The organism is Chryseobacterium sp. L12 (assembly GCF_056133985.1).
In genome coordinates this window covers 1-57,671 of record NZ_JBVYOF010000033.1, presented here as the reverse complement: position 1 = coordinate 57,671, position 57,671 = coordinate 1, and the positions used below count along the sequence as shown (strand labels likewise).

Genomic DNA, 57,671 nt, shown 5'->3' with positions numbered 1-57,671 from the left:
CATACTTTACTTTTTTGAATTTAATGGCAAGAATTCCACAGAAAATAATAACGGTCACTGCAAGATAAAACAGCTTTCCGTCATCATCATTCGTCTCAATTCCTAAGATAAGCAAATGTGAAACCATAGCTCCTATCATTGTAAAAAAACCTAAAATGGCGCCCCAAAAAGTGGTTTTGGGATTCAGTATTAAAATGGCAGTAATCAGTTCTAAAACTCCGGAAAAAATCCTTCCGTAAGGTTCTGCGTGAAGTTTTGAAAAAATGGCAACCGAATCCGGGTGTGCTGTGAATTTGAAAAATAGAGTTTGTAATAAAATAATGGCAGGAATTAATCGCAGTACCCAATTGATGTAGTTTTTCATCGTGATAAATTATTGTTTTTGAAGCAATGGGTAAGAAAACAAATGGTTGTATTGTCGGCAATGAACAACGGCGTATTTGTATTCCTCAAAATTGACTGTACTCGTGAATGTGTAAGTTTGTCCGCCATTTACCGTTTTCAGTTTTCCAAAAGAAATAAATTGCGAAGGTTGCTGCTCTTTGCTTACATAAACGTATAAATCCGGACCATTGCTTACTGTAAACTTATCGTCGAAAACTAAAGTGTATGTTCCGTTTTTCTCGCAGATTTCTGCTTTTCCGTTCACATTATTTCCATAAGGACCCTGCATAAAATTTCCGGAATATTTTAAGACCGAATTTTCGGGAGCCATTTCCATCAAGTCTTCCGTAGAAGTATTTTCTCTGATGCAGGAAACTAAAAACAGGGATGATAATAGTAATGTAATAAATGTTTTCATTGCTTTTATTTTGAAGTTAATTTTTTCCAATTCACATCGGCTTGTTTTTTCAGTTTGGCTTCGTTTTTATTCCAAGAAGTCAGCGTATTGTTGAAAAATTTATTGTAGAACAGGTGTGTTTTTCCGTCAATGATTTTAAAAGTGGTCGGGTTGATTTCCACTTTTTCGCCATAATCTCCCAATGCAAAAGCGCACCAACCACCGTAAACCGGTTCGTATTTGGAAGGATTTTTTGCAAGAAGTTCTTTGTTTTTTGCAGAAGAAGTGTAATAAATGGCTCCGTTTACGTTTACCGCAAATTCTTTTTTGCCTTTTACGGCTTTTTTCTGTTCGATGTATGCAACAGGATCGTACCCCTGAATGGCGAGTTTGTTGTCTAAATTTCGGTGTTCGTTTTTTTGTGAGAATGCAAAAAAAGGAAACAGAAAGAGAACAATGAGTGTGATGTGATTTTTCATAATTTTAACGATTAATGTGTTGTTATGCGGATGTTGCAGCCTGACCTGAACGGAGCTCTTTTTGCAAATTTTTGAGAAGGAAAAGCGGTGGAAAATTTGCAAAAAAGCGGGAGTGGAGGGCGGAAAAGCTGCCATAAAAAATTTAAAGTTGTTTTAGAATATCTTCCAAAGAAGCTCTTTCTTTGTAATCGGGACTGAAATGTCGCCAGATAATTTTTTGATTTTCGTCTAAAATATAGGTCGCAGAAACGGGCAATCTTCCAGACTCATCGGAACGGCTTTTCTTGAAATCGTCTCCCAAATGTTTTTCGTAGAAATCGGTTGTTTTCTTTTCTGGTGTGTAAAGCACATCAAAAAGTTCGGCGATTGTGTAATTTTCATCAAACAAAACAGAATAAGAGGTTTTGGTTTTATCGACCGTTTTTGCGATAAATTCTGGTTTTTCGGGAGAAATGATGACCAGTTTTGTGTTTTTGGATTGTAATTCGGGAGCAAGATTCTGGAGGCTTTCGATGTATTTGTTACAATACGGACACCATTGTCCACGAATGAAAACCAACACCGTTTTCTTTTTTTCCTGAGACAGAGAAAATGTTTTATCAAACTGGTCTTTCGCTGTAAAATTAGGAATGGTTTCGCCCACTATTTTGCCCTTCACTTCGTCTAATGTTGGCGTTTTTTTGTCGGGATTTCTCTTTTCCAAAACCGATTGTCCGACCGTAAGAAATTGTTTGGCGTTGTAATATCCGTAATCGTATTGCACCAGTTCGCCGTTTTCATCCAAAAATAAGAAAGACGGATAATTGACGATTTTGAACTTTTTGGCGAGTTCTGTTCCTTCTTTTTCGGCATCAATATAAAGACTGATGAAATTTTTATTGAAAAATTCTCCCAAATCAGCATCAGGAAATGTGTTTTTTTTCATCAGTTTGCACGGACCGCACCAAGTGGTGTAAAGGTCGATGAAGATGAGTTTGTTTTCCTGTTTTGCCAGTTTTTTGGCTTCGTCTAAATTTTTAGTCTGAAAATTGATTCCGGTTTTGCTTTGCGCATTGAAGGAAATGGCAATTAGAAAAAGGAACGTATAAATTGCTTTTGTTAACATAAGATAAAGTATTTATATAGAAGTTCCCAAAAACAAAAAAAATCACCCAATGAAAAGGTGATTTTTTGAAAATTTTATTTAAAATATTGATAATCAGCTTAAAAATTATCCTCTTTTTTAATTTTTCTAATCTGTTCTACACATTTATGCTTCTGATTCTGCGCATTATGCTTGCTGGAATATTTATATTTTTTCTGAATTTCATCCATATTTTTATTCTTCATAAAAATATCGTGGATGAGCGTTTGGCAATGGGAAGAAATTTTGTTGATGTAGTCATTAAGTTTATCATAATAATCTCTTTCGTTTTCTATCGCCTGGTTGATTTCTTCTTTGTTTTCAAAATAATAGCTTTCGTGCATTTCCACAAAAAAGTTTCGGTTGCGGAGTTTTTTCAGCCACAGGTTTTTAGAAATTCCTGTGACGTAATTAGCGAGACAGGTGTAGGCTTTGAAATCGTCATCATACAGTTTTTCGTAAAGAATAATCAAAGCATCCTGAAAAACATCTTCCGCATCTTCCAGATTTCCTTTGTTTCCAAGAACAAACTTACGCGTGTAGCCGAAATATTTTTGATAGAGAACACCAAAAGCAACATTGTTATCTTTTTGGAAATCTTCTATCGCTAAGGAATTGGTTGCTCTTTTATTCATACAATTCTAAGAACTTTTTGTGTTTTTTCTGTCAGAATATATCTTTTATCCTGTCGCAATGGAATTACACCTAAAACAGCATCATTTCCATCCGTTAAAAGCCAGACTTTTTCTTTAGCTAAAATAGATAATTTTTCATCTCTAAAAAATTTAGAAACTTTCTTTTTACCTATCATTCCGATAGGATAAAAACAATCACCTTCTTTTTTTCTGCGTAGTTTTAATGGAAAAGTAAGTTTTTCTGCATCAAATTCCCATTGAAATGTTTTTTTCATTTCCTGAGCTGAACCTGTCCTTTCCGAAATATTAATTTCAGTTGTGTTTTCGTTAAAATCAAATGATTGAATTATAATTAATTCTTCTTCTATGATTTCTGTTTTCTTGTTTAATTCTTTAAAGATTAATTCGTTTCTATTAATGATTAATTGATAATCTGAAGAATAAAAAGAGCTTCCGGTTTCTGCGGTGAAAATTTTCTGAATTTCTTCACTCTTGTTAAAACCATATTTTTTCAGGATTTCAAATTTCACCAAATCACCCTCCTGACGAAGTTTTTCTTTATCTAAAATTATATTTTCGTTTTTTGAAATCCATATTTCATCTTCAATTTTTTCAATCTGCTGCTGAACAAAATCTTTAGTTTGATTAAGATACAACAATGATTTTTGGAAGTTTTCCAGAAAATGATCGTTTGTTTCCAAAAGTTTCGGCACAATTTCATTTCTGATTTTATTCCTTAAATAATCACTTTTTTTGTTGGAAAGATCTTCACGGAATTCGATTGTATGTTCTTCGGCAAAATCATAAATTTCTTCTTTTGTAAAATTTAAAAGTGGTCTGATAATATGATTGTTACTTGCCGGAATTCCGCTCAGACCACTTATTCCTGAAGCTTTGGATAAATTAATAATAAATGTTTCCAGCTGATCATTCAGATGATGTGCAGTTACCAGAAAATCAAGATTTTCCTGTTCCTGAATGTGTTTGAAAAAATTATATCTCAATTCTCTCGCCCAAAGCTGAATAGAATTTTCAGGTTTTTGATCTTTCTCTGAAACCTCATATAAATGAAATTTAATATTATTTTGCCTGCAGAAATCTTCTATCGTTTTTTGGTCAAGATCAGAATCTTCTCCGCGCAGTTTATAATTGACATGAGCCACCTGAAATGAGCTGCCTGAAATTCGTAACGCATTAAACAGGTATACCAAAACCATAGAATCTGCTCCTCCGCTCACAGCTAAAAGATAGGTTTTTTTCTCTGGATTTTTTATGAGCTTCTGAAGCTGATTTTGGAACGATAATTGTGTAAGCATAGAGCTTAGGATTTTCTTTAAGCAAAGATAATCCTTATTATTAAATTGAATTTTGTTACCTTTGAAACGTTTAAAAAAGTTTATTTATGAAGATTTTTAAAATTTTAGCGGCTTCGGCAGTGGTGTTGGGAATGACATCTTGTGTAAGTAAAAAGCAGTATGACGCTTTAAGCGGAAATTACAAACAGTGTATTGAAAATATCGGTGAAAGACAAAGAGAAATTCAGGATCTGAAAGGTCAGAATTCTAGTTTGATGGCAGAAAATAACTTATTAAAAAGTCAGCATGATGCTCTAAAATCATCATTGGATGCTTGTCTTTCAAACACAGGGAAAAGTTCTGCAAATATTGATAAGTTAGTGGGTGAGATTAATGCTTCCAATTCTTATATCAAGCAGCTTATTTCTGCTAATGCAAAAAATGACAGTCTTAATCTGGCGTTGTCAAACAAGCTGAAGAGATCTTTGGATAATGTAGCTGATCAGGATGTTCAGGTAAAAGTTCTTAAAGGTGTGGTAATGATTTCGCTTTCAGATAAAATGTTGTACAAAGTAGGAGATTACAATGTATTGCCTGCAGCTCAGGAAGTTTTAGGTAAAGTGGCAAAAGTTATCAATGATTATGATAAGTATTCTGTTTTAATTGAGGGTAACACAGACAACTCTCCTTTAAATTCTTCAAATGTACCGAGAGACAACTGGGACCTTTCTGCATTAAGAGGTACAGCAGTGGCTAAAGTTCTTCAGACTCAGTTTGGAGTAGATCCTGCAAGAATTACAGCTGGTGGACGTTCAGAATACAATCCTAAAGCAACCAACATGAGTGTTTCCGGAAGAGCTGAAAACAGAAGAACGGAAATTATCATTATGCCTAAACTTGATGAGTTTATGAAATTGATGGATATTGCTCCTAAGAAATAAATTATTTTTCAAATAGTCATAAAAAAATCCCGGAAGCTTCCGGGATTTTCTCTTTTCTAAAATTAAAAATAAGTTAAAAGAAATCCTGCTTGTTTCTTTTTAAAAATTAATCCGTCAGAAAGGTAATGCAAGTAAGAATCTTTGCAATAAATTTTTTCTCATCATCTTTATAGCATTTTCACCTCATTTTGACGTTGCAATATGGCAAATGTAGAACGTTTTTTTTAGCAGGACAATCCGTTTTTTTACGGATATTATTTGTTTTTTAAACGAACAGAATATTTTTAATTAATGTAAATTTGAAAAATAAATACTATCATGAGCTTTTTTGAAGAAAAAAATCCTGAAATGGATCGGTATCTGGAAAATCATGCTTCTTCGGAACCTGATATTCTGAAAAAACTGAGGAGAGAAACTTTTCAGAAAACGACACAGCCACACATGATTTCAGGTTACCAGCAGGGACGACTTCTTACCATGATTTCCAAAATGCTGAATCCTGAAAAGATTTTGGAAATAGGAACTTTTACAGGATATGCTACTCTTTGTCTGGCGGAAGGTTTGCCAGATCATGGAAAAATTACTACACTGGATGTAAATGAGGATTTGGCTTATCTTCCCAAAAAATATTTTGCCGAAAGTAAATTTTCTCAGCAGATTGATTTTAAAATTAATGATGCTAAAGAGTTTTTAAAAAACTCCGAGGATTTTTTTGATCTTATTTTTGTAGATGCTGATAAAGAGAATTATGCAGAATATTTCAGATTAATCAAGCCAAGAACAAAATCAGGTTCTGTAGTTATGTTTGATAATGTATTATGGTACGGGAAGGTTTTAGAAGAAAATCCTAAACAAAAATCTACACAGGCGATAAAAGAGCTCAATGATTTGATTGCAAAAGATGAAGATTTTGAAAATCTTATTCTACCTTTGCGAGACGGAGTAAACTTTCTTAGAAGAAAATAATTTGAGGCTGAAATTGAGTTTTTTTACCTGAGCCTTAATCTTTTAATTAAAATATAAATGAATAAAGGAATTTGTATTGTAACAGTAGCACCCGTACGGGCGGAAAATTCGGATAAATCTGAAATTGTTACAGAAATTTTGTTCGGTGAAAGTGCTGATATTTTGGAGGTCAATAAAAACTGGACCAAAATAAAAATGCACTATGACGGCTACGAAGGCTGGATGGATACTAAACAGATTAAGCCTGTTTCTGATGAATATCTTGCGAATAGAAAGACAACCATTATTACAGAAGATTTTGCGTCAATAATGACCAATGATGGAAAAACACTTTTATCCATGGGTTCAGAAGTTGAATATCCTGCTGTAGCTTCCCGCAGAAGCCATGATGTGAGAGAAAGTATTGCATTAACGGCAAAAGAGTTTCTCAATATTCCTTATTTGTGGGGCGGCAAAAGTTTTTTTGCAGTAGACTGCTCCGGCTTTACACAGTTGGTATACAAAATTCATAATATAAAACTTCCACGTGATGCTTATCAACAGGCTGAAGTAGGAGAATTGCTCAGTTTTGTAGAAGAAAGTCAGCCGGGAGATCTGGCGTTTTTTGAAAATTCTGACGGAAAAATTATTCATGTAGGAATTATGCTTGACAATCAGAAAATCATTCATGCATCAGGAAAAGTGCGAATTGATACACTTGATTCCAGCGGAATTTTCAATAAAGAACTTAATAAACATACCCATAAACTGAGAGTTATTAAAAGTGTCATTTAAACAATGAAAATTTCGTCTCTGTTATTAACGATTAATATTGTTCTGCTTATTTTTATCTGGATTTTTGTAGGAATAAATTATTCAGATTTACCTGAAATAGTTCCTTCCCATTTTGCAATAAATGGTAGTGTAGATGGTGAGAGCGAAAAAAAAGCAATCTGGATTTTGCCGGTAATTACTACATTTTTGTTTTTACTTTTGGTCGGCATTTCGAGAAATCCTGATTCCCCAATGCTCAATGTTCCCAATAGCTATAGAAATAAAGAAAGTCTGAAATTTTTTGCAAACAGTACATTGCTGCCGATTTTGCTTTTGTTGGCAGATACCGTTGTCGAAAGTACTCTTATTGCACAGGGTAAACTGCAGGAAATGAGCAGAGCTGTTTTTATTTTATTAGCACTTGTCTTCATTGTAATAAGCATCCATATTTATAAAATGATCAAAGAAAGTAAATCCGAAACATCAAAAGCCTAATATTGAGTTTTCTTTACAACATATTTATTCATCTTCTCATTTTCGGAATGAAGTTTTTGTCATTGTTTAATGATAAAACTAAAAAAGGCGTTGAAGGTAGAAAACATTCTTTGAAAAAAGTTCAGGAAAAAATTTTATCATCAGATAAAATCATTTGGATGCACGCTGCCAGTTTAGGAGAGTATGAGCAAGGATTGCCTGTTTTGGAAAAATTGAAAGAAAACTTTCCATATCATAAAATTCTGATTACTTTTTTCTCTCCTTCAGGTTATGAAAATGTAGTGAAAAAAAAGCACATTGCAGATGTTGTCTGTTATCTTCCTTTTGACCGCAAGAAAACGGTTAGTGAATTTTTATCTCAGTTTGATTGTGAAATCTTCTTTACCGTAAAGTATGATTACTGGTATCATCTTTTAGCCGAACTTAAAAACAGAAAGGTAAAGACATTTGTGATTTCTGCATTGTTTTATGAAAATCAGTCTTTTTTTGCTACGTATGGAAAATGGTTTACGCAACAGCTCAAAAGAAATATTACCTGGTTTTTTCATCAGACACAGCAATCTTATGTTTTGGCTAAAAGTATTGGTCTACTAAATTCTTCGGTGAGTGGGGATACGCGTTTTGATAGAGTAAAACAATTGAAAATTAGGGATAATCATGTAGACTTTGTTGAAGACTTTATTTCAGGCAAAAAAACAGTTGTCTTTGGAAGTTCGTGGCAGGCAGAAGAGAGAATTGCCCAAATGATTTACCTTGAAAACAATGATGTTAAGCTCATCATTGCTCCACACGATTTAAAAAGAGTAGAAAACTTAAAAGAAATTTTTCCAGATGCAATTCTCTACAGTAACCTAAACTCTCAAACTCTCAAACTCTCAAACTCTCAAACTCTTATCATCGACAGCATTGGTCTGCTTTCAAAGCTGTATTCCTATGCAGATATTGCAGTTGTAGGAGGCGGTTTTCATAATGCAGGTCTCCATAATATTTTAGAAGCGGCAACTTTTGGTGTTCCGGTAATTTTCGGGAATCAATACAAAAAAAATCCTGAAGCAGATGATTTGATCTCAGCAACTGGAGGAAGAGCTTTCGTTGATGAAAAATCTGCTGCTGAATTTGTATCAGATCTGCTGAAGAATGAAAAACAGCTAAAAGAAATATCTGAAAACGCAGAAAGATTTGTTGGCGAAAAACCTGATTCCACAATATTGATAATTAATAAAATATTATCACTTTAAAAATCCCTTGCTCTTAATATCTTTTATGATGAGGTCAAAATGCTCCGGAATTCTTTCAACATTCATCCAGTTGAGATCTATACCGTTGTTGATGAAAAGTTTTTCAAGATAAATATTGCCGGTAATTTTATGATAAACTGTGGAAAGATAGTCGTCAATTTCCATCCAGTAGTCTTCGTCTAGTTTTTTCGTTAAAAGTAAAGCTTTTACCACTTTATTAATGAGGTAAAGATATAGTTTGTAAACATCATTAAATCTCAACCGGCTGAGTTTATCATTAAATTTTAAGATTTCGGTTACTAAGACAAGATTAAGAGAAACGTCACCAAACTTGTCAGATGTTACCTTTACGTGTTCTGTAATTTCTGCACTGATTTTTCTGATCAGAATAAGGAAATATTTTTGGTTGCTGAGATATTTAGCAGCGTATTCCACTTTTTCTTTCACGGTTTCTTCCATTTGATCCCGCTTTTGATCAGCGGTTTCCTCATCTATCAGTTCAAAGTATAATTTTTTTGAGAGAATTTTATCTTTTTTCAGCAATCTGAAAATCAGGCGGTCTTTTTCTACGCCGGAAAGCTGGCTCAGTGCAATTTTAAATTCTTTGGAATATTCCATCAGTTAAATATTTTTGAATATTTCATAAATCCGTTCAGAGCCCAATTTGCAGTATAGTACAGCGATTTTAATGTAGAAAACTTCATAAAATCCTTATAAACAAGATATTGATCTTTCACAATATTCTGTTTTCTTCTTGAAATACTTGTGGGGTGCATTCGGTATTTTGCCATGGTTTTTGGCAGAGGTTTTCCGACCGGAATTTTTTTCAGCAGGTTGAGCCACATCACATGATCTTCGCGTTTGCTGCCTTCCGGGAAAAACTCTTTTCCCACTCTTTGAGAATCATACATAGACGAAAGTAAAGAAAGTCTGCACGTTTTTAATAAATTATTGAAGGTAACTTCTTTATCTGCTTTAAAGTCTTCAATTTTCGGAATCAGATTTTCGTCACATCTGGCATAATTGGAATAGGCAATTTCGGCATTATGCTTTTTCATAAAAGCCACCATTTCTTCCAGAAAGTTTTTTTCCCAGAAATCGTCGGCATCCAGAAAAGTAATAAACCTTCCTTTTGCTTTTTTTAGCGAAATATTTCTTGCATGTCCTGCACCTCCGTTTTTTTCGGCAATGATAAGCTGTATTCTGGGATCAGAAATTTTTTGAATAATTTCCACAGAATTATCGGTAGACTGATCGTCGGTAATGATCCATTCCCAGTCGGTAAAAGTTTGATTCAGAACAGATTTGATCGTTTCTTCCAAAAATTGGGAAGAGTTGTAACAAGGTGTAATGATAGAAACTTCCGCCATGTGTTTTTTTGCAAATATAAGGCTTTGAATTGGCACTGTTGGGTAGATATTTTCAATAATTTACAAATTATACTTTCAAAATGTAAAAAAAATGAGGTGATTTTTAAAAAAAGTCATAATTTTAAGCCTTGAAAAATTAGATCTATGAAGAAATTAGCCTTAATATTTGCCGGATTATCATTATTAGCTTTTACGGGATGTAATGATGACGAAACTCCAGAGCAGGTATTTCCCCTTGTAGGAACGTGGTCTCCTACCAAGGAAGTGAGAACGCAGGTTCCTGCTGACAATGCAGGATTTTCAGATGAAATTGCATATACAGACTGCCAGAAAGAATCAAGATGGGTTTTTAATGAAAATTCTTCGGGACAAAGAACCAATAAAGATTTGGCGGGTTCCACTCCTACATGCAGCACAATTTCCCAACGCAATTTTTCATACGTATATAATCCATCAACCAAAGATCTGGAAGTAAAATATCAGGGAACAGTAGTTGTAGAAAGAGCTAAAATTATTTTACTGGACGCCCAAACCATGAATCTTAAGTTTGAAGATACAACAGATCCTACAGTTTATAAATCTACAACATATACTTTTAAAAGAATTGTACCTTAATATATTAAGATACTCAGCTATATCATCCCGTTTTTCCAGCGGGATTTTTTTATGCTAATCTTAGTATTTAATTTTAATTCTATTTCCATTTCTTTTAAAATCATTATTTTTGTGAAAATTAGAATGGAATTAATGATAAAAATTAAATCTAATTTCTAAAGTCTAACATCTAACATCTATTATAAAAAAGTGTTTTACGATCATCAGCAGATAGAAAAAAAGTGGCAGAAATACTGGGAGAAAAATCAAACCTACAAAACTTCCGACAACACAGACAAACCTAAATTTTATGTTCTTGATATGTTTCCGTATCCATCCGGAGCGGGACTTCATGTGGGGCATCCACTTGGTTATATTGCTTCTGATATCTATGCGCGATACAAAAGACATCAGGGTTTCAATGTGCTTCATCCGGTTGGATATGACAGCTTCGGGCTTCCTGCTGAGCAATATGCAATTCAGACAGGGCAGCATCCTGCGATTACAACAGAGCAAAACATTACGAGATACGAAGAGCAGCTTAGAAAAATTGGTTTTTCTTTCGACTGGAGCAGAGAAGTAAGAACTTCTGATCCTTCTTATTATAAATGGACACAGTGGATTTTTATTGAATTGTTTCATTCATGGTATAATAAAGCTACCGATAAAGCCGAACCAATTTCATCTTTAATCAAACATTTCGAAGAAAAAGGAACGGAAGGGTTAAATGCCAATCAGAATGATGAATTAAATTTTACGGCTGAAGAGTGGAATGCAGCTTCTGAAATTGATAAAGAAGATATTCTTTTAAATTACCGCTTGGCTTACCGGGCAGAAACAACTGTGAACTGGTGTCCTGCATTAGGAACTGTTCTGGCAAATGACGAAGTGAAAGACGGAAAATCTGAAAGAGGAGGTTTTCCTGTTTTCCAAAAGAAAATGATGCAGTGGAGCATGAGAATTTCTGCTTACTCTGAAAGATTATTGCAGGGTTTGAAAACTCTTGACTGGCCACAACCATTGAAAGATTCTCAGGAATACTGGATAGGGAAATCTCAAGGCGCACAAGTGAAATTTAATATTGATGGTTTACAATCGTCAGATGAAAATTCCGATAACCAACAACCGACAACCAATAACTATATAGAAGTTTTCACAACAAGACCAGATACTATTTTCGGTGCAACTTTTATGGTGTTGGCTCCGGAAAATCCTTTAGTAGAAAATATTACGACTGCCGAACAAAAAGCTGAGGTTGAAAATTATATTGAAGAAACTTCTAAAAAAACAGAGCGTGATAGAATGGCAGACGTGAAAAACGTTTCAGGTGCTTTCACGGGAAGTTATGCAATCAATCCGTTCAGTAATGAAAAAATGCCGATCTACATTTCAGATTATGTATTAATGGGTTACGGAACGGGTGCGGTAATGGCGGTTCCTGCGCATGATGAGCGTGATCACAGATTTGCAAAGAAATTCAATTTAGAAATAAAAAAAGTTGTAGAAACTGACGAAGACATTCAGGAAAAATCTTTTGATTCTAAAGATTCAGTCTGTGTAAACTCAGATTTCTTAAACGGATTAAGCTATAATGAAGCAAAGGCATTAATCATTGATGCTATCGAGAAAAAAGCAATCGGCCATGGTACTACCAATTACAGACAACGTGATGCGATTTTCTCAAGACAAAGATATTGGGGAGAACCGGTTCCTATATATTATAAGGAAGGAATGCCTTACACATTACCGACTTCTGCTTTGCCTCTGGAACTTCCAGAAGTTGAAAAATACTTACCGACTGAGGATGGAGATCCGCCATTAGGAAATGCAAAAACTTTTGCATGGGACGAAAAGAACCAGAAAGTAGTTGATACAGATTTGATTGATGATAAAACAGTATTCCCTTTAGAATTATCTACAATGCCGGGTTGGGCAGGAAGTTCATGGTATTTCCTAAGATATATGGATCCAAATAATGATGAGGTTTTTGCGAATAAAGAACTTTCAGATTATTGGGGACAAGTGGATTTATACATCGGAGGAAGCGAACACGCAACTGGGCATTTACTGTATTCCCGTTTCTGGAATATGTTCTTAAAAGACAGAGGATATATTAATCAGGATGAGCCTTTCCAAAAGTTGATTAATCAGGGAATGATTTTGGGGATGAGTGCGTTGATTCATAGAATAGATGGAACTAATAAAATTGTGTCGAAGAATCTTGCTGGTGAATATCAAACTCAACGAATTCCTGTAGATATTTCAATGCTAATTGGAGCTACAGACGAAATTGATGTTGAAAAACTTAAAGTTTGGCGACCTGAATTTAATAATGCAGAATTTATTCTTGAGGATGGAAGATTAATTACAGAAAGGGAAGTTGATAAAATGTCTAAGAGGACATACAATGTGGTAAATCCTGACGATATCTGTGAAGAATACGGAGCAGACGGTTTAAGATTGTATGAAATGTTCTTAGGACCGCTGGAACAATCGAAGCCTTGGAACACTCAAGGTCTTAGTGGAGTTTATGGTTTCCTTAAAAAATTCTGGAATTTATATTTTGACGGAGATACTTTCTCGGTTTCTGATGAAGAACCGACTAAAGCAGAATACAAAATTTTACATACTTTGATCAAAAAGGTCGTTTACGATATTGAAAACTTCTCTTTCAATACTTCGGTATCTTCTTTTATGATCGCTGTAAACGAATTGCAAAAAATAAAATGCAACAAACGCAATATTTTAGAACCATTAGCCGTTATAATCTCTCCGTATGCTCCACATATTTGTGAAGAGGTATGGAATTTGCTGGGACATCAGTCATCAATAGAGTTTGAAAAGTTCCCTGTTTTGAATGAGGAGTATCTAGTTGAAGACGAAATAGAATATCCGGTGAGTTTTAATGGTAAAATGAAGTTTAAATTAGCTCTTCCGGCAACATTATCTCCTAAAGAAATAGAAGATCTTGTAATGGCAGAAGAAAAAACAAAAGATATTTTAGCAGGAAATTTACCTAAAAAAGTGATCATTGTCCCAAAAAAAATTGTTAACATTGTAATGTAAAAAAAAATTAACATTGATAATTTAAAAAAATTAGATAGTTATTTTTTTAAATTTTTTAATGTATTTTCCAATTAAGACAATAATTAATAATTATTTTTAATTTAATTACAATATCGAAACCGAATTAAATTATCCTTATCAAAAAAAGGTAAAATCTTATTTGATGCTATTGCATTTTAATTAATTTTGCCTTTATTTTACAACTTTAAAAATTTAAAACAATATAATTTAGTTAAATATGGAAATGAATGTTTCAAAAAGTGATGAGCAAGTAGTTGCTAAAAAAGCAGGAGGTCTTAACCCTGCAATTATTTTACCAATTCTTTATGTAATTGCATTAGCAATTTACTTATTCTTATTTGGTAACCCAAGTAATTTTAAAGCAGATCCTAATATCAGTGGAGCTTCTGTGGCATTTGCAGATGTAGAATCAAAACAATTACATCCTGAATCTTTCATGGGAATTATTTACATGGGAGGTCCTGTAGTTCACATTTTGGTTTTGTTTATGATTACTGTAGTAGTTTTCTCTTTAGAAAGATTCTTTATCCTGGGTAAAGCAGCTGGTAAAGGTAACTTAGACAATTTTGTTGTAAAAGTAAGAAGCCTTCTTAACCAGAACAAAATCAACGAGGCTTTAGAAGAGTGCGACAGACAAGAAGGTTCTGTAGGTAATGTTGTGAAAGAAGGTCTTACGACTTATAAAGCTCTATCAACAGATACTACGCTTAACAAAGAGCAGAAAATGGTGGCTTTAAACAAAGCTATTGAAGAAGCTACAACTCTTGAAATGCCAATGTTGGAAAAAAACATGATGATTCTTTCTACATTAGGTACTGTAGCAACATTAGTTGCGTTATTGGGAACTGTAATCGGGATGATTAAGGCATTCTTCGCTTTGGGTTCTGGTGGAGGTACTCCGGATGCAGCAGCGTTGTCAATTGGTATTTCTGAAGCTTTGATTAATACTGCTTTAGGTATTGGTACTTCTGCAATTGCAATTATACTTTATAACTTCTTTACTTCTAAGATCGATGGATTAACTTATAAGATTGACGAAATCGCTATGAGCATCCAGCAGTCTTTTGCTGAATTCAACTAAGATTCAGGAATTGTAAAAGTATAGTAATAAAGTTCAATTTAAAATAAGTAAAATAATGGCGAGAGTCAAACCAAAAAGACACGGAGTAGTAACCGACATGACAGCGATGTGCGATGTTGCGTTTCTTCTACTTACGTTCTTTATATTGACCACTCAGTTTAAAAAACCTGATGTGGAGCAGATAAAACCGCCATCTTCAATCTCTGAGAAAATTCTTCCTGATGCCAGTTTGATGACTATCAACGCAACACCAGACGGAAAGTTTTATTTTCAGCCTGTAGACAACGCTGCTGAAAGAGTACAGCTGTTGGAAAAAATGGGTGAAAAATATAATATGACTTTTGATAATACTCAAAAGGCAGCATTTCAGAGAGTTCAGGCAATAGGTGTTCCTATGAATCAGCTTAAAAGCTACTTAGCATTGCCTGAAGATGAGCAGAAAGATTTTAAGAGTCCTACTGGGATTCCTATGGATAGTGTAAATAGACAATTAGTAGATTGGGTACAACAAAGTTTAAGCGTAAATCCGGATTACAAATTAGCTGTAAAAGGAGACGTTACTACAGAATACCCTAAGGTTAAAAGTCTATTTGAGGGTTTAAGAGATATAAAATTCTTAAACTTTTGGTTGATAACGTCACAAGAAGGTAAACCTAATGAATAATATCATTTAGAAATGGCAGAAGTACAAGTACAGGAAAAAGGCGCCAAAGGCGGCAAGGTACGCTCCAAGAAACAGAGTACCAGAGTTGATATGACTCCGATGGTGGACTTGGGTTTTCTATTGATTACCTTCTTTATGTTCACAACCACATTCTCTAAACCGAATGTTATGGATTTAGGGCTTCCGGCAAAACCGGATCCAAATGCGCCTAAACCACCTCCTACAGAAATTGATTTATCAAATTCAGTAACAATTTTATTAGGAAAAGACAATAAAATTTTTTGGCACCAACAGGATCAAACTTCCCTTAATGATGAAAATCTACAGGAAACAACGTTTGACAGAGAAGGGTTGAGAAATGTAATAAAGCAAGCAAAAAGTAGAGCAAAAAAACAGGATTTATTTACTGTAATTATTAAGCCTACTGATGATGCGGTATATAAAAACTTTGTGGATGTTCTTGACGAAATGGCTATTACCAAAAGTGAAAGATATGGGGTAACTGATCTTAAGCCTTGGGAAAAAGCAATCTACGACAAGAAAGTTGGTAACTAATAAGTCCAACAACAAAGTAGTTTTAATTATAAAATTTGCAGAAAATGGCAGATGAAAATGTTTACAATCAAAATCTTAGCTTAGACGAGATTGTATTTGAAAATAGAAATAAAGAATACGGTGCGTATGATTTAAGATTCAATTATTCCAGATTGCTGACTAAATCTTTTATCATCGGAACTTCAGTTTTCTTGGTTGCTGCTTTAACTCCTTTTATTTATATCACCATTCAGAAAATGAATGAACCGCCACCGCAAGAGGTAAAGGCTGATTTGGTAGAGATATTAGAAGATGATCCAATCATTGAAGAAGTAAAACCTGAAGAACCACCACCTCCTCCTCCTCCGAAAGAAGAAGAGCAGATTGAGATTATTCAGAATGTTGTACCGGAACCGGTAAAAGCTCCTAAAATTGAGACTCCACCGCCTCCGATTTCTAAACAGATAGAAACAACAACTGGTTTGGTAGCTCAGGAAGGTATTAAAGCTCCGGCTTACACACCACCACCGCCACCGCCGTCTACAGGAACAAAAGCTTCAACTGCTGAAGTAAAACCTCAGGTAACAAACGATGTATATGAATCGGTTGACCAGGCAGCTGATTTTACTGGTGGAGGACTAGCTGGTTTCAGAAAGAAATTTGAAAATAGTTTTGATCCAAGTTCTGTGGAAGGTGAAGGATCTCTAAAAACTCAGATCACTTTTGTTGTAGAAAGAGATGGTACTTTATCTCAAGTAAAAGCAACTGGTTCTAATGCTGATTTTAACAGAGAAGCTGAACGAGCAGTTAAAAGCATTAAGATTAAATGGAATCCCGGTAAGGTGAATGGAGAACCTGTGCGTTCAAGATTCAGATTCCCTGTTTCCATGAATTTTGAATAACTTTGTATATATTACAAATTATAAATAAAAAGAGAAGTAATTGCTTCTCTTTTTGTTTTTTTTGATATTTTTGTTGTATGATGTTTAATTGGTTATCAATAATCACAGGATTGTTCTATATCGTTTTAGGAATTGTTGTCGTTACCTACAAATTTTTCTTTATTGTACTAGAACCTTCGGTTGCCTACGCTCTTGGAGCTATTTTAGTACTTTACGGTGTTTTCAGAATAGTAAGAGGTATATTAAGATTAAAAAAGTCTAAAGATGAATAAATTTTTTATAGCAACTATTCTGTTTCTAAGCATAATAAGCTGTTCAAAAAAAGAAGAATCTGCCTCTTATCATAAAGGTCAAATGAATATTATCACAGATGAAGCTTTTAAGAGTGTAGTCGAGGCTTTAGCAGAGGGGTATATGATTAGCTACCCGGAGGCAAAAATTAATGTCATTACCAAAAAAGAAGATTTAGGATTTATTGATTTTCTAAATGATAAAGCAAAAATTGCGGTTATGTCTAAAGATTTAACACCTGAAGAGATAAAAGCATACGAAGACAAAGTAGATTTGAAAGTTTTACCGGCAAAATTTGCTGCTGATGCGGTAGTATTTTTTGTACCTAAAGACTCTGAAAAATCCCAAATTACGTTTGAGGAAATACAACAAGGATTACAGTCTGACGAAAAAACTTTTGTTTTCGATGGTACCAATTCCAGCAATCTTAATTTTGTGGCTCAGAAACTAAATAAAAAACCGGGTGAACTTAAATTTTCAATCATACCGGGAAGTACTAATGTTATCGAAGAGCTTAATAAGTATCCTAATAAAATTGGAGTAATTGGTCTTAATACGATTAGCCGCCCTTACGATAAAGATGCCGAGAAGTTAAGGTCTATGATCAAAATTTTGCCCGTGAAAAAAGATGGAAAATCTTTTTTGCCCGACGCTGACGGTTTGCGCGAGATGAAATATCCTTTTACCAGAGTTTTATATTTATTAACAAATGAAGGGAGTTTCAACATTGCCAATGGATTTATCAGATATTCGTGTACACAACTTGGACAAATGATAGTCGAAAAAGAGGGGCTTCAGCCATACAACATCTACAGACGCGAAGTACAGATGCGTTAAAAATTCTTAATAATGCCTTTTAACCAAAATAAAACTCTTATTTTGGTCTGAAAATTGTGTAAATATATTTCGTTTAACGAAATAAGGTTATAAATATAAATGAAAGATATAATGATTATGAATGTTAAAAAGCTTGCTATAGGAGCTTCAGTAGTTTTTTTCACCAACTTTGCATTTGCTCAGACTTTGCAGGATGGTATCAATAATTTAGATAGTGACAAATACGCAGCAGCAAAAAATAATTTTTCCCAAATGATTGCAAAAGAGGCAACTGCGGAAAATTATTTTTACTTAGGAAATACTTTTTTGAAACAAGGTGAGCCTGATTATGCTAAAGCTACAGAAAATTTTAATAAAGGTTTGGCAGCTGACAGAAAAAGCTACTTAAACCAAATTGGTTTGGCAACAGTTAAACTTGGTAAAGGAGATAAATCGGCTATTGCTGAAATTCAAAAAATTGTAAGTGATTCAAGAGAAAAAGACGCTGAAGTTTTATTCAGAGCAGCTGAAGCGTTAACATTGTTTGAAAAAAACAATTCTCCGGATCTTGCAATACAATATCTTAATAAAGCAATAGAAAGAGCTAAAAAAGATATTCCGGCTTATTACTACTACACATTAGGTGATGCTTACAGATTGAAAAGAATTCCGGGTGATGCAATGACTGCTTATGATAAAGCACTTCCTTTAGCTAAAAATAAATCATCTGTATATACAAGAATGGGTACTTTATGGATGGCTGCTCAGCAATGGCAATTGGCGAAACAGAATATTGATAAAGCTATAGCAACCGATCCTACATATGCTCCCGCGTATAAGGCTCTCGCAGCTTATAATATCAAGTATCAGGAAAATGCTAAAGCAACTCAGGATTTGATTAATTATACAAAATATGCTGATGAAGATCCGTATACTCAACTTGAGATTGCAAAATTATATTTCACGAATGAGGACTATGCCAATTCAAAAGCAATTCTAGATAAAATCTTTGATAAAATAGATGATCCTATTAAATTTAAGTTGAGAGCTTATGTAAACTATGCTGATGGTGAATATGCTATGGCTAAGCAAAACATAGATACCTTTGTATCTCAGGTAGAAAAATCAAGAGTTCAGCCTGCAGATCAGGGTTTAATGGGACTTATCGCAGCAGGTCTGGCAAAAACAGAAACTGATGAAGCTAAAAAGGCTGCATTAAAAGCTGAAGCTCAACAAAAAGTAGGTTTAGCGAAAGCTGCTAAAGACGAGACATTGAAATGGGATATGGAGTTGGTAAAAATTAATGGAGGAGGAGCTTCTCAAGCATCTGTTGATGCAGGTCCTACAAGTCCGGAAGTTGAATCACTGAAGAAGTTAGTCGCTTCAAATCCTCAGGATTCAGACGCTTTGTACAAACTGGCGAATGCATATCAGGATGTAAAAAACTGGAACGGGGCAATCCTTACTTGGCAGAAAATGAGCAATCTTCTACCTGATTGGGCACCTGCATATTACAGTCAGGGATATGCTTATCAGCAGGCAGGAAATAATGATGCAGCAAAGTTAGCATACGAGAAGTACATCTCAACCTTAAAGCCAGCTGATGTTGAAGCCAACAAAAAAACATTGGCGTACGCTTTGTTTGCAGTGGCATTTCTGGAAAAAGATAATGATGTAGAGAAAGCAAAAACATATCTATTAAGATCATTAGCGCTAGATCCAACATATCAGGATGCTATTAATCTTAATGCAGAGCTTAACAAGTAATAGATTTTTTCCTAATAATACACTTCCCATTCATGAATGTTTGGGAAGTTTTTTTTAAACACTTAATTTTATAGTATGAAAATAGATATACTCGCTATTGGAGCTCATCCTGATGATGTGGAATTGGGTTGTGGAGGAACGATCGCTAAATTGATTGCTGAAGGGAAAACTTGTGCTATTGTAGATTTGACAAAAGGTGAACTTGGGACACGGGGTACAGAGCATACAAGAAAGACAGAAGCTGAAAATGCAGCAGCAATTTTGGGCGTTACATTTAGAGAGAACTTAGGATTAAAAGATGGTTTTTTAGTTAATTCCGAAGAATATCAATTAGAAATTGTAAAAGTTATCCGTAAATACTGTCCTGATATTGTATTGTCAAATGCTATAGATGACAGGCATCCTGATCATGCTAAAGCTTCTAAACTGGTTTCTGATGCTTGTTTTCTTTCTGGCTTAATCAAAATAGAAACTCAATTGAATGGATCTGAGCAGAAAGCATGGAGACCTAAATATATTTTTAATTATATTCAATGGAAAAATATAGAACCAGAATTTGTTATAGATATTTCTAATCATCTGGATAAGAAACTTGAAGCCTGTGCAGCCTATAAAACGCAGTTTTACAACGCTGATTCAGAAGAACCGATAACTCCTATTGCTACAAAAGATTTTTTTGAAAGTTTAACTTATAGAGCGCAGGATTTAGGAAGATTGTCTGGAGTAGCGTATGCAGAAGGGTTTACTTCAGAAAAATTAATTGCATTGAAAAATTTTGATGGAATTGTTTTGTAAATAAAAAAATATTCCTATATTTGCACTCACAAAACGGTGATTGTAGCTCAGTTGGTTAGAGCGTCGGATTGTGGTTCCGAAGGTCGTGGGTTCGAGACCCATCATTCACCCAAAAAAGTACACTTTTAAAGTGTACTTTTTTTATGGATTATTGTTTCGATTATATAAAAAAAGCATCCGTAAAGATGCTTTTGGTGATTTATTCTTTTAAACTTCGTCGTCAGAATCTATTGTATAAGATCTGCTTTTGAAGTCTTTATCATGTCTTTCTGATATTACATCTTCACCTTTTTCATTGATAATGAAATCTGTTGATTCATTAAACATCTCCTGAAAGCTTTTAAAATCTTCTTTGTAAAGATAAATTTTGTGCTTTTCAAATGTAGCCTCTCCGTTTTCCCCGAAATTCTTTTTACTCTCGGTAATTGTAAGATAATAATCTCCCGCTTTCGTCTCGCGCACATCAAAGAAATAAGTTCTTCTTCCTGCTTTTAGCACCTTCGTGAAAATTTCATTTTCATGGCGTTCCTTGTATTCACTCATTATTAGATAATTTTTAATCTTGTTAAGAACAAATATAAAATTTTTCTTTTAATCACAAAATTTTTTTTATGATTTATTTAACAATTCCGAAGTTTTTTGTTAAGCCGTTGCAGAATCGTCAATATCACTTAAGTTAAGTATTTTATCTGCTCTTTGTGCGCTGGATTCTCTGTGGGTTATAATAATGGAAGTAGCGTTACTTATTTTTGAATCTATATTTTCAAGGATATTCTGCTCAGTTTCAGTATCTAAAGCGGATAGTGAATCATCAAAAATAATAATATTCGGTTTTTTGATTAATGCTCTTGCAATGCAGATTCTTTGCTTTTGTCCGCCAGAAAGCATTACTCCACGTTCTCCCACTAAAGTTTTATACTGATCTTTAAATTCAACAATGTTTTTGTCTACATCTGCAATTTTTGCATATTCAACTACCTTTTCATGGGAAGGATTGTCAATAGAAAAACCAATATTATGCTCAATCGTGTCAGAAAAAAGATAACTTTCCTGTGGAATATATCCGATAAACTTCCGGTAGTTGGTTAAATTATGATCTTTTAAATTTTTACCGTCTATTAAAATTTCACCTTCTGTAGGATCAATCAGGCGGCAAAGAAGCAGTGCAATGGTAGATTTTCCGCTTCCGGTTTTCCCCATAATCGCTAAAGATTTTCCGGCTTCAATTTTAAAACTTAAATTATCAAGCGCTTTAATTCCTGTATTGGGATAAACGTAAGAAACATTCCGGAACTCAATATTTCCTTTTATTTCGTATTCTTCAAAGTTCTTATTGTAAATTTCAGATTGTTTATCTAAAAATTCATTAATTCTCTGCATAGAAGCTTCGGCTCTTTGATTGATAGATGTTACCCAGCCTACCATAGAAAAAGGCCAGATCAGAATATTGATATACATAAAGAAATCTGCGATTTTACCAACAGACAATTCGCCCTGAATGTATTTCTGACCGCCAATGAAAATTACCACAACATTCAGCAAACCAATCACAAAAAGTATGATGGTAAAAAAATAAGCTTCTGTTTTTGCTAAATCTAATGCCTTGTTCTGGTAATCACTTACTTTTATTCCGTAATTTTTTTCAATGTATTTTTCTTTTGCAAAATATTTTACCACTCGTATTCCTGAAAAACTGTCCTGCACAAAAGTTGAAATAGCAGACTGGCTTTTCTGCATTACTTTAGACTTTTTATTGATGATAGAACTTACTTTGAATATAATGTACGATAAAACCGGCAGCGGAAGCAATGTCCATAAGGTCATAGAAACATCAGTTTTAATCATATAGACGCTGGTTATCAGCAGTAGAACCAATAGATTCACAACATACATCACACCCGGACCAAGGTACATTCTTACCGCAACAACATCTTCGCTGAGACGGTTCATTAAATCTCCTATGGTTGTTTTCTTATAATCAGTAAGAGATAGATCCTGATAATGTCTGTAAATTTTATTTTTCAGTTCATATTCAATCCTTCTGGAGGCTACAATAATAGTCTGCCGCATCATAAAAGTGAAAAATCCGGTAAGAAGCGAGCATCCTACAATGATGGCAACATAGATTAAAACCTGTTTGTTGAAACCCAGATTTCCCTGCTGCGCAAGTTCATCTACAGACTTTCCGACAAACTGTACTTTGTATATGTTAAAAAAATTACTGGCGATGATGAATAGTAACCCCCAAAACAATAGTATTTTGTGCTTCCAAAAATAAGGGTTGAGTGTTTTCAGTGCTTTCATAAACTTTCACAAAATTACAAAAATTGAAACACTTCCAGAATTTAGTAAATTTTAAATTTCATATCTTTGCACCCATAAAAAAGCTCTTTGAATGTTAGGAAGAAGACAAATCCGTGAAAAAGTGGTAGAAACCGTTTATTCGTACTACCAAAATCCTGTAAAAACTGATGTTTTAGAAAAGAATATGTTTACAGGAATAGAGAAAATCTATAATCTCTATATTTTTCAGCTTAATTTTCTGGTAGGTTTAAAGCAACTTGCCGAAAATCAAATGGAAATTGGTAAGAATAAATATTTCAAAACAGATTCTGACGTAAATCCCAACCAGAAATTTATCAACAATCAGGTTCTGAAAAAGCTTGAAGAAAATCCTGAGAGATTATTTTTTACAGGTCAGCACAAAGATCTTAAATGGGATCTGCATGATGATATGCTGGTAAAAACATTTCAGAGAATGACTGCGGGAAAGCGTTATCAGGATTTTATGAAAGAAGAAGGGTATTCTTTTGAAGAAGACCAGAAGTTCATCGGAAAGCTTTTCCTGCGTTACGTTGCGGAAAATGATGATTTTCATGATTATATCAGCGACAGGGAACTTACCTGGGCAGATGATATTCATATTGCCAATTCGATGATACAGAAAACGATTGGCTTTATGAAGGAAAATGAAGAAAGCCGTACGCTGATTAAAATGATGAAAGATGAGGATGATAAAAATTTTGCAAGTAAACTTTTGAGAGATACTCTGAATAATTGGGAAGCCAATGAGAAGAAACTCTCTGAGCGTCTTGAAAACTGGGATCTGGAAAGAGTTTCGCTGATGGATAAAGTGATTTTAACAACCGCTTTTTCTGAACTGGATCATTTTCCTCTTACCCCTTCAAGAGTAATTATCAACGAATATATTGAGATTGCTAAAGTTTTTGCAACCGATAGATCCAATATATTCATCAATGGTATTTTAGATAAATATTGTAAAGATTTAAACAGAATTTAAACAAAATAAAAATGAAAAAAACGGTATCAATATTAGCTTTATCCGTAATCGGATTCGGATTGGTTTCTTGTAAAAAAGAAGAGAAAAAAGAAGTTGAAAATGCAGAAATTATGAATGTAGATTCTACAAATGCTCCTGCAGATACAACTTCTATGCAACAGATGAACCCGGCGAATGCTGAAATGTCTGCCAATACTGCCGTTACAGGAGATGCTGCTGCACCTGCGAAATCAAACCAGCCTACTACAACAGTAGCACTTTCTGAAAGTAATTTTGATTTCGGAACTATTAAAAAAGGTAAAAAAGTAGATCACGTTTATGAAATTACCAATACAGGGATTAATCCTTTGATTATTTCTGAAGTAAAGCCTGGATGCGGATGTACTGCTCCTGATTTTACAAAAGATCCGATCATGCCGGGCAAAAAAGGTAAAATTACTTTAAGTTTTGATTCTACCAATTTTGACGGTGCTGTTAACAAATACGCAGATGTTTTTGCTAATGTTGATAAAGCTCCTATTAAATTGACATTTACTGCGAACATTCAACCATAATATAATGAATTTACAAACAATATTTTTGCAGGCTGCACAGGGAGGAAACTCTTCAACAATGCTAATCATGATGGGGGTAATGTTTGTCGGGTTTTATTTCCTGATGATCAGACCTCAAATGAAAAAGCAAAAGCAAGAGAAAAAATTTCAGGATGACCTAAAAGTAGGAAGCAGAGTGGTGCTCACTTCAGGACTTCACGGCAGAATTGCCCAAATTCAGGAAGACGGAGTTGTTATTGAGACTCTTTCCGGGAAACTGAAATTTGAAAAAGCTGCGATCTCAAGAGAATTTACCGAAAACCGTTTTGGTGAAAAAGTGACGAAAGCTGCAGCTGAAAAAACAGCAGATAAAAAAGAAATTGAAACCGAGAAAAAATAATTTTCCGTTTTTAAAATATTCGTTTCGGCGGGGTGAGCAAAGTTCACCCCGCCGAAATTTTTATACTGATTATTCATTATTGTATTGTAATATTCTTCATTTAAAGATCAAAAAAAATATCTTTGTCACATGAATCAAAACACAAACAAAACGATTCTTATTTTAGGGGCGAATTCTGATGTAGCAAAGCAATGTATTCTGCAATATGTTGAAAAAGGGTTTACCATTATTGCCGCATCCAGAAACACAGCATCATTGAAAGAATTTGTTCAGAGAAATAATCTTGATACAAAAGTGACGGTTTTACATTTCGACTCAGCAGATTTCGATTCTCATCAGATATTTTATAATGAACTTACAACAAAACCTTATATTGTAGTATATGCAGCAGGTTTTTTAGTTGATAACGAAACTGCTTTGATGGACTTCAAAGGTGCTCAACAGATGATGCTGGTCAATTATATGGGAGCAGTTTCTATTTTGAATATTATTGCAACGGATAAAAACAATCAGAATCTCAAAAGAATTATAGGATTGTCTTCGCTTTCGGGAGTAAGAGGACGAAAAAGTAATTTTGTTTACGGAAGTACAAAAGCTGCGTTTACCACTTATTTAGCGGGTTTAAGGCAGGAATTAACTTCGAGAAACATCAAAGTAAATGTTTTGGTAAGTGGTTACATCAATACAAAAATCAACGCAGGATTAGATTTGAATAAAAATCTTTTAATGGAAGCGGATTATGTAGCTAAACATATTGTAAATGCAGGGAATTCTTTTACTATTGTTCCCAATTTTAAATGGAAAATAATTTATTTTATTTTGAAAATCTTACCTGAAAGTCTGGTAGCGAAGCTTCCGTAAATATTTAAATTGTTTATTTTTGTTCTTTCGAATTTCTTATTAGATATTGGATCATAATTTTATACTGATCTTCACTCACTTCAGATTTATGTGTGATATAAAATATATTTTTGATAGGACTAATTATTATATAATCACCTGCTATTTTATATGATGTGTTTTCCCAAGAAGATTTAATAGTATTGAAAGGATTTTTAAATTCAATACTTTCATCATTTAAAATTAAAAAATGAGGCTCATTTTTAGCACTGAATTTATCAATCATTTTATCAATTTCAATTTTGAATTTTTTCTTTGAAGTAAAATACTGATTTATTATTATGAAAGAATATCCAGCCAGAAAAATACCTGCATATTTAAAAAAATAATACCAAAGATTCGTATCAAAATTTTCTATAGGATAGAATCCTAAAAATAAGAAAATGACTGCAAGAATTGTAATTTTAACCCAACTCTTCCATACTTTTCTCCAAGCATAGTTGAAATAAAAATTTTGATTTTGTTTTTCTGTTGTTGTATTAAAATAAAATTCAATAATTGTTTCGTGATTCATCCGTATTTTTATATGTTGCGAAAATAGCAATTTTATTCACCATCCTGCAACAATTCCAAAGCCTTCATCATATCAATTCCTTTTCCCAAAACAGGCTTAAATAAATCTCCTTTTTCCTTAATTATTTCCAATGCATTATGAATCGTATAATCAGTAGGTTTCAGACCAGGCTTCAGTTCATCCCATTCCAGAGGCATGGAAACGGATGCTCCTTCTTTCGGACGGATGCTGTAAACGCTCGCTAAAGTCTGTCCGGATCTGTTTTGAAGATAATCCAGATAGATTTTATTATCGTCTCGTTTCTTCAGGCTGCGTTCTAAAGTAGTAAGTTCAGGAAGATGAGTGTTTACCTTCTTCATCAAAATATGCGCAAAATCTTTTACCTGATCAAAATCGTACTGCTTTTTCATCGGGATATAAATATGAATTCCCGTACTTCCAGAAGTTTTGCAATAACCTTTCACTTTAATTGATTTTAAAACTTCATTTACCTGTAAAGCTGTTTCTATAACATCATCAAAACTGTTTTTCTTTGACGGATCAAGATCCAGAACCAGAAAATCAGGATTTTCTAAATCGGGAACAGAAGCATTCCAAGGATTAAGATCAATACATCCTAAATTATTGAGATACGCTAAAGTTGCCTTATCATTACAGATAACATAATCGATGTATTTATCTGTAGAATCTGAATATACTTTGGTGGTTTCAATCCAATCCGGAAGAGAATCTCCTGCATCTTTTTGATAAAATCCCGATTCTTCAATTCCGTTGGGAAAACGATTGAGAGAAAGCGGACGGTTTTTCAGATGGGGTAAAATATATTTTGCGACAGACTGGTAATATTCAATCACATCACCTTTTGTAATACCGTCTTTTGGGAAATATATTTTATCCTGATTGGTGAGTTTTACTTTGTGTCGGTTAAGAGTAACTTCTTTATCAGATTCAGAATCAGACTTTTTTACGGGTTTTTTTGTCATTTTTTCAGGTTTTTGTGGTGTGGTGTTTTGAAGGTCTTCAATTGTTTTATCTTCTCTTATAGCGACAAATACAGGATGGCGGAACATTCCGTCTTTGGTGATTTCAGAAAATTTTACTTCACAGATAAGCTCTGGTTTTACCCATGTAACGGGCATATTTGTTTTCGGAACGATTTCAAAAGGAGATTCCTTTTGTTCTATTTTTGTTAATTTAGAATGAATTTCTTTCAGCAATTCAGCATTGAATCCTGTTCCGGTATGTCCGGCATAAATTAATTCTCCATCAATATATTTCCCTAGAATTAAAGCTCCAAATCCGATTCTGGAACCTTTAGGTTCCGTAAAACCGCAAATAACTGCTTCTTCGGTGTTGGTAAACTTTATTTTCAGCCAGTCTGTACTTCTGCTGTTTTCTGTATAAATACTGTCGGCTTTCTTAGCAATCATTCCTTCCAGATTCATTTTTTTCATCTGACCGAAGAAATCAATTCCGTTTTCCGGAACATGATCACAATATTTAATCAAATCAGTTTCTACCAATGCATCTTTCAAAAGTTCTTTTCGTTGAAGTAAGGGAAGTTCTTCAGTAGAATATCCATTCAGCCAAAGCAAATCAAAAACCTGATAAGTAAGTGCTAAATCCGGATTATCACCAATCTGCTGAAGCAATTGAAAGCTTGGTTTTCCGTTTTCATCGTAAGCTACAATTTCACCATCAAGAATCATGTGGTGCCTCTGTGCATTAAAATCTTCGCTTATTTTTTTGAATTTATTTAAAAAAGAAATTCCGTTTCTGGAATAGAATAAAGGTTCTTTTTTACTAAGATCTGCAACAGCTCTGTAGCCGTCCCATTTAATTTCGAAGATCCAGTCGGGATGATTGAAGGCTTCCTCCGAAAGTTTTGCAAGCATAGGTTTGATGTAGCTTGTCAGCTTTTTCTCGTCGCCTAAAGCGTTGAATTTTCTATAATGGGATTCAGTTGTGGTAGAGCTTACTTTTTTTTGCCTGTTTTTGGGCTTTTTTTTTCCTCTAAAAATTTTGACACCTGAGAGTTTTTTGAAACATTTTCCTCTGCATCATATTCTTCTTCAGCGAATTTATCTTTATGTTTAATTAAAAGCCACGCATTGTTCTCAGCATTTTTCATTTTAACCAAAGCAAATTCTCCTTTCAGTTTTTTTCCGTGCAAAACGAATTTTAATGAGCCGTCTTTTAGTTCTTTTAATAACTCTTTTTCATCGGAAAGTTTATTTGTTTCGTCTAAAGGTTCATAAGTTCCGCTGTCCCAGACTTCCACTTGTCCTGCTCCGTAATTTCCTTCAGGTATATTTCCTTCAAAATCTTTGTAATCATAAGGATGATCTTCCACCATCATTGCCAACCGTTTGTCATCAGGATTTAAAGACGGACCTTTCGGAACTGCCCAACTTTTCAAAACACCTTCCATTTCAAGCCTGAAATCATAATGAAGTCTGCTTGCAGCGTGTCGTTGAACAACAAAAATTAACTTGTCGTCGCTTTTTTTTGTCGTTCCCTTCGGTTCGGTGGTTTCATCGAACTTTCTTTTATTATTGTAATCTTTTAAAGCCATAATTATGAAGCATTTTTAGATTTAGAACCTTGCAGACTGGCTTTCAGCTGAGCCATCAGATCAATTACTTTACCTTGTTTTGCAGGTTCAGATTTTTTGACTTTTACCGTTTTTCCTTTTGCTTTTTTCTTGATAATTTTCAAGAGTTCAGCAGAGTAAGTGTTTTTATAAACAGTTGGATCAAATGTTTCAGATAATTGTTCGATTAAATTTTTTGCCATTTTGAGTTCGGCGGGTTTTGGTGCTTTTTTAGCCGGAATTTTGAGATCTTTGTAATCCCGTATTTCTTCTGAAAAGCGGAGTCTGTTCAAAACCAGAATTTCATCATTATAAGGACGGATAAGACCGATTGCTTCGGTATCACGAAGGACAAATGTCCCGATTCCTACCATTTTGGTTTGCTCTAAAGCTTTGATTAATAATCTATAAGCGTTTTCGCCGTTTTTTTGCGGTTCTAGAAAGTAGGGATTCTCAAAATAAACCGAGTCAACTTCAGCTTCTTTTACAAAATGCTCAATAGAAAGAATCTTTGTTTTCTCAGGACTGGCGGCTTCGTAATCTTCTTCATCAAGAATGATGTATTTATCATCCATTAAATAGCCTTTCACAATATTCGCCCACTTAACTTCCTTTCCGGTTTTTTCATTGACTCTTTTGAATCTGATATTAGAATAATCTGATTTGTCAAGCATATCCAAATCCAGCTTGCTGGTTTCGGTTGCAGAATAAATTTTCACAGGGATATTAACTAAGCCAAAGCCGATGGCGCCTTTCCAGATTGCTTTCATTGTAATTTGATTTAATTAAAATCTACAATCATTGTGCCGAGTATTGTTTTAGAAAAGGTTATATTTTACGCTGAGACTGTAATTTTTTTATTTTATTACCTTTGTAACTTCTTCAGAATAGTCACTTTCTGTAAACATGCACGGTTTCGGTGTATATTTTGCCTTTCATATGCCGGAATTCTTACTAATCAATGTAAAACTAAAATATTTTATGAAAGATTTAGATTTAACGAATGTACAAAACAACTGGGAAAACTTTGTTTCATCTGCGGTCACAATGGCTCCAAGACTTATTACAGCGCTCTTATCTGCTGTGCTTATATTTATTGCCGGACGATGGATTATCGGAATTTTGAAAAAACTCATCAGAAAAGCTTTCGTTAAAAAAGGAGTTGAAATTTCTTTGCAGAAGTTTATGCTGAATGTCATTACTTGGGCACTGAATATTTTGTTGTTTATCATTGTTGTTACCCAGCTCGGAGTACAGACTTCAGCTTTTGTAGCCATGATTGGTGCTGCAGGGTTGGCTGTAGGTTTAGCATTGCAGGGATCGCTTGCTAATTTTGCAGGCGGAATATTGATACTGCTTTTAAAACCTTTTAAAGTAGGCGATTATATTGAAGTGAAATCTGGTGAATCAGGAACAGTACATGAAATTGATATTTTCCATACCCGATTAATAACGCCTCAAAATCAGATGGTTGTGATTCCGAATGGTGATGTTTCCAACAACAGTATCACCAATTATACTCATTTAGGAACTCGTCGTACCTGGTTTAATATCGGAGTTTCATACGATACAGATCTGAAACAGGCTAAAGATATTCTTCTTGATGTTATTAAAAACAACCAATATGCTTTTGATGATCCTGCACCACAGGTGGTAGTTACAGAATTGGGAGACAGCGCAGTCAATCTTTCTGTAAGAGCAACAACTTCTCTGGATAATTTTTGGACAATGAATGAGGAGTTAATCATCAGCTGCAAAAAAGCACTTGACAATGCCGGGATTGAAATTCCTTTTCCTCAAAGGGATTTGCATGTTTATCAGCGTTCTTAAATTTACATTATCATGTTTGGATGGAGGAAATATTAATTGTGGTGTAATATTATTTGATTTTTGCAGAAAATGCCTCATTGGTTTTAAAGAAGTCAAAACCTATATCAAAAGTGTACAATTGATGATTTTTGCTTTCTAACTTAAAGTATCTTCCATCACTTTCTATATTTCTTTTCATTTGTGCATAGTCATCATAATCAAATTTTTCCGGAAGAATTAAAATTCCTCTTTGTTTATATTTTGATTTGAATTGAGTTTCTGTTTTCTTTGAATTCAGGAGTAAAGTTTGAAGATAGAATATCTCTGATTTTCGAAAATGATAATTTGAAAAAATGGGACTGAAAATGGGAAAGTCGTAGTCAATCTTTTTCAGGTTCGCATTCTGATATAGATATTTTATTTTAGTTAAAATAGATTTTAGTTGACGGGGTTCACTATGTCCATAAGCGTAGATAGTTTTGATAATTTTTTTATCATTTAAAAAAGATACGCTTATATCTGGCAAATCTGTTGCATCGATGCTGTATTCGTTTTTTAGTTCTGCGAACCTAATTTTATTTAGTTCTGAAACTAATTCCTGAAAAATTTCTTTATTGATATTTCCTTTAAATAATCCATTATATGGAGTATTGCTTTCTCCTAAATAGACAATGTTTCCATTGTTATCAACAGATATTGAACTTATAGGACAGTCTCCGAAACAAGGACCCAAAGATAAAGTGATTTGAGATAATTTAATTTTAGAAGAGGCTTCTGCTTTTCTTTTTCGAAAATAAAATGTTACTTTTTCCTCCTTATTGTAAAGGGCTAGAGTATTTTTTGATAAATATGAAATTTTTTGCGAAAAATAATGCTGAGTGATTGTATTAAGTATATAAAGACTATCATTTTCAACGTAAAATTTGCTTTTTTGTCCCATGTATTTATCCTCATTGTCCCTTTCTTCTCTTTGGAAAAATCCGTCATTTAATACAAATATTGAATCTTTACTGAACCTGAAATCAGATTGAATATAGACCATCGACGAATCAGAAACTCCTACAGTATTTGCAAATTCCCAATCACCTAAAAGCAATTCCGGATTAACTGTATTTTTTTTACAGCTTACAAAACAAAGAAAGCTTAAAAGGTAAACAAAATATTTTTGCATAAAAAAGCAGGATTCACTGTAGAATCCTGCTTCTAATATAATTAATTTTATATAAAATTTATCCTTTTAAATTCAATTTCAGTTCCAGTTCATCGAGCTGTTCATCAGCAATCGAAGAAGGAGCATCAATCATCACATCACGTCCCGAATTGTTTTTAGGGAACGCAATATAGTCTCTGATCACTTCGTTTCCGTCCAAAATAGCTACCAAACGGTCAAATCCGAAAGCTAAACCTCCATGAGGCGGCGCTCCGTATTTGAAGGCGTTCATTAAGAAACCAAACTGTGCTTCCGCTTCTTCTTTTGAGAATCCTAAAAGGTCGAACATTTTAGACTGCAAATCTCTGTCAAAAATTCTGATGGAACCACCACCGATTTCGTTTCCGTTTAAGACCATATCATAAGCGTTAGCTCTTGCTTTTCCGGGATCTGTTTCCAATAAATGAATATCTTCAGGTTTTGGAGAGGTAAAAGGGTGGTGCATTGCGTGGTAACGTCCGCTTTCCTCATCAAATTCCAAAAGAGGGAAATCAACGACCCAAAGTGGAGCGAATTCGTTTCCTTTTCTTAATCCCAAACGGTTTCCAAGTTCCATTCTTAAAGCCGAAAGTTGGGTTCTTACCTTATTTTCGTTTCCGGAAAGAATCAACATCAAGTCTCCTTCTTTAGCTCCGAATTTTTCGATAATTTTTGCCAGATCTTCTTCGTTATAGAATTTATTAACCGAAGAAGTTTTTACTCCGTCATTCTGGAATTTAACCCAAACCATTCCCGAAGCTCCGATCTGTGGTCTTTTCACCCAGTCAACAAGTTCATCAATTTGTTTTCTTGTATAATCTGCACACCCTTCTACATTGATTCCGACAACCAGTTCTGCTTCATCAAATATTTTGAAATCTTTTCCTTTTACTAAATCATTCAGTTCCACGAATTCCATTCCGAAACGGATGTCCGGTTTATCGTTTCCGTATTTCTGCATCGCATCAGCAAAAGTCATTCTCGGGAAATCTCCGAATTCCTGACCTGTAATGTCTTTCAACAAGGTTTTCGTCATTCCTTCAAAAACATTCATTACGTCTTCCTGCTCTACAAAAGCCATTTCGCAGTCAATTTGTGTAAATTCCGGCTGTCTGTCGGCTCTTAAATCCTCATCACGGAAACATTTCACGATCTGGAAATATTTATCCATTCCACCGACCATCAATAACTGTTTGAATGTTTGTGGAGACTGCGGTAAAGCGTAAAACTGTCCCGGATTCATTCTGCTTGGAACCACGAAATCTCTTGCTCCTTCCGGAGTGGATTTAATTAAAACCGGAGTTTCAACCTCGATAAAACCGTTGTCTGAAAGATAATTTCTCACTTTCTGCGCCATTTTGTGACGGAAAATCAATTTATCTTTTACAGGATTTCTTCTGATATCTAGGTAACGGTATTTCATTCTCAATTCTTCACCGCCGTCCGTTTCATCTTCAATGGTGAAAGGCGGAAGTTGAGATTCGTTAAGAACTTCTAATTTTTCAACTAAAAGCTCAATTTCTCCTGTAGGAATATTAGGGTTTTTGCTTACTCTTTCGATAACTTTTCCGGTAACCTGAATCACAAATTCACGTCCCAGTTTTTTAGCATTTTCCATCAGTTCCGCTGAAGAACGATCCTGATCGAAAACGAGCTGTGTAATTCCGTAACGATCCCGAAGATCTATCCAAATCATAAATCCTTTATCACGAATGGTTTGTACCCATCCTGAAAGTGTAACTTCTTCATTAAGATTTTTAAGAGATAATTCTCCGTTGGTGTGCGATCGAAACATAATTATTTGTTTAAAGTTCAATGTTTAAGGCTCATATCCGAACCTTGAATTTTCCGTTGGCAAAGATAGGATTTTTACAGGTTTTAAAAACAAAAAAACTTCCCGAAGGAAGTTTAAATATTTTTAAATATAATGATTAAAGAATCGCTGTTATGGCAGACTGTTTAGATTCTGATGCGTAATCTTTTGCCGTTTTACCGTCATTATCTTTTGCGTTTTTGTTAGCTCCTTTTTTAAGAAGATTTTTAGCAGCGTTCATATTGCCGTATTTTGCAGCAGTCATCAAAGGAGTTACGCCGTCACAAGCTTTATTTACATCAGAATTATTGCTCATCAGAAAATTGGCAATATTGTTTTTCTGGTATTTTATACTGTAAGAAAGCATTGTTGTGGAAAGTTCTTTTACACTCATGCATTTATCATATTCTGCATTTGTGAAAGCTTTTTTGAAGGTTTCTACGTTGTCTGTCTGAATTGCTGCTCTTTGGTTTTTATTTAACTGTTGTGCAGAAACTAAACTTGTAAAAGCAATTAATCCGAATAGCAACGTTGAAGTCAATATTTTTTTCATGAATTTTATTTTTAATTTTATACAAATCTAAATAAATTTTTTGATACATTATCAATCGTTAATCCATTTCATTGCTTTTTCTAAAACTTCATCTTTACCATTTTTTATTCCGTCAATAGTAGGTTTTATTTCCTCGTCAGGAATGATCCCTATTCTTTGGGTTTCTTTTCCATCCGGATAATAAACTCCTATTCCGGTGATCATAGTTTTGATGTTGCCCGGAAGTACAAATTCGGAAACATTGCCATCTGCTCCTGCTGTATGGGAACCAAAAACTTTTGCATTTGGAGCTGTTCTGAAAGCCATGGTGTGATATTCTGCACTACTTTGAGTAGTCTCATTAATCAGAATTGCAATTTTTCCCTGATAAGCGCTCTTCTCTGATCCGGGAACTTCTAAATCTGAAGTAAATGTAAAAAGTCCTGGTTGATAATTTTTTGTTTTTGTGAATTTTACAAAATTGGAAGCGTTAGGCTTTAGTAATTTTCCCATCTTAAATACTACAAAGTCTGAAGGATAGCTTCTGAGATCAATAATTAATCCTCTCGTGTCTTTTATCTTATCGAAAATGGAAGGCACTTCATCTGCTTTTACACTACCCATGTAAAAATAAGCAATATCATTGTTAAGAGTTTTGAAAAATTCTTTTACCTTTTTCTGATAGTTTAATTCTTTGATTGTATATGTTTTAATTACTTTTTCTTGTGATTTTCCGTCATGTATGAATTTTATTTTAATTGACTCATTATTAGTTCTTAGCAGATAACTTGAAATATCTCTTAATTGAGCAGCATAATTTGAAGCAGGAACGTATTTTAGAATGTTTTTGATAAAGTCTTCAGTTTTTACACCATCAATTTCTGTAATAATGTCACCCTTCTGAATTCCGGTTTCTTTGGCTAAATTTTCGTTATAAAAATCATTAACAATAGCTTTGTCCTCAACAAAATTCATCTGTAAAGCTGAATAACGAGTTCCAAAAAATTCGTAAATACTTTTATTATGATTAATTACATAAGCATGCGAATCACGTACTCTTCCGATAATTTCGAGAGATACCAAAGCATATTCAGTCTCGTTTTCTGCATTGATAAATTTGGGAACAAATTCTTTCAAAACATCTTTCCAGTCTTCTTCAATAAGATATTTGTAAGGAAAATAATATTGAATAATATTCCAGTATCTGTAAAGAGAAAGTAAACGGAAACCTGCATCGGGATAGATCATGTTTTGATAAGACTTTTCGTTTCTGAAATCAGGATTGCCTACATTTTTAAAAAAATCTACGTAATAGTTAGCATGAGGTCTTTTCGCATACTTTAATTTGAGAAGTTCCTGAGAAAGTTCTTTTGAAAATCCTGAATTGGTAATCCAGTCTAAGTCTGGTTTTACTTTCACGTTTTGGATCTCTGAAGCTTTAATAACCTCATATTTGCCCAGTTTTTTGATCCATTCAGTAATTACTGCGTCTCTTTCGTTTATTGGGATATTTTTTGTTTTTTCATATATTCTGAAAAGTTCGTAATCCCAGTTGTAATTTCCTTCTGCAACTGCCGGATGATAGTATTTCAGATATCCCCAGATAAGACCTAGTTGAGTAAGTTTAACCACATTATTTTTGTCTGTAGGGATATTTGAAATTTTAGAGCCAGAGTCAAACTCTTTATCTAAATCAACTTTAGTCATTTTTTTCTCAAAAACTTTAGCTTTACTTACGTCTTTTCCGTCAATAGAGATTTTTAAATTGTCAAACCATGCTTTTCCTTTTCCTGTAATCAAAGTTCCAAAAACAATTTTTTGAGTATTCTCAGGAGACATATTAACGGTTATCTCATACTTCTTCCAATCATTAGTACCTTTTAAATCTGTCTTTTTCATATTGTCAAAGGCGATGTCCGGATCAATCCGAATCCAAAGACCTGCAAATCCGTCTGTAATATTTTCAGTTTTGATGTAACCGGAAAGGGTAATTTTTTTTCCTTTATAATTTTCAGGAAGTGTATACATTAATGCTTTAAATTCAGAACCTTCTTCTGCATGAAAAACTACTGAAGTTTTTCCTTCCTGCTTTTCTTTATAATCTGAAGATATTGTTGCTGAACCATCTCCAAATGTTTCCCACTGTGAAGGGAAATTATTTTCAAATTTCTCAAAATTTAAGTTGTCTATTTTTTTTTGAGCAAAAGAATTTAAGCTTAAAGATAATAAGATTGGAATTAAAAACTTATACATTGATATTTTTTTTCCAAATCTAGTGATTAATATTACAAGTAATAATTTCTTAACATTTTTTATAAAAAATCAATCAGAATTGTATCGTGAAATCTTTTTGTTAATTTCTTTTTTGAAAATTTTAACAGTCTGAATTGTTGATTTTAGAAGAATGTTTTCTAAATTCGTGATAATCATCAAAAGAAATTTTTTATTATGGGAAAAGGAGACAAAAAATCAAGAAGAGGTAAGATTAATAATGGTAGCTATGGTAAAAGAAGACCTAGAAAAAGTGCCAAATCTCATAAATCCTCTGAAAGCGAAAAAGCTTAAAAAACAAAAAAGACCGAATTTTCTTCGGTCTTTTTATATTGTAGATCAATTGAGTTTATTTAAACAAACCACCAAGTAAGTCGCCGATTCCGCCGCTTTGTTGCTTCTGCTGTTGTCCGCCTCCAAGTACGCTTCCTAAAATATCATTCAGCGGATTTCCCGACGACTGAGATTGTCCGCCACCTAAAACACTTCCTAAAATATCGTTTAAAGGATTTGAGTCCTGTTGCTGAGCCTGGTTTTGTGCACCGCCTAAAATGCCGCCTAAAAGATCGCCAAGTCCTCCTGCTCCTACATTATTTTGTTGCTTTTCCTTACCTATGTAACCCATAATGACCGGAGCAAGCATTGCGAGAATTGGTCCTATTTTGTCGATAGAAATTCCTGTGTTTTGAGAAAGCTGATTTTCAACGGTTGATTTTTGGTTCCCGAAAATGTGCGACAGAATAGAGCCTCCTTCATTTTGTCTGGCTTCAAGCTGTGCGGTATCATCCAGAATACTTCCGTCATGATCTTTATCCAAAGCATTATTCAGTGCTTCTGCTTCTTTGGCATCCTGAGATTTGTTTCTCAGATAAGAGATAATCAAAGGAGTAGCTACTGCTAAAAGCGCGATGATCTGATTTTTGCTGATTCCGAATTTATTTTCAGCCTGTTGTGCTACCTGATTTCCTGTGTTTCCTGTTAAAAGGTCGATTAAGTTCATTTTTTGTGTTTAAATTAATTGTTACAAAACCAAAGGTATTAAATTTAGTTCATTAAAACTTAAATAGAGAAAAATTACCGTTAATTTTTCAAAATAGGAACGTTGGAACAAGCTTCGCCAAACATCAAAGATTTTACGACAGGCTTTAATTTTTCTACCAGTTCAACGTATGCGTTTTCAGGAATAGCCTTGTCTGTGCATCCTTTTACTAAAACACGCTTTCCGTTCATTTCAGAAAAATCATAGTTTTGTATTGCATCGTGCATGAGGATGATTTCAAGATTTTCTGCATCCCCAAATACAATTTTTTTAGCAGTATCTGCAAGTTTTGCCGTGATGAGAAAATACGCCCAGAGTGGTACAATAGCATCTGCCGAATTATAGATGTATACGTAGCTGTCTTTATATTCTTCTCCATTGATTGCTGCTACTTTTTCCCGGAAATCTTTTTCTTTTAAAACCATTTCCATGAATAGAAAGTCTTTCAGGTCAATACCTCTTCTTTCACCTTTCGGAACCAGATCGGCAATATCAAAATTGATCAGTCCGCTTTCTGCAACTTTGTTTCTGATTTCAAATTCTTCTGACATTTTTATCATTATCTTTGGAACAAAATTAATTAAATATAATCTTAAATCTGAGGTCTGATAGGTAGAATTGATAAAATCACTTATCATTCGTCACTCATTTTTTATGAAATATTATATCATTGCCGGTGAAGCTTCCGGAGATCTGCATGGGAGCAATCTGATGAAAGCTTTAAAAGAAAAAGATCCGTCTGCAGAATTCAGATTCTGGGGCGGTGACCTGATGCAGAAGCAAGGCGGAACTTTGGTAAAACATTACCGCGATCTGGCTTTCATGGGATTTCTTGAAGTGGCTATGAATCTGAGAACAATTCTTAATAACATTAAATTCTGCAAAGAAGATATCAGAAACAGTAAACCAGATATTTTAATTTTGGTAGATTATCCCGGCTTCAATCTGAGAATTGCAAAATTTGCCAAAGAATTGGGCATAAAAGTAGTTTACTATATTTCTCCGCAACTTTGGGCGTGGAAGGAAAGTCGTGTGGAAATCATCAAAAAATATGTTGATGAAATGATGGTTATTCTGCCTTTTGAAGAAGATTTTTATAACAAGCACGGCGTAAAATCTCATTTTGTAGGACATCCGTTATTGGATGCGCTATCGTCACTCCGGGAAATTAATGCAGATGATTTTAAAACTGAAAACGGCTTAAACAAAAAAGAAATTATTGCGCTTTTACCAGGTTCCAGAAAACAGGAAGTCGAAAAAATGCTGGAAATCATGCTTTCTGTTCGTCCGCATTTTGAAAATTATCAGTTTGTGATTGCAGGCGCCCCGAGTTTGGATAAAGAATTTTATCAAAAATATGTAGATGAAAATGTGCATTTTGTTTCCAATAAAACGTACGATCTATTGAGGTGTTCAAAAGCCGCTTTGGTCACTTCGGGAACGGCAACTTTGGAAACCGCTTTGCTGAATGTTCCGGAAGTGGTTTGCTATCGCGGAAGTAAAATTTCTTATGCTATTGCCAAAAGACTGGTTAAAAATATCAAATATATTTCTTTGGTCAATTTGATAATGGATGGGGAAGTGGTGAAAGAATTGATTCAAAATGAACTTAATACCCAAAATCTTATCAAAGAGTTAAATTCTATTCTGAATGGCGAAAAAAGAAATCAGATGCTCAATAATTTTGATCTCTTGCGCGAAAAACTAGGAGGAAAAGGGGCAAGTGAAAATGCGGCAAATGTGATTTTGAAACTGAAATAGTAAAAACAGTTTTTCGTTTCATAAAAAATTTCTAATTTAGTTTGCTCAAACACAAATGATTTGAACAAACAGCCATTTCTCATTGCGGTTTTTTGCTTTATTCTTGGGATTTTCTTTCAGGATTATTTTCTTTTAACAGAAAGGACTGTCTTTATTATCGTTCCCATTATTGCGACTTTCTGTGGATTATTTTTCATCAATAGTTCTGATATTTTTAAAATCAGAATTTTTCTTTTCTCAGCCATGTTCTTTTTATCTGGAATTGCTTTTCATGGTTTTAATATCCATCATTCTCAATCTTTTAATTTACAAGCAAATGAGGTAATTGTATTTAAAATATCAAAAAAGCTCAATTCAAACGAAAAATATAAAAAATATGAGGTCTTAGCTGGAGCTGACAATCAAACTTTTAAAGCAATTGTAAATATTAAAAGAGCATCGGAAGATTTAGATTTTAACCATTACTATAAATCGCAGGCTTATATTACTCAGCCTCAGAATCCTGAATATGATTTCCAGTTTGATTACAAAAAATATCTTTCAAGAAAAAACATTTTTTATCTGGTCTATGTGAATGGGGAAGTTTCATCTGTAGCAAGAAATGACCTCAGTTTTGCTGAAAAATCCAAACAAAAAAGATTAGAAGTTCTAAAGGAAATCAATAATTCGGAAATGTCATCAAAAAGCCGTGAGTTTTTAAAAGGAATTATTTTGGCAGACCGCACCGAAATTGATGCTGAAACGGTTCAGGATTTTAACCGCTCCGGATTGGTGCATTTGCTGGCAATTTCGGGAACTCATATTGCGGTTATTTTCGGAATTTTTTATTTTCTGTTGACTAAATTTTCGCCTATTAGCCTTAGAAGATATGCGGTTCTTTGCAGTCTTGTCTTTATATGGATTTTTGCATTTTTTATTGGTTTTGGAAATTCAGTAGTTCGGTCATGCATTATGCTGAGTATCTATTTCATCTATGTAATTCTGCAAAGAAAGCCTGATCTGCTTCACTCTCTTTCAGTTTCGGCGTTCATTATTTTGGTTGCTGATACTCATCAGATCTTTGATGTTGGTTTTCAGCTGAGTTTTCTTGCGGTTTTGGGGATTTTTTGGCTGAATCAGCCTATTTTAAAATATTTTCCCAAGCAGGATTCTTTTATGAAAAAACTTTTATACAATACCGTTTCCATCTCCGTATCTGCACAATTGGCTACTCTGCCTTTGGTTTTGTATTATTTTCACCAGTTTTCGTTTGTTTCTATTCTTGCCAATTTTGTTATTGTTCCTTTTTCTCAGTTGATTATCATCTTTTCTTTTGTCATGACGGGCTTAATTGCTGTAGATCTTGAATTTTATATATTAAATACCGTTTATGACAGCCTGATCAAGATTTTATTGAAAGTTATCCATTGGTTTGCAGAATTCGATGTACTATTTTTTGAGAATATTTCTTTTAATTTAGCTGAGGTTTTTGTGTTCTATGTATTTGTTTATTATGTGAGATTTTATTTTAATAAAGCATGTCTTAAAACTGCCTATAGAGTAATTTTTGTCGTTTTTGCTTTTCTTTTTGTGAGAATTTCATTTCACATTTATTATAATTTTCAGAATGAAATTCATACTTTTACCTATAGAAAATTGAATGTGGTGGCAATAAAAAACGGTGACAATGCTGTTTTTCTGTTGAAAAACTCATCTGAAGAAAACAAGATCAGGCAGTTTATTATTAATCCTTACATTTCGTCCAGAAGAATAAATAATTTTGAAATAAAACATATTCCCGATTCTGTAAAAACAGTTAAAATTGGACATAATCAGTATGATGTAGATTAATAGATCTGCTTTCTCAAGAGTTCTTTTTACAACGTTTTGTTCTTATTTAGAAAGATTACAAACTATCTAATAGTGAGATTTCTCAGTTTCTTGTATTGTTAACATTTCCTAATTTTGTGGAAAATCAAATTTAAACTTAATATGGCAGGTTTAACAAGTTCTACAATTGGTAGAAAATATGCAATGGCATTGTCAGCAATGTTTTTGCTAATATTTCTGGTGATGCACCTTTCTGTAAATCTATTATCGGTTTTCGGACAGGATGCTTACAATAATGCTTCTCAGTTTATGGGGTATAATCCTCTGATTCAGTTCTTAATGCAGCCTGTTTTAATGTTTGCTGTGATATTCCATTTTGTGATGGGATTTGTGCTGGAAATAAAAAATAATAAGGCACGTCCTGTAGGCTATAACGTAAACAACGGATCGGCAAACTCTACGTGGATGTCAAGAAACATGCTGATTTCAGGAGCTGTAATTTTAGCTTTTATTTTTCTACACATGTACGATTTCTGGGTACATGAGATGAATTATAAATACATAGACGGATTGCCTGTAGAGGAGACGCGTTTTTGGGGAGATTTGCACGCTAAATTTGCAGATCTTTGGAGAGTAGTACTATATGTAATTTCTTTTATTTTATTGGGATTGCATTTGGCTCACGGTTTCCAGTCTTCTTTTCAGTCGATTGGAGCAAGACATCCGAAATATACTCCGATAATTAAAGCTTTTGGGAACTGGTATTCTATTTTGATTCCTCTAGGTTTTATCTTTATTGCAATTTTTCATTACGTAACTCAATAATATCACTATACTAATATGAGTAAATTAGATTCAAAAATTCCAGCAGGTCCTCTAAAGGATAAATGGAAAAATCATAAAGACCATATGAACCTCGTTGCACCAAACAACAGAGATAAGATTGATATTATTGTTGTTGGTACAGGTTTGGCAGGTGGTTCTGCTGCTGCAACTTTGGCAGAGCAGGGATATAATGTTAAGGCTTTCTGTTATCAGGATTCTCCAAGAAGAGCGCATTCTATCGCAGCTCAGGGAGGTATTAATGCAGCTAAAAATTATCAGGGAGACGGTGACTCTACTTACAGATTGTTCTATGACACCATCAAAGGTGGAGATTACAGAGCAAGAGAGGCAAACGTTTACAGATTAGCTGAAGTTTCTGCAAATATTATCGACCAGTGCGTTGCTCAGGGTGTTCCTTTTGGGCGTGAGTACGGAGGTCAGTTAGATAACCGTTCATTTGGTGGGGTTCAGGTAAAAAGAACATTCTACGCAAAAGGACAAACGGGTCAACAGCTATTGTTAGGAGCCTATTCTGCAATGAGCCGACAAATCGGTAAAGGCAGAATTAAAATGTACAACCGTCATGAAATGATGGATCTTGTTATCGTAGACGGAAAAGCAAGAGGAATTATTGCAAGAAATCTGGTAACAGGTGAAATCGAAAGACATTCTGCACATGCAGTGGTTATTGCTTCAGGAGGTTATGGGAACGTATATTTCCTTTCTACTAATGCAATGGGTTCCAATGTTTCTGCAGCATGGAAAATTCACAAAAAAGGAGCGTATTTTGCAAATCCTTGTTATGTTCAGATTCACCCGACATGTATTCCGGTTCACGGGACTCAGCAGTCTAAACTTACTTTAATGTCTGAATCTTTAAGAAATTCCGGAAGAATCTGGGTTCCCAAAAAGATTGAGGATGCACAGGCTATCAGAGAAGGGAAACTAAGACCTGAAAATATTAAGGAAGAAGACAGAGATTATTATCTGGAAAGAAGATATCCAGCATTTGGTAACCTTGTACCTCGTGACGTTGCTTCAAGAGCAGCTAAAGAAAGATGTGATGCCGGATATGGAATTGAAAATAACGATACTCAGGAAGGTGTTTACCTTGATTTCTCTACGGAGATCATGAAAAAAGGTAGAGAAGCTGCTATTGAGAAGCATATCAATAATCCTACAGATCAGCAGATTTATGATTTAGGAAAAAGCTGGGTAGAGGAGAAATACGGAAACTTATTCGTCATGTACGAAAAAATTACAGCAGACGATCCTTACAAAACTCCAATGAAAATTTATCCTGCGGTTCACTATACTATGGGTGGTGTTTGGGTAGATTACAATTTACAGTCTACAATTCCGGGATGTTTCGTTATCGGTGAAGCAAATTTCTCAGATCACGGAGCCAACAGACTGGGTGCTTCTGCCTTGATGCAAGGTTTGGCTGATGGATATTTTGTGCTTCCTTACACGATTGCAGATTATCTTTCTGCGGATATCAGAACGGGACAGATTTCAACCAATTCTTCGGATTTTGAACAGTCTGAAAAAGAAATTAAAGAAAAAATTGATTTCTTCTTAAATAATAAAGGAACGCATTCAGTAGACTATTTCCACAAAAAGTTAGGAAACATTATGTGGAATAAAGTAGGAATGGGAAGAACTCCTGAAGGTCTGCGTGAGGCGATCAAAGAAATTGAAGAAGTAAGAAACGATTTCTGGAAAAACGTAAAAGTTCCGGGAGACAATAACGGAATGAATACAGAGCTTGAGAAAGCTTTCAGAGTTGCCGACTTCTTAGAGTTAGGACAACTGATGGCAATTGATGCACTGCACAGAAATGAGTCTTGCGGAGGTCACTTCCGTGAAGATCACTCAACTCCGGAAGGAGAAGCAGAAAGAGATGATTTAAATTTCAAATACGTAGGAGCTTGGGAATATAAGGGTGGAGACATCAATCAGGAAGTGCTTCATAAAGAAGATCTGGTTTATGAAAACATCGAAGTTAAAACAAGAAGCTACAAATAATCTCCAACCTATAAATATATCATTATGAGTGCAAAAAAAGGATTACATCTTACACTGAAAATTTGGAGACAAAAAAATAATAAATCTAAAGGTCAGTTTGAGACTTATAAAATATCGGATGTTTCTACAGATTCTTCGTTTTTGGAGATGTTGGACATCCTTAATGAGAATTTAATCAACGAAGGTAAGGAGCCCATCGCTTTCGATCACGACTGTCGTGAAGGAATCTGCGGAATGTGTTCTCTTTACATCAACGGTAGAGCACACGGTCCGGATACGGGAATTACCACTTGTCAGTTGCACATGAGAATGTTCAAAGACGGTGAAACGATTGTTATTGAACCTTGGAGAAGTGCAGCATTTCCTGTAATTAAAGATTTAATTGTTGACAGAAGTGCGTTTGACAGAGTAATGGCAGCGGGTGGATTTATCTCGGTAAATACATCAGGAAATACTTTGGATGCCAATGCAATCCCAGTTCCGAAAGAAGATGCAGACAAAGCTATGGATGCAGCAGCTTGTATCGCTTGCGGAGCTTGTGTGGCTTCTTGTAAAAACGGTTCTGCAATGTTGTTTGTGGGAGCTAAAGTTTCTCAGTACGCATTGTTGCCACAAGGTAGAGTAGAAGCAAAACGCAGAGTTTTGAATATGGTAAAAGCAATGGATGATGAAGGTTTCGGAAACTGCTCTAACACCGGAGCTTGCGAGGTTGAATGTCCTAAAGGAATTTCTTTGGAGAACATTGCAAGAATGAATAGAGAATATATGTCAGCTTTTGTTGACCGAGGATAAAACCACTTGTCAAAGTTCAAATCTTTGACAAAATTTATAAAAAATCGTCTTCACAAGCTGGAGACGATTTTTTAGTTAATCTTTCATAAAATCAGACCTTGTTTTATCTTTAATACAGTATAAAAACCTATTTTTGCTAAATTATTTAAATTAAAAATGAAATCCAAGATTCAGTTATTCAAAAAAAATATTAATACAATAATGATTAAAAAATATCTTTTGTTGTTTGCCATTGCACTATTTGTAATGTCTTGTTCAAAAAAAGTTGAAGTTAAAGGAAAAATTGCAGGAAGCTCTCCGCTGGAAAGAATAGAATTTGTGGAAGCTTCAGGAGTAGCTACTTTGCCTCTTATAAATATGAGTCTTGATAAAGACGGTAATTTTGCAGGTGAATTTGAAGCTCCTAAAAACGGAATGTATGTTATAAACTACGCTGGAAAGCAAAATCTTATTTTCCTGAAAGGTGGTCAGAAGGTAAACATTTCCGGTTCTGCAATGACTTTCCCTAATGAATATGTAGTAACCGGCGATGCCAAAAATGATAATGACTTCTTCCAGGCGAGTCAGAAATTCCTTACGAGTTATGGACAAACTTTAAATATTCAGGAGCTTATTTCCGGAGACGAAGCGAAGTTTGTAAAAGGAATGCAGAAAATTGAAGCAGACATTAATAAAAATATTGATGAAAATGTAAAAAAAATCAATCCTGGAAAAGAAGTGATAGACTGGAAAAAAACAGATGCTAAAGTTGCAATTCTTAATTTGATGGTAAATTATGAAATGAGTAAAAAGCAGACTTCAGGAAATCCTTCTTTCAAAATGGGAAAAGCTTTTACAGATTATGAAAATAAGCTTCAGGAAAATAAAGATGCAATGGTAAAAATAAGCCCTTTTTACAGACAGTATCTATTAACAAAAATGAGCAGCGATTTCCAGAAATTTGCGCAGTCTAAATCACAGGGTAAAACAGATATTACCACTTCAGAATTATTCAGTCAGTTTTTAAAAGATAAAAAAGAGGTTTCTCAGACAGAGAAAGATTATTTATTGGCTTATGTAATTGCTCAGTCTGATATTCACCCACAAACTCCGGCTAAAACAACAGATAAGATCAAAAAAATTATCGAAGAGGAAATTAAAGATTCAACCATAAAGTCCGACCTTAAAAAGATGCAGTTTACGATCAACGGATTTAAAGTTGGGGATGATGCTCCTGAAGCATCATTGGTAAAACAGGATGGCAAATCTTATAAGCTGAATGAAAATAAAGGGAAACCTTATATGTTGGTTTTTTATGCATCATGGAATCCTTACATTGCGGAAGGTACAGTTCCTGTGCTAAAAGAAGTAGCAGATTTTTATAAATCAAAAATGAACTTTGTATATGTGAACCTTGATGACACAAAAGAGCAGTTTGTAAAAACAAGCAATGCAATGCTGAAAGGAATTCCGGGAACTAATGTATATGGAGAAGGAGGTTTGAACTCTGATATTGCTAAAAAGTACGGGATTTATGGATTTAAACTACCAAACTTTATTATTGTTGATAAAAACGGTAAAATTGCAAGCAGACCATTTGTAAATCTTGGTGATCCTGAACTGGTAACTATTTTGGATAAACAAACAGGTCTTTCTGCTCCGAAAGTAGAACCACAGGCACAACTTCAGCTTGATCCATCGGCTTTTCAGCAGGCTCCGCAAACAGAAGAAGCCCCAAAAGCACCTCAGACAAAATAATTATTAAAATAGTATAAACAAAAACCTTGTCTTCGGATAAGGTTTTTTTTATTGTACTTTTGCAGTCAGTAAAAAACTGGCTTTTAGTTTTTAAAAATTAATTTTTTAAAGTAGGTTATAACCTGATATCATCAATGAAAAGAAATAAAAAGAATATCATTCTTGAAAATATACAATTAGTTTCTGCAGGTGCAAAAGGAATTGCCATCGGAAGAACGGAAGAAGGCAAAACAGTAATGGTTTCCGGAGCAATTCCGGGAGACATTGTGAATGTAAGAGTAAAAAAGGCAAAATCAAAATATTTTGAAGGAGAAGCTTTGGAGGTTATCCAAAGATCACCTTACAGAGCTGAGCCTAAATGTATTCATTTTGGGACTTGCGGTGGCTGCAAATGGCAGAACATGAGCTATGAAAAACAGCTTGATTTTAAGCAGGAAGAAGTTTATAACAATATTAAAAGAATTGGCGGAATCGATAATTTTGATACTTTGCCGATTTTAGGTTCAGAACAGCAGTATTTCTATCGGAATAAAATGGAGTTTTCATTTTCTAATTCACGCTGGCTTACCCAATACGAAATCAGTTCTGAAGAAAATTTTGGAAACCGTGATGCGCTTGGTTTTCATATTCCCGGAATGTGGAGCAAAATTTTAGATCTAAAAGAATGTTTTCTGCAGGAAGATCCTTCCAACGCTATCCGTTTGGCTGTGAAAGAATATGCTGTTAATGAAGGATTAGATTTCTTTGATGTAAAAAATCAGGAGGGTTTTCTGAGAACTTTAATGATGAGGCAAAACTCAAAAGGAGAGTGGATGGTTCTTTTTCAGCTGTACAGAGAGGAAAAAGAAAACAGGGAAAAGCTTTTCGCTTATCTGCTTGAAAAATTTCCGCAGATTAAAACATTAGTATATGCCATCAATCCGAAGCAGAATGACTCAATTTATGATTTAAACATCAATATTTATTTTGGTGAAGGCTTTTTAATGGAAGAAATGGATGGTTTGAAATTTAAAATCGGACCTAAATCTTTTTTTCAGACCAATTATAAACAGGCTTTGGAACTCTATAGGAAAACACTTGAGTTTGCTGACCTTAAAGGGGATGAAGTAGTATATGATCTATACACAGGAACAGGTACAATCGCACAATATGTTGCAAGAAACGCCAAGCAGGTGATCGGTATCGAATCTGTACAGGAAGCCATCAATGCAGCAACAGAACACGCACAGTTAAACGGACTTACCAATACAACATTCTATTGTGGAGATATGAAAGATGTTTTCACCGAAGATTTTTTGGCAAATCATCCTAAAGCGGATGTTTTAATTACAGATCCGCCAAGAGACGGAATGCACCAGAAGGTAGTAGAGCAGATTTTAAATCTGGCTCCGGAAAAAATTGTGTACGTAAGCTGTAATTCAGCAACGCAGGCAAGAGATTTAGCTCTGATGAAAGAGCAGTATACACTAGTAAAAATACTTCCTGTTGATATGTTTCCTCAGACGCATCACGTAGAAAATATTGCGTTGCTGATAAAGAAATAATTTAATTACATTTGTTTAATTCCAAATATCACATATATGACCCAATTCTGTAAGACTGTTTTCCTTTTTGCTGTTTTGTTGTTTTGCCAGCAAAATGCTTTTTCACAAACTAAAGATTCTGCTGCGGTAAAAAGCGATACAATTAAAGCAAAAAAGGATGATAAAGACAAAAAGAAAAGCCCTGTAAAAGCGTTCAAGGAGATTATTACTGATAAAGCAGTTTCGGATCAGGGAGTTTTTACAGTACACAAAGTGGATGATAAATATTATTTTGAAATTCCCGATGCTATTCTGAAAAAAGAATTTCTGTTGGTAACAAGGCTTACAAAAGCAGCTGCAGGAATGCGTTCCGGTACTTCTGGCTATGCAGGAGACCAGATTGGTCAACAGGTGATTGCTTTTGAAAAAGGTCCGAAAGATAAAATTTTACTGCGTTCAATTTCTTTTGTAGATTATGCTAAAGATTCTACTTCAGATATGTACAGCTCGGTAACAAGAAACAATGTGCAGTCAATTATAAAATCATTTGATGTAAAAGCTTACGGAATCAACAAAAATTCTTCGTTAATTGATGTGACAGATGTATTGAACTCCGATAACGAACTTACTTCTTTTTCTGTTTATACAAAAGACAACTATAGAATTGGTGCTTTTCAGAAAGATATGTCATTCATTAATTTTGTAAAGTCTTTTCCTACGAACGTAGAAATAAATACCACCAAAACTTTTGCGAGAACTTTAGGCACGCCCTCAACTCCGGCTGTTCCGGGAAGACCTGCTCCTAAAGTGAGCGGAAATTACACCGTAGAAATCAATTCTTCTTTTGTGCTTTTACCTGAAAAGAAAATGCAGGCAAGATATTTTGATCCCAGAGTTGGTTATTTTACAGTTGGTTATACAGATTTTGATTTGGATCCTCAAGGTGTGAAGAAAATTTCCCTGATCAAAAGATGGAGACTGGAACCAAAACCTCAGGATGTTGAAAAATACAATAAAGGCGAATTGGTAGAACCGGCTAAACCTATTGTTTTTTATATTGATCCTGCAACTCCTAAAAAATGGGTTCCTTATTTGGTTCAGGGTGTGAATGACTGGCAAAAGGCTTTTGAAAAAGCAGGTTTCAAAAATGCCATTTATGCGAAAATTCCAGATCCGAAAACAGATCCGGAATGGAGTCTCGAAGATGCACGGTTTTCGGCTATTGTTTATAAACCTTCGGATGTTCCGAATGCTTCAGGACCTTCAATATCTGATCCTAGAACGGGGGAGATTTTGGAAAGTCATATCAATTGGTACCACAACGTAATGATGCTTTTGAGGAACTGGTATTTTGTGCAGGCGTCACCAAATGATCCAAGAGCCAGAAAAATGGAGTTTGATGAAAAACTGATGGGTGAGCTTATTCGTTTTGTATCTTCACATGAAGTAGGACATACTTTAGGTTTAAGGCATAATTACGGTTCCAGCTCTACAGTTCCGGTAGAGAAACTGCGAGATAGAAAGTGGCTTGAAAAAAACGGACATACCCCGTCAATTATGGATTATGCAAGATTCAATTATGTGGCGCAACCGGAAGACAAAATTGGTGATTCCGGGATTTTTCCAAGAATTGGTGATTATGACGACTGGGCAATTGAGTGGGGTTATAAGAGATTCAATCAGTTTAAAACTCCTGATGCTGAAAAAGAGTTTTTGAACCAGTGGGTGATGAAAAATCTTAAAAACGAAAGATTATGGTTTGGAACCGAAACTAATCCTTTAGACCCCAGATCACAAAGCGAACAGGTAGGAGATAATGCCATGATTGCAAGTACATACGGAATTAAAAATCTGAAAAGAATTGTTGATAACCTGAATGACTGGACAAAAACTCCTAATGAGGATTATGAGAATCTGGGCATGATGTACGACCAGGTAACGACGCAGTTCAGAAGATATTTAGGTCATGTTTCAAAATATATCGGCGGACAGATGGAAACGCCTAAAACTGTAGAGCAGTCCGGAAGTGTATATGAAGTAGTCGCCAAAAAAGACCAGCAGGAAGCCATGAGATTTTTATCTGAAAATATATTTACCACTCCTCAGTGGCTCATTAAAAATGATATTTTCGAAAAAACAGGTAAAACTCCTGTAAAAACGGTTGAAGAAATTCAAAACGGTGTTTTCGGAAGGATTTTGAGTCCGATGGTACTTCAAAGTCTTTATCAGACATCGGCAATTGATGAAAAAGCATATTCACTGATGGATCTTTTCTCCGATCTGAATAATTCAATCATCAAAAAAGATAATGTGGATATTTACGGAAGAAACCTTCAGAGAAATTATGTGGAACACCTTCTGAAATATTCGGATTTGAAAAATATGGATAAATCTGATGTTTCTTCTATTGTGAGAGGAAATTTAAATACCATTAAGAAAGATCTTTCGGCTAAAACATCTTCAGGTGATTTGGTAAATAAATATCATTATGAAGATTTGGTTTTCCGCATAGAGAAAGCTTTAGATCCCAAATAATCAGTTAAGCTGACTATAATTTTTATATAAATTATGAAGTATTCTAAGTTTATCATATTATTTTTTATAATCTTATCTGTAATTTCCTGCGGAGGAGATGATGATATTTGTGAGAGCGGAGAAGGCACCCCTCGAATGAAGATTATGTTTAAAACAGGCGGAAAGATTACTGTTGTAGATTCTATAAAAATCTTTGCAGATCTCGGAACTTCCGTTGTCGATTTTGGCTGGAACAGGAATGTAGATTCGGTATTTGTTCCCCTTCGTGTAGATGAGTCTCCTTTTACAGATATCTATATAAAGACATCCGCTAAAGAAGATTCATCAAAAGTTCGCGTAAACTACACTACCAAGTCTATTTATGTTTCCCCCGGATGTGGTGTTAAAAGAAATTATGAAAACCTGAACTCAGTATTATTATTGCCAAATTCAGTAAAAAGTGTTGAGCAGGGACAAAATTTTATACAAGATGAAGAAAAAACCAATTTATATCTTAATTTTTAGCATTTTAAGTATCTTCAAAGCTTTTGGGCAGGAAAAAGAAGAATCTGTAAAAGTAAAATGGAAATATGAACCCAACTTTATGGTGGGGGTAGATGTCCTGAATGCAGGAGTTGCTTTTTTTTCAGATAGACAGCTTTTTCAGGGATTTATTTCGTCGAAAGTCAAAGACAATTTACACGGTGTTATTGAGGCGGGTTTTGAAAAGAATATTTACCAGAATAATGGTTATGATGCAAAAGTGAACGGACCTTTTATGAAAATCGGAGCATTTTATATGTTGGCTCGTGACCGTGAAAATGACTTCAACGGGTTCTACGGTGGCGGAAAAATAGGAGGGTCTTTTTATAATCAGGAATATATGGCGATACCGGTTCGTGGTTTCGGGGGAAACAGTTCTTCGGTTTCTATGCCTTCATCTTCTCAATCTTCTTTTTGGCTTGAGGCCAATTTTGGAGGAAGGGTACAGTTGTTTGAAACCAATTTTTATATTGATGTGAATATGCAGCCACGTTATTTGGTTTACACAACCAAGCAGGACGAAGTTGTTCCGATGATCGTTCCGGGATTTGGAAGAAGCTCATCAAAATTTAATATGGGCTTTGCATGGAATATTGCCTATAAGTTTTAATCCAAAATAGAAAAGAGCAGTTTTAATTGCTCTTTTTTGTTTTTATCAGCTTTTTCATTTCAAAATACAGCTTTGTTAGTTCTGCCGGAGGATTTCCTTCATCAAATGAAACAGACTCAAATTCTTTATTTTTATTCTTAACTTTTATGGTAGACGCTAAAGCAGCATCACTAAATCTTTTAGTTGTTGGAGCTTTGTAAGCAGATATTTCTTCCAGATTAATTGAGCTTGCAGCTTCTGCTATTTTGCTCCATTCAGCATGAGATACTTTGTAAGCGGACTTTTCTCCGTTGATCGCTATTTCCATATTTTCATTACTGATGTTATACATTCTTTGCGTTCCTCTCGTTCTTTCAGATAGGGTAATATTGTCAATCATTTGCTGATTTTGTTTAAGTTGGTTTGTGCAGTTGATACAAAAGAGTGCGATAAACGCGACTAAAATTAATATTGATTTCATTTCAAAAAAATTAATAATTTGTTTATTATAAGAGACAAAGTAATGGTTTTTTATGATACTTTAAGATATGTTTTTATTTAAAAAGCTTTAATTTTGGAAACTTTAACGAAATATATCTAAAATGAAAAAAGTAATTACAACTTTATTTTTCAGTATGATGGGAGTTAGTGTTTTTGCACAATGGACTCCAACCACTGGAAAAAGAGATGTTGCAGGCTCATTTACATCTGAATCTTATTATAAACTTGATTTGAATAAGATAAGAAATGATCTTAAAAATGCACAGGAAACGGGAACTAATGCAAAGGCTGTTGAAATTTTGGTGCCAACTTTAAAAGGTAAGCTTGAAAAATTTGCTGTATATAGTTTTCCGGTAATGGCAAAAGAGCTTGCCGAGCAATATGAATTAGGATCTTATGTAGGAGTTGGAATTGATGATCCGTCTAAGCAGATTAGATTTTCGGTAGCTCCAAATGATTTTCAGGCAATGGTCATTAAAGACGGGATGTATGAATTTATTGATCCTTTAGCTTCTGATAAAACCATTTATGCTGTACATCCTAAAACAAATGATACCCATGGTAAAAGTTTTGTGTGCAGCACGGAAGAGGGTTCTCATATGGCAGAACAGATTGAAAAATTAGCAGAAAAAGGTAATTTTTTCGCTAATCAGTCTAATAACTATGCTAAAAGTTCTGACAGAAAGTATAGAACAATGAGACTGGCTATTTCTGCAACAAGTTCTTATGTAGCTTATACGGGTGGTACTTTAGCAACAGCTTTAGCTCAGATTAATGCAACAATGACCAGAGTAAACGGAGTCTTTGAAAAAGATTTTGCTTTACATCTTAATATTGTTAATGCACCGGGTATTATATTTGTAAATGCTGCTACTGATCCTTATCTCACTTTGCCGGGATCATTAAACTCTAAAGTTCAGCAGGTTCTTACATCAAATGTTGGAAATGCAAATTATGATATAGGACATGTTTTCAACGCAGCAGGTAATAATGGCAATGCAGGATGTATAGGATGTGTATGTATTGCTCCTACATCTTCAGCTCCTCTAGGTAAGGGATCTGGCTTTACACAAAGTACGGCTCCTTCCGGTGATGCTTTTGATATTGATTATGTAGCTCATGAAATGGGACATCAGTTAGGGGCTAATCATACTTTTTCATATTCTATTGAAGGATCTGGTGTGAATATGGAACCGGGTTCAGGTTCAACAATTATGGGGTATGCTGGTATTACCAATGCTAACGTACAAATGAATTCTGACGCTTATTTTCATGTTGCAAGTATTGTGCAGGTTCAGCAAAATTTAACTGCAAAAACTTGTGATACAGAAGTTTCAGTGACGAATAATCCTCCTGTGATTGCTGCCTTGCCAACCTATACAATTCCAAAAGGTACTGCATTTGTTCTTACCGCAACAGCAACTGATCCGGAAAATGATCCTCTGACGTATACATGGGAGCAGTTTGATGATGCGGGGGCTATTGTAAACGGTCAGATTACGGGCGGTACCATCACGTCTGCCAATTTAGGAAATACTACTTACGGAGCTTCATTCAGATCTGTTTTACCATCTACAAGTCCTACACGATATTTCCCTAAACTTTCTTCTGTATTGAACGGAGTTTTGACTTCTGCTTCACAGTGGGAATCTGTTTCTAATGTTGCAAGAACATCTCGTTTTGCAGTAACAGTTAGAGATAATAATCCTAATTCTGATCAGCAGCAAACTCAATCTGCTCTTCAGGTAATTAATGTAGGAAATAATGGTCCGTTCAAAATTAATACACAATTTGCCAATGTCTCTACACCTACTCCTATAGAGTGGGATGTAGCAGGAACTAATACTGCTCCTTATAGTGTAGCAAATGTGAAAATTGATTATACAACAGATAATGGAAATACTTGGACATTGCTGACTGCTTCAACAGCAAATGACGGTTCAGAAAATTTTACTTTTCCCGCTTCTATGAACGGACAGATTATAAAAGTAAGGGTTTCTTCAATTGGAAATGTATTTTATGCTGTTAAAGCAGTAACCATTACTCCTTTTGGAAACTGTGGTTCAGCTCCAACAGGAATTACAACAACTAACATCACTTCAAGTTCGGCTGATGTTTCTTGGGTGCCTGTTGCAGGAGCTTCATCTTATGTAGTAAGATACAAAAAAGTTGCAGATGCATCTTGGATAGTTATAAATACTACCAACAATAATGTTGTTCTGGCTAATTTATTAGATAATACAGCTTATGAGGTACAAATAGCTGCAGTTTGCTCTGGAGTAACCGGACCTTTCTCCGCTTCTTCTAATTTTAATACGACACAGATGGCTGTATATTGTCCTGTAAGCTCAGGAAATGCATCGGATGATTATATTTCTAATGTAACTTTAGCTAACGTAAACAATTCTTCTGGTGCAAGTACGTATACAAGCTATGTTGCCAACCCATCATTACAGATTAATCTTAATGCAGGTGCTAATTACACGCTTTCTATTGCTCGTGCTTACCTAACGAGTCAAGGAGGTCCTTATCCGGCTGCAACTTCAGCTTGGATAGACTTTAACAGAAATGGCGTATTTGAAACTTCAGAGAGAATTTTAACATCTCCGGTTGCAAACGGAACTCCGAATCCTGTTACTGTTTCATTCACTGTTCCTGCCAATGCTGTTCAGGGGCTTGGTTTAAGAATGAGAGTAGGGATGCTTTATTCTACTACAGCTGGAGCTGCCATAATTGATGGCTGTGGTAATTATCCCAATGTTTTAGGTGAATTTGAGGATTACAATGTGGTAATATCAGCAGGGGCTCTATCAACCAATGAGAACATTACAAAAAATAATGAAATCAAAATATTCCCTAACCCTGCTACAGATGTTTTAAATATTACGAAAGTTTCAGATAAAACAAAATATGAAATATATAATGCTGTAGGACAGTTGGTGAAAGCCGGTGAAATAAATGGAAATCAAGTAAGGATAAGTGAGCTTGTAAAAGGCACATATATTATTTCTATTAAAGACAAAGAAATTTCAGAAAACCTGAAATTTATTAAAAAATAAGTTTTTATTTTAAATGTTTATCTAATCCTCAGAAATTGCTCTGAGGATTTTTTTTATCAAGGTAAGAATATTGAAATTCATGAGATTATAACAAAAAAATAAATAGATATATCTGAATAATTACAAAAAATTATTAAATTTGTATTTAAAATATAAAAAATAAAATGCCTATGGTATATAATTTACTCTTTTTTGATGATCAGTTAATTTTCTCTAAATTTACTTGATTAATTAGAATTTTTATAACTCATTATTTACAACTTATTATAACTATCCAATTGGATTTAATATTCTTAAAATATGAATAAACTTTTATTAACGTTTGCTTTTATGTTTGCTTTTTTTGCAAATATGAAATCCCAAACAGGACAAATTGGAGCAGGCACGGCCACGTCCACTTATCTTCCAATTTATTCCTGTTACGGCTATAATTATTCTCAGCAAATTTATACTGCTGCTGAAGTAAACACGGCCCTAGGTGCAAATACTTACATTACTGCCATAAGGTTTTATGTAGGTTCAACAGCTTCAACCCAAGCGAATTACAATGATTGGGTGGTATATATGGGAAATACAGCCCAAAATGATTTTGCCACAACTACTAGTTGGATTCCTTTAGGAAATTTGCAGCAGGTGTATTCGGGAACTCTTCCGAATATGACCAATGGTGCTTGGGTAGAAATACCTTTAACAACTCCATTCATTTGGGATGGTACAAGTAATTTAGTAATTGCTGTTGATGAGAACTCTGCAAACTATTCTTGCACACAAAGCTGGGGAGCGTATGCTGCTGGAACAAATAGAGGTATTCTTTATTATTCTGATGGAACTAATCCAGATCCGGCTTCACCTCCATCTGCAAATAGAAGAGAAAATTCTATTCCTAGAGTACAGTTTACTTCGTTTAATCTTCAACCTTGTACTACTGCACCTCCTTCGAATATTTCGGTAGGAAATATGACATCAACATCAGCTACCGTGTCTTGGACGCCTTCAACAGGAGCAACTTATGTTTTGAGATATAGAACTTTGCCGGGTGGCGCTTGGACATCAGTAAATATCACTACGCCTCTGGCGAATAATTATACTATTCCGGGGCTTACTGAAAGTACTCAGTATGAAGTTGAAATAGCAACAGTCTGTGGTGGTACTCAAGGAGCATTCTCAACAGCTATACCATTTACAACACCTTCATTAGGCTACTGTACGGCTAATCCTACAAGTACTTTTGTCTATGAATATATATCAAATGTGACGGTTACGCCAAATGGTCTTCCTACTATGGTAAGTACATCCACCGTACCACCACCATTTTATTCTGATTATACTACTGATCCTGCAAGATTGGTAAGATTGTACAGAAACTCCGTTCAAAATTCAATTACAGTTTCTAAAGTTTGGCCTGGATTCAATTATAATGCAGGAACTAGAGCTTGGATTGATTTTAATAGAAATGGTGTTTTTGAAGATAGTGAAAGAATTTTAAATGATCCTTCTAATACCAACGCAACAGCAACGGCTAATTTTGTTGTACCTCCTACAGCTTACACTGGAAATAACACACTTAGAATGAGAGTTATTTTAAGAGAGGGAGGTGACCCGAATGCTTGTGGAACTTTCACATATGGTGAAGTTGAAGATTACTCTGTACAATTGTTAGATATGCAGCCTTGTACTGTTGCACCTCCTACACCTATAGTAGTCAGTAATATTACGGTTTCAACTGCAACTGTATCTTGGGCGGCTTCGCAAGGTGCCACTTATTTAGTGAGATACAGAACAGGTACTGGAGCATGGCTTACAGCAACTGTACCTGGTCCGCAATTGAATATTGCTTATTTATCTTCTTTACTTGAAGCTACTACATACGAAGTTCAGGTTGCTACCGTTTGTAATGGTACTCAGGGCGCTTGGTCGCCAAGTACCAGTTTTACAACTGCTACATTAACTTATTGTACAGCAAATCCAACAAGTACAACAGTTTATGAATATATATCTAATGTAACAGTTACACCTACTGGAGGAACACCGATGGTTAGTAACTCTCCATCTCCGCCGCCTTTTTACACAGATTACGGAAGCGATCCGACAAGATTAATAACTTTATTCAGAGGAACTGCAAATAACAGTATTTCTGTAACAAAAACGTATCCTAATTCTTTATGGAATGCGTCAGCAAGAGCTTGGATTGATTTTAACAGAAATGGTGTTTTTGAAGACAGCGAGAGAATTTTAGATACACCTTCAAACCAAATCACTCTAGTAAATGGAACATTTACAGTTCCCGGAACAGCAGCGCAAGGTGCATACATGGGGAATCTTCCAGTAAAGATGAGAGTTATCTTAAGAGAAAGCGGTCTTCCGAATCCTTGTGGAACTTTTACTTATGGTGAAGTTGAAGATTATAATGTTGTATTAGCTGACCTTCAACCTTGTACAACTGCTGCACCTACTCCAATTACTGTAACCACCCCAACCCACAACACGGC

55 protein-coding genes and 1 tRNA gene (2 of these 56 only partly in view) are annotated in these 57,671 nt (G+C 34.6%); 34 read left to right on the top strand and 22 right to left on the bottom strand.

From position 1 onward, the window contains the following. Positions 1–3 carry the 5' portion of a DinB family protein gene (locus AC0NBN_RS16075; RefSeq protein ID WP_160813001.1) on the bottom strand. 504 nt of this gene lie to the left of the window's left edge, so 3 of the gene's 507 nt are visible here — the first part of the coding sequence; it begins with the start codon at positions 1–3; its stop codon lies beyond the left edge, outside the window. After that, a protein-coding gene (locus tag AC0NBN_RS16070; RefSeq protein ID WP_160813000.1) for a DoxX family protein crosses the window boundary here: on the bottom strand, positions 1–364 show its 5' portion. The gene continues 8 nt to the left of window position 1, outside the view; 364 of the gene's 372 nt are visible here — the first part of the coding sequence; the start codon lies at positions 362–364; its stop codon lies off the left edge, out of view. Before AC0NBN_RS16070 ends, AC0NBN_RS16075 begins: the two co-directional genes overlap by 11 nt. A 9-nt stretch (positions 365–373) precedes the next feature. Further along, the gene (locus tag AC0NBN_RS16065) at positions 374–802 is read right to left on the bottom strand and encodes a DM13 domain-containing protein (protein WP_160812999.1); all 429 of its coding nucleotides are present in this window, start codon (positions 800–802) and stop codon (positions 374–376) included. 5 nt (positions 803–807) lie between these two features. Continuing rightward, positions 808–1,260, bottom strand: coding sequence for a YHS domain-containing (seleno)protein (locus AC0NBN_RS16060; RefSeq protein WP_160812998.1), 453 nt, complete (start codon positions 1,258–1,260; stop codon positions 808–810). Between the two features lie 142 nt (positions 1,261–1,402). Further along, positions 1,403–2,365, bottom strand: coding sequence for a redoxin domain-containing protein (locus AC0NBN_RS16055; protein WP_160812997.1), 963 nt, complete (start codon positions 2,363–2,365; stop codon positions 1,403–1,405). A gap of 98 nt (positions 2,366–2,463) precedes the next feature. After that, positions 2,464–3,018 carry a sigma-70 family RNA polymerase sigma factor gene (locus tag AC0NBN_RS16050; protein ID WP_160812996.1) on the bottom strand — a complete coding sequence of 185 codons (555 nt, stop codon included), beginning with the start codon at positions 3,016–3,018 and terminating at the stop codon, positions 2,464–2,466. After that, positions 3,015–4,334: a tRNA lysidine(34) synthetase TilS gene (gene tilS, locus AC0NBN_RS16045; RefSeq protein WP_160812995.1), complete on the bottom strand. Its 1,320-nt coding sequence runs from the start codon at positions 4,332–4,334 to the stop codon at positions 3,015–3,017. The genes AC0NBN_RS16050 and tilS overlap by 4 nt, the downstream gene beginning before the upstream one ends. A gap of 86 nt (positions 4,335–4,420) precedes the next feature. Here tilS and AC0NBN_RS16040 point away from each other — a divergent pair, with 86 nt between their 5' ends. The 5 genes from AC0NBN_RS16040 (at position 4,421) to AC0NBN_RS16020 (ending at position 8,706) form a co-directional block, all read left to right on the top strand. Beyond that, on the top strand, positions 4,421–5,254 hold the full coding sequence (locus AC0NBN_RS16040; protein WP_160812994.1) for an OmpA family protein: 834 nt from the start codon (positions 4,421–4,423) through the stop codon (positions 5,252–5,254). Between the two features lie 318 nt (positions 5,255–5,572). Further along, the gene (locus AC0NBN_RS16035; protein ID WP_160812993.1) at positions 5,573–6,220 is read left to right on the top strand and encodes an O-methyltransferase; all 648 of its coding nucleotides are present in this window, start codon (positions 5,573–5,575) and stop codon (positions 6,218–6,220) included. Between the two features lie 57 nt (positions 6,221–6,277). Beyond that, a complete protein-coding gene (locus AC0NBN_RS16030; RefSeq protein ID WP_160812992.1) occupies positions 6,278–6,994 on the top strand; it encodes a C40 family peptidase in 717 nt (238 codons plus the stop codon). A gap of 3 nt (positions 6,995–6,997) precedes the next feature. Beyond that, complete coding sequence (locus AC0NBN_RS16025; protein WP_160812991.1) at positions 6,998–7,468, top strand: DUF1648 domain-containing protein; 471 nt, start codon at positions 6,998–7,000, stop codon at positions 7,466–7,468. Positions 7,469–7,470: 2 nt separating this feature from the next. Next, on the top strand, positions 7,471–8,706 hold the full coding sequence (locus AC0NBN_RS16020; RefSeq protein WP_160812990.1) for a glycosyltransferase N-terminal domain-containing protein: 1,236 nt from the start codon (positions 7,471–7,473) through the stop codon (positions 8,704–8,706). On the opposite strand, the gene AC0NBN_RS16015 is transcribed toward AC0NBN_RS16020, so the two are convergent. Both AC0NBN_RS16015 and AC0NBN_RS16010 read right to left on the bottom strand, forming a co-directional pair. Continuing rightward, positions 8,698–9,324: a DEAD/DEAH box helicase family protein gene (locus AC0NBN_RS16015; protein ID WP_160812989.1), complete on the bottom strand. Its 627-nt coding sequence runs from the start codon at positions 9,322–9,324 to the stop codon at positions 8,698–8,700. The genes AC0NBN_RS16020 and AC0NBN_RS16015 overlap by 9 nt on opposite strands. Beyond that, complete coding sequence (locus AC0NBN_RS16010) at positions 9,324–10,076, bottom strand: glycosyltransferase family 2 protein (protein ID WP_160812988.1); 753 nt, start codon at positions 10,074–10,076, stop codon at positions 9,324–9,326. The genes AC0NBN_RS16015 and AC0NBN_RS16010 overlap by 1 nt, the downstream gene beginning before the upstream one ends. Positions 10,077–10,220: 144 nt before the next feature. Between AC0NBN_RS16010 and AC0NBN_RS16005 the strand changes: the two genes are divergently transcribed. The 11 genes from AC0NBN_RS16005 (at position 10,221) to AC0NBN_RS15955 (ending at position 20,718) form a co-directional block, all read left to right on the top strand. Further along, on the top strand, positions 10,221–10,691 hold the full coding sequence (locus AC0NBN_RS16005; protein WP_160812987.1) for a lipocalin-like domain-containing protein: 471 nt from the start codon (positions 10,221–10,223) through the stop codon (positions 10,689–10,691). Positions 10,692–10,880: 189 nt separating this feature from the next. Continuing rightward, complete coding sequence (gene leuS, locus AC0NBN_RS16000; protein ID WP_160812986.1) at positions 10,881–13,736, top strand: leucine--tRNA ligase; 2,856 nt, start codon at positions 10,881–10,883, stop codon at positions 13,734–13,736. A gap of 238 nt (positions 13,737–13,974) precedes the next feature. Continuing rightward, entirely contained in the window at positions 13,975–14,838 is an 864-nt protein-coding gene (locus AC0NBN_RS15995) for a MotA/TolQ/ExbB proton channel family protein (protein ID WP_143885165.1), read from the top strand. A 55-nt stretch (positions 14,839–14,893) separates the two neighbouring features. Next, the gene (locus AC0NBN_RS15990; RefSeq protein ID WP_160812985.1) at positions 14,894–15,502 is read left to right on the top strand and encodes an ExbD/TolR family protein; all 609 of its coding nucleotides are present in this window, start codon (positions 14,894–14,896) and stop codon (positions 15,500–15,502) included. 12 nt (positions 15,503–15,514) lie between these two features. Continuing rightward, positions 15,515–16,057: an ExbD/TolR family protein gene (locus AC0NBN_RS15985; protein WP_143885163.1), complete on the top strand. Its 543-nt coding sequence runs from the start codon at positions 15,515–15,517 to the stop codon at positions 16,055–16,057. Positions 16,058–16,101: 44 nt separating this feature from the next. Next, positions 16,102–16,938, top strand: a complete 837-nt coding sequence (locus AC0NBN_RS15980) for an energy transducer TonB (protein WP_143885162.1) — start codon at positions 16,102–16,104, stop codon at positions 16,936–16,938. Positions 16,939–17,015: 77 nt separating this feature from the next. After that, positions 17,016–17,210, top strand: a complete 195-nt coding sequence (locus AC0NBN_RS15975) for a C4-dicarboxylate ABC transporter (protein ID WP_474468809.1) — start codon at positions 17,016–17,018, stop codon at positions 17,208–17,210. Continuing rightward, positions 17,203–18,066, top strand: coding sequence for a substrate-binding domain-containing protein (locus AC0NBN_RS15970; RefSeq protein WP_160812984.1), 864 nt, complete (start codon positions 17,203–17,205; stop codon positions 18,064–18,066). Before AC0NBN_RS15975 ends, AC0NBN_RS15970 begins: the two co-directional genes overlap by 8 nt. Before the next feature lie 99 nt (positions 18,067–18,165). After that, on the top strand, positions 18,166–19,812 hold the full coding sequence (locus AC0NBN_RS15965; protein ID WP_160812983.1) for a tetratricopeptide repeat protein: 1,647 nt from the start codon (positions 18,166–18,168) through the stop codon (positions 19,810–19,812). A 75-nt stretch (positions 19,813–19,887) separates the two neighbouring features. Continuing rightward, positions 19,888–20,607: a bacillithiol biosynthesis deacetylase BshB1 gene (gene bshB1, locus AC0NBN_RS15960; protein ID WP_160812982.1), complete on the top strand. Its 720-nt coding sequence runs from the start codon at positions 19,888–19,890 to the stop codon at positions 20,605–20,607. Between the two features lie 35 nt (positions 20,608–20,642). After that, positions 20,643–20,718, top strand: a tRNA-His gene (locus AC0NBN_RS15955). A 96-nt stretch (positions 20,719–20,814) separates the two neighbouring features. Here the strand turns inward: AC0NBN_RS15955 and AC0NBN_RS15950 are convergent. Next, positions 20,815–21,150, bottom strand: coding sequence for a DUF3276 family protein (locus AC0NBN_RS15950; protein WP_089744034.1), 336 nt, complete (start codon positions 21,148–21,150; stop codon positions 20,815–20,817). A 99-nt stretch (positions 21,151–21,249) separates the two neighbouring features. Further along, the gene (locus AC0NBN_RS15945; RefSeq protein ID WP_143885158.1) at positions 21,250–22,911 is read right to left on the bottom strand and encodes an ABC transporter ATP-binding protein; all 1,662 of its coding nucleotides are present in this window, start codon (positions 22,909–22,911) and stop codon (positions 21,250–21,252) included. Positions 22,912–23,002: 91 nt separating this feature from the next. On the opposite strand from AC0NBN_RS15945, the gene nusB reads away from it, so the two are divergent. The 4 genes from nusB (at position 23,003) to AC0NBN_RS15925 (ending at position 25,702) form a co-directional block, all read left to right on the top strand. Beyond that, a complete protein-coding gene (gene nusB / locus AC0NBN_RS15940) occupies positions 23,003–23,908 on the top strand; it encodes a transcription antitermination factor NusB (RefSeq protein WP_143885157.1) in 906 nt (301 codons plus the stop codon). 11 nt (positions 23,909–23,919) lie between these two features. Continuing rightward, on the top strand, positions 23,920–24,462 hold the full coding sequence (locus AC0NBN_RS15935; protein ID WP_160812981.1) for a DUF1573 domain-containing protein: 543 nt from the start codon (positions 23,920–23,922) through the stop codon (positions 24,460–24,462). A gap of 4 nt (positions 24,463–24,466) precedes the next feature. Then, complete coding sequence (gene yajC, locus AC0NBN_RS15930; RefSeq protein WP_160812980.1) at positions 24,467–24,841, top strand: preprotein translocase subunit YajC; 375 nt, start codon at positions 24,467–24,469, stop codon at positions 24,839–24,841. A 129-nt stretch (positions 24,842–24,970) separates the two neighbouring features. Then, positions 24,971–25,702 (top strand): SDR family NAD(P)-dependent oxidoreductase, encoded by a 732-nt coding sequence (locus tag AC0NBN_RS15925; RefSeq protein WP_160812979.1) that lies wholly within the window; start codon positions 24,971–24,973, stop codon positions 25,700–25,702. Positions 25,703–25,715: 13 nt separating this feature from the next. On the opposite strand, the gene AC0NBN_RS15920 is transcribed toward AC0NBN_RS15925, so the two are convergent. The 4 genes from AC0NBN_RS15920 to ku form a co-directional block, all read right to left on the bottom strand. Further along, positions 25,716–26,255, bottom strand: coding sequence for a sodium/proton-translocating pyrophosphatase (locus tag AC0NBN_RS15920; RefSeq protein WP_160812978.1), 540 nt, complete (start codon positions 26,253–26,255; stop codon positions 25,716–25,718). 32 nt (positions 26,256–26,287) lie between these two features. Beyond that, positions 26,288–28,150, bottom strand: coding sequence for a DNA ligase D (gene ligD / locus AC0NBN_RS15915; RefSeq protein ID WP_160812977.1), 1,863 nt, complete (start codon positions 28,148–28,150; stop codon positions 26,288–26,290). Positions 28,151–28,230: 80 nt separating this feature from the next. Continuing rightward, complete coding sequence (locus AC0NBN_RS15910) at positions 28,231–28,830, bottom strand: DNA polymerase ligase N-terminal domain-containing protein (RefSeq protein WP_160812976.1); 600 nt, start codon at positions 28,828–28,830, stop codon at positions 28,231–28,233. Between the two features lie 2 nt (positions 28,831–28,832). After that, entirely contained in the window at positions 28,833–29,618 is a 786-nt protein-coding gene (gene ku, locus AC0NBN_RS15905) for a non-homologous end joining protein Ku (RefSeq protein WP_143885151.1), read from the bottom strand. A 211-nt stretch (positions 29,619–29,829) separates the two neighbouring features. Between ku and AC0NBN_RS15900 the strand changes: the two genes are divergently transcribed. Next, positions 29,830–30,678, top strand: a complete 849-nt coding sequence (locus AC0NBN_RS15900; protein WP_143885150.1) for a mechanosensitive ion channel family protein — start codon at positions 29,830–29,832, stop codon at positions 30,676–30,678. Positions 30,679–30,727: 49 nt separating this feature from the next. On the opposite strand, the gene AC0NBN_RS15895 is transcribed toward AC0NBN_RS15900, so the two are convergent. The 4 genes from AC0NBN_RS15895 to AC0NBN_RS15880 all read right to left on the bottom strand — a co-directional run bounded on the left by AC0NBN_RS15895 (position 30,728) and on the right by AC0NBN_RS15880 (position 36,444). Then, positions 30,728–31,828 carry a DUF6438 domain-containing protein gene (locus tag AC0NBN_RS15895; protein ID WP_143885149.1) on the bottom strand — a complete coding sequence of 367 codons (1,101 nt, stop codon included), beginning with the start codon at positions 31,826–31,828 and terminating at the stop codon, positions 30,728–30,730. 58 nt (positions 31,829–31,886) lie between these two features. Beyond that, a complete protein-coding gene (gene aspS, locus AC0NBN_RS15890; RefSeq protein ID WP_143885148.1) occupies positions 31,887–33,641 on the bottom strand; it encodes an aspartate--tRNA ligase in 1,755 nt (584 codons plus the stop codon). Positions 33,642–33,777: 136 nt separating this feature from the next. Beyond that, complete coding sequence (locus tag AC0NBN_RS15885; protein WP_143885147.1) at positions 33,778–34,212, bottom strand: ankyrin repeat domain-containing protein; 435 nt, start codon at positions 34,210–34,212, stop codon at positions 33,778–33,780. A 51-nt stretch (positions 34,213–34,263) separates the two neighbouring features. Continuing rightward, positions 34,264–36,444 (bottom strand): S41 family peptidase, encoded by a 2,181-nt coding sequence (locus AC0NBN_RS15880; RefSeq protein WP_160812975.1) that lies wholly within the window; start codon positions 36,442–36,444, stop codon positions 34,264–34,266. Between the two features lie 195 nt (positions 36,445–36,639). Here AC0NBN_RS15880 and AC0NBN_RS15875 point away from each other — a divergent pair, with 195 nt between their 5' ends. Next, on the top strand, positions 36,640–36,756 hold the full coding sequence (locus AC0NBN_RS15875) for a 30S ribosomal protein THX (RefSeq protein ID WP_089744010.1): 117 nt from the start codon (positions 36,640–36,642) through the stop codon (positions 36,754–36,756). Positions 36,757–36,811: 55 nt separating this feature from the next. Here AC0NBN_RS15875 and AC0NBN_RS15870 read toward each other — a convergent pair whose 3' ends face one another. Next, positions 36,812–37,462: a DUF937 domain-containing protein gene (locus AC0NBN_RS15870; protein ID WP_160812974.1), complete on the bottom strand. Its 651-nt coding sequence runs from the start codon at positions 37,460–37,462 to the stop codon at positions 36,812–36,814. Positions 37,463–37,542: 80 nt separating this feature from the next. Further along, positions 37,543–38,052, bottom strand: a complete 510-nt coding sequence (locus AC0NBN_RS15865; protein ID WP_160812973.1) for a DUF2480 family protein — start codon at positions 38,050–38,052, stop codon at positions 37,543–37,545. A gap of 103 nt (positions 38,053–38,155) precedes the next feature. Between AC0NBN_RS15865 and lpxB the strand changes: the two genes are divergently transcribed. The 10 genes from lpxB to AC0NBN_RS15815 all read left to right on the top strand — a co-directional run bounded on the left by lpxB (position 38,156) and on the right by AC0NBN_RS15815 (position 51,643). Beyond that, the gene (gene lpxB / locus AC0NBN_RS15860) at positions 38,156–39,262 is read left to right on the top strand and encodes a lipid-A-disaccharide synthase (RefSeq protein WP_160812972.1); all 1,107 of its coding nucleotides are present in this window, start codon (positions 38,156–38,158) and stop codon (positions 39,260–39,262) included. 60 nt (positions 39,263–39,322) lie between these two features. Then, positions 39,323–41,092 carry a ComEC/Rec2 family competence protein gene (locus AC0NBN_RS15855; protein ID WP_160812971.1) on the top strand — a complete coding sequence of 590 codons (1,770 nt, stop codon included), beginning with the start codon at positions 39,323–39,325 and terminating at the stop codon, positions 41,090–41,092. 141 nt (positions 41,093–41,233) lie between these two features. Continuing rightward, the gene (locus AC0NBN_RS15850; protein WP_143885141.1) at positions 41,234–41,896 is read left to right on the top strand and encodes a succinate dehydrogenase cytochrome b subunit; all 663 of its coding nucleotides are present in this window, start codon (positions 41,234–41,236) and stop codon (positions 41,894–41,896) included. A 15-nt stretch (positions 41,897–41,911) separates the two neighbouring features. Beyond that, positions 41,912–43,924, top strand: coding sequence for a fumarate reductase/succinate dehydrogenase flavoprotein subunit (locus AC0NBN_RS15845; RefSeq protein WP_143885140.1), 2,013 nt, complete (start codon positions 41,912–41,914; stop codon positions 43,922–43,924). Between the two features lie 24 nt (positions 43,925–43,948). Then, the gene (locus AC0NBN_RS15840; protein WP_089743998.1) at positions 43,949–44,716 is read left to right on the top strand and encodes a succinate dehydrogenase/fumarate reductase iron-sulfur subunit; all 768 of its coding nucleotides are present in this window, start codon (positions 43,949–43,951) and stop codon (positions 44,714–44,716) included. A 201-nt stretch (positions 44,717–44,917) separates the two neighbouring features. Continuing rightward, the gene (locus AC0NBN_RS15835; RefSeq protein ID WP_474468800.1) at positions 44,918–46,453 is read left to right on the top strand and encodes a TlpA family protein disulfide reductase; all 1,536 of its coding nucleotides are present in this window, start codon (positions 44,918–44,920) and stop codon (positions 46,451–46,453) included. 134 nt (positions 46,454–46,587) lie between these two features. Beyond that, positions 46,588–47,997 carry a 23S rRNA (uracil(1939)-C(5))-methyltransferase RlmD gene (gene rlmD, locus AC0NBN_RS15830; RefSeq protein WP_160812970.1) on the top strand — a complete coding sequence of 470 codons (1,410 nt, stop codon included), beginning with the start codon at positions 46,588–46,590 and terminating at the stop codon, positions 47,995–47,997. 36 nt (positions 47,998–48,033) lie between these two features. Next, the gene (locus tag AC0NBN_RS15825) at positions 48,034–50,511 is read left to right on the top strand and encodes a zinc-dependent metalloprotease (RefSeq protein ID WP_160812969.1); all 2,478 of its coding nucleotides are present in this window, start codon (positions 48,034–48,036) and stop codon (positions 50,509–50,511) included. 33 nt (positions 50,512–50,544) lie between these two features. Beyond that, positions 50,545–51,015, top strand: a complete 471-nt coding sequence (locus tag AC0NBN_RS15820) for a DUF6452 family protein (protein WP_160812968.1) — start codon at positions 50,545–50,547, stop codon at positions 51,013–51,015. Further along, on the top strand, positions 50,981–51,643 hold the full coding sequence (locus tag AC0NBN_RS15815) for a DUF6048 family protein (RefSeq protein WP_160812967.1): 663 nt from the start codon (positions 50,981–50,983) through the stop codon (positions 51,641–51,643). The genes AC0NBN_RS15820 and AC0NBN_RS15815 overlap by 35 nt, the downstream gene beginning before the upstream one ends. Before the next feature lie 22 nt (positions 51,644–51,665). Here AC0NBN_RS15815 and AC0NBN_RS15810 read toward each other — a convergent pair whose 3' ends face one another. Then, positions 51,666–52,103, bottom strand: coding sequence for a hypothetical protein (locus tag AC0NBN_RS15810; RefSeq protein WP_474468797.1), 438 nt, complete (start codon positions 52,101–52,103; stop codon positions 51,666–51,668). A gap of 121 nt (positions 52,104–52,224) precedes the next feature. On the opposite strand from AC0NBN_RS15810, the gene AC0NBN_RS15805 reads away from it, so the two are divergent. Both AC0NBN_RS15805 and AC0NBN_RS15800 read left to right on the top strand, forming a co-directional pair. Then, positions 52,225–55,182 carry a reprolysin-like metallopeptidase gene (locus AC0NBN_RS15805; protein ID WP_160812965.1) on the top strand — a complete coding sequence of 986 codons (2,958 nt, stop codon included), beginning with the start codon at positions 52,225–52,227 and terminating at the stop codon, positions 55,180–55,182. Positions 55,183–55,482: 300 nt separating this feature from the next. Beyond that, a partial coding sequence (locus AC0NBN_RS15800) for a fibronectin type III domain-containing protein (protein ID WP_160812964.1) occupies positions 55,483–57,671 on the top strand: 2,189 nt, incomplete at its 3' end.

What these genes read in the sequence shown, in the direction of transcription:
- AC0NBN_RS15925 (WP_160812979.1), top strand. Translation starts at nt 24,971, where the DNA reads ATGAATCAAAACACAAACAAAACGATTCTTATTTTAGGGGCGAATTCT.
- AC0NBN_RS15990 (WP_160812985.1), top strand. Translation starts at nt 14,894, where the DNA reads ATGGCGAGAGTCAAACCAAAAAGACACGGAGTAGTAACCGACATGACA.
- AC0NBN_RS15865 (WP_160812973.1), bottom strand. Translation starts at nt 38,052, where the DNA reads ATGTCAGAAGAATTTGAAATCAGAAACAAAGTTGCAGAAAGCGGACTG.
- AC0NBN_RS15850 (WP_143885141.1), top strand. Translation starts at nt 41,234, where the DNA reads ATGGCAGGTTTAACAAGTTCTACAATTGGTAGAAAATATGCAATGGCA.
- AC0NBN_RS15805 (WP_160812965.1), top strand. Translation starts at nt 52,225, where the DNA reads ATGAAAAAAGTAATTACAACTTTATTTTTCAGTATGATGGGAGTTAGT.
- AC0NBN_RS15970 (WP_160812984.1), top strand. Translation starts at nt 17,203, where the DNA reads ATGAATAAATTTTTTATAGCAACTATTCTGTTTCTAAGCATAATAAGC.
- AC0NBN_RS15965 (WP_160812983.1), top strand. Translation starts at nt 18,166, where the DNA reads ATGAAAGATATAATGATTATGAATGTTAAAAAGCTTGCTATAGGAGCT.
- tilS (WP_160812995.1), bottom strand. Translation starts at nt 4,334, where the DNA reads ATGCTTACACAATTATCGTTCCAAAATCAGCTTCAGAAGCTCATAAAA.
- AC0NBN_RS15985 (WP_143885163.1), top strand. Translation starts at nt 15,515, where the DNA reads ATGGCAGAAGTACAAGTACAGGAAAAAGGCGCCAAAGGCGGCAAGGTA.
- AC0NBN_RS15910 (WP_160812976.1), bottom strand. Translation starts at nt 28,830, where the DNA reads ATGGCTTTAAAAGATTACAATAATAAAAGAAAGTTCGATGAAACCACC.
- AC0NBN_RS15920 (WP_160812978.1), bottom strand. Translation starts at nt 26,255, where the DNA reads ATGAATCACGAAACAATTATTGAATTTTATTTTAATACAACAACAGAA.
- AC0NBN_RS15995 (WP_143885165.1), top strand. Translation starts at nt 13,975, where the DNA reads ATGGAAATGAATGTTTCAAAAAGTGATGAGCAAGTAGTTGCTAAAAAA.
- AC0NBN_RS16030 (WP_160812992.1), top strand. Translation starts at nt 6,278, where the DNA reads ATGAATAAAGGAATTTGTATTGTAACAGTAGCACCCGTACGGGCGGAA.
- AC0NBN_RS16040 (WP_160812994.1), top strand. Translation starts at nt 4,421, where the DNA reads ATGAAGATTTTTAAAATTTTAGCGGCTTCGGCAGTGGTGTTGGGAATG.
- bshB1 (WP_160812982.1), top strand. Translation starts at nt 19,888, where the DNA reads ATGAAAATAGATATACTCGCTATTGGAGCTCATCCTGATGATGTGGAA.
- AC0NBN_RS16005 (WP_160812987.1), top strand. Translation starts at nt 10,221, where the DNA reads ATGAAGAAATTAGCCTTAATATTTGCCGGATTATCATTATTAGCTTTT.
- AC0NBN_RS16055 (WP_160812997.1), bottom strand. Translation starts at nt 2,365, where the DNA reads ATGTTAACAAAAGCAATTTATACGTTCCTTTTTCTAATTGCCATTTCC.
- AC0NBN_RS15900 (WP_143885150.1), top strand. Translation starts at nt 29,830, where the DNA reads ATGAAAGATTTAGATTTAACGAATGTACAAAACAACTGGGAAAACTTT.
- ligD (WP_160812977.1), bottom strand. Translation starts at nt 28,150, where the DNA reads ATGCTTGCAAAACTTTCGGAGGAAGCCTTCAATCATCCCGACTGGATC.
- lpxB (WP_160812972.1), top strand. Translation starts at nt 38,156, where the DNA reads ATGAAATATTATATCATTGCCGGTGAAGCTTCCGGAGATCTGCATGGG.
- AC0NBN_RS15845 (WP_143885140.1), top strand. Translation starts at nt 41,912, where the DNA reads ATGAGTAAATTAGATTCAAAAATTCCAGCAGGTCCTCTAAAGGATAAA.
- AC0NBN_RS16050 (WP_160812996.1), bottom strand. Translation starts at nt 3,018, where the DNA reads ATGAATAAAAGAGCAACCAATTCCTTAGCGATAGAAGATTTCCAAAAA.
- AC0NBN_RS16065 (WP_160812999.1), bottom strand. Translation starts at nt 802, where the DNA reads ATGAAAACATTTATTACATTACTATTATCATCCCTGTTTTTAGTTTCC.
- AC0NBN_RS16025 (WP_160812991.1), top strand. Translation starts at nt 6,998, where the DNA reads ATGAAAATTTCGTCTCTGTTATTAACGATTAATATTGTTCTGCTTATT.
- AC0NBN_RS16060 (WP_160812998.1), bottom strand. Translation starts at nt 1,260, where the DNA reads ATGAAAAATCACATCACACTCATTGTTCTCTTTCTGTTTCCTTTTTTT.
- aspS (WP_143885148.1), bottom strand. Translation starts at nt 33,641, where the DNA reads ATGTTTCGATCGCACACCAACGGAGAATTATCTCTTAAAAATCTTAAT.
- AC0NBN_RS15950 (WP_089744034.1), bottom strand. Translation starts at nt 21,150, where the DNA reads ATGAGTGAATACAAGGAACGCCATGAAAATGAAATTTTCACGAAGGTG.
- AC0NBN_RS15820 (WP_160812968.1), top strand. Translation starts at nt 50,545, where the DNA reads ATGAAGTATTCTAAGTTTATCATATTATTTTTTATAATCTTATCTGTA.
- AC0NBN_RS15980 (WP_143885162.1), top strand. Translation starts at nt 16,102, where the DNA reads ATGGCAGATGAAAATGTTTACAATCAAAATCTTAGCTTAGACGAGATT.
- AC0NBN_RS15895 (WP_143885149.1), bottom strand. Translation starts at nt 31,828, where the DNA reads ATGCAAAAATATTTTGTTTACCTTTTAAGCTTTCTTTGTTTTGTAAGC.
- AC0NBN_RS15835 (WP_474468800.1), top strand. Translation starts at nt 44,918, where the DNA reads ATGATTAAAAAATATCTTTTGTTGTTTGCCATTGCACTATTTGTAATG.
- AC0NBN_RS16035 (WP_160812993.1), top strand. Translation starts at nt 5,573, where the DNA reads ATGAGCTTTTTTGAAGAAAAAAATCCTGAAATGGATCGGTATCTGGAA.
- nusB (WP_143885157.1), top strand. Translation starts at nt 23,003, where the DNA reads ATGTTAGGAAGAAGACAAATCCGTGAAAAAGTGGTAGAAACCGTTTAT.
- AC0NBN_RS15885 (WP_143885147.1), bottom strand. Translation starts at nt 34,212, where the DNA reads ATGAAAAAAATATTGACTTCAACGTTGCTATTCGGATTAATTGCTTTT.
- AC0NBN_RS15975 (WP_474468809.1), top strand. Translation starts at nt 17,016, where the DNA reads ATGATGTTTAATTGGTTATCAATAATCACAGGATTGTTCTATATCGTT.
- ku (WP_143885151.1), bottom strand. Translation starts at nt 29,618, where the DNA reads ATGAAAGCAATCTGGAAAGGCGCCATCGGCTTTGGCTTAGTTAATATC.
- AC0NBN_RS16015 (WP_160812989.1), bottom strand. Translation starts at nt 9,324, where the DNA reads ATGGAATATTCCAAAGAATTTAAAATTGCACTGAGCCAGCTTTCCGGC.
- AC0NBN_RS15815 (WP_160812967.1), top strand. Translation starts at nt 50,981, where the DNA reads ATGAAGAAAAAACCAATTTATATCTTAATTTTTAGCATTTTAAGTATC.
- AC0NBN_RS15880 (WP_160812975.1), bottom strand. Translation starts at nt 36,444, where the DNA reads ATGTATAAGTTTTTAATTCCAATCTTATTATCTTTAAGCTTAAATTCT.
- yajC (WP_160812980.1), top strand. Translation starts at nt 24,467, where the DNA reads ATGAATTTACAAACAATATTTTTGCAGGCTGCACAGGGAGGAAACTCT.
- AC0NBN_RS15870 (WP_160812974.1), bottom strand. Translation starts at nt 37,462, where the DNA reads ATGAACTTAATCGACCTTTTAACAGGAAACACAGGAAATCAGGTAGCA.
- AC0NBN_RS15945 (WP_143885158.1), bottom strand. Translation starts at nt 22,911, where the DNA reads ATGAAAGCACTGAAAACACTCAACCCTTATTTTTGGAAGCACAAAATA.
- AC0NBN_RS15840 (WP_089743998.1), top strand. Translation starts at nt 43,949, where the DNA reads ATGAGTGCAAAAAAAGGATTACATCTTACACTGAAAATTTGGAGACAA.
- AC0NBN_RS16010 (WP_160812988.1), bottom strand. Translation starts at nt 10,076, where the DNA reads ATGGCGGAAGTTTCTATCATTACACCTTGTTACAACTCTTCCCAATTT.
- rlmD (WP_160812970.1), top strand. Translation starts at nt 46,588, where the DNA reads ATGAAAAGAAATAAAAAGAATATCATTCTTGAAAATATACAATTAGTT.
- AC0NBN_RS15810 (WP_474468797.1), bottom strand. Translation starts at nt 52,103, where the DNA reads ATGAAATCAATATTAATTTTAGTCGCGTTTATCGCACTCTTTTGTATC.
- AC0NBN_RS15875 (WP_089744010.1), top strand. Translation starts at nt 36,640, where the DNA reads ATGGGAAAAGGAGACAAAAAATCAAGAAGAGGTAAGATTAATAATGGT.
- AC0NBN_RS15935 (WP_160812981.1), top strand. Translation starts at nt 23,920, where the DNA reads ATGAAAAAAACGGTATCAATATTAGCTTTATCCGTAATCGGATTCGGA.
- AC0NBN_RS15825 (WP_160812969.1), top strand. Translation starts at nt 48,034, where the DNA reads ATGACCCAATTCTGTAAGACTGTTTTCCTTTTTGCTGTTTTGTTGTTT.